General features: G+C 71.0%; 45 protein-coding genes, 1 other RNA gene, 1 pseudogene and 1 riboswitch (1 of these 48 only partly in view). Of the genes and pseudogenes, 22 read left to right on the plus strand and 25 right to left on the minus strand.

Features of this window, described 5'->3' with window-relative positions:
• Window positions 1-300 precede the first annotated feature (300 nt).
• The 7 genes from kduD to QFW81_RS10120 form a co-directional block, all read right to left on the minus strand.
• Window positions 301-1,059: a 2-dehydro-3-deoxy-D-gluconate 5-dehydrogenase KduD gene (gene kduD / locus QFW81_RS10090; RefSeq protein ID WP_280578652.1), complete on the minus strand. Its 759-nt coding sequence runs from the start codon at window positions 1,057-1,059 to the stop codon at window positions 301-303.
• A 55-nt stretch (window positions 1,060-1,114) separates the two neighbouring features.
• Window positions 1,115-1,963 (minus strand): 5-dehydro-4-deoxy-D-glucuronate isomerase, encoded by an 849-nt coding sequence (gene kduI / locus QFW81_RS10095; protein WP_425604010.1) that lies wholly within the window; start codon window positions 1,961-1,963, stop codon window positions 1,115-1,117.
• 348 nt (window positions 1,964-2,311) lie between these two features.
• Window positions 2,312-3,361, minus strand: coding sequence for a LacI family DNA-binding transcriptional regulator (locus QFW81_RS10100; protein WP_280578653.1), 1,050 nt, complete (start codon window positions 3,359-3,361; stop codon window positions 2,312-2,314).
• 136 nt (window positions 3,362-3,497) lie between these two features.
• On the minus strand, window positions 3,498-4,784 hold the full coding sequence (locus QFW81_RS10105) for a TRAP transporter large permease (protein WP_280578654.1): 1,287 nt from the start codon (window positions 4,782-4,784) through the stop codon (window positions 3,498-3,500).
• Between the two features lie 2 nt (window positions 4,785-4,786).
• On the minus strand, window positions 4,787-5,308 hold the full coding sequence (locus QFW81_RS10110; RefSeq protein WP_280578655.1) for a TRAP transporter small permease: 522 nt from the start codon (window positions 5,306-5,308) through the stop codon (window positions 4,787-4,789).
• An 8-nt stretch (window positions 5,309-5,316) separates the two neighbouring features.
• Window positions 5,317-6,216 carry a TRAP transporter substrate-binding protein gene (locus QFW81_RS10115; protein WP_280578810.1) on the minus strand — a complete coding sequence of 300 codons (900 nt, stop codon included), beginning with the start codon at window positions 6,214-6,216 and terminating at the stop codon, window positions 5,317-5,319.
• Between the two features lie 86 nt (window positions 6,217-6,302).
• Entirely contained in the window at window positions 6,303-7,145 is an 843-nt protein-coding gene (locus QFW81_RS10120; protein ID WP_425604011.1) for a 2-keto-4-pentenoate hydratase, read from the minus strand.
• A 148-nt stretch (window positions 7,146-7,293) separates the two neighbouring features.
• Between QFW81_RS10120 and QFW81_RS10125 the strand changes: the two genes are divergently transcribed.
• The gene (locus QFW81_RS10125) at window positions 7,294-8,631 is read left to right on the plus strand and encodes a pectate lyase family protein (protein WP_280578656.1); all 1,338 of its coding nucleotides are present in this window, start codon (window positions 7,294-7,296) and stop codon (window positions 8,629-8,631) included.
• Window positions 8,628-10,232: a carboxylesterase/lipase family protein gene (locus tag QFW81_RS10130; protein ID WP_425604017.1), complete on the plus strand. Its 1,605-nt coding sequence runs from the start codon at window positions 8,628-8,630 to the stop codon at window positions 10,230-10,232. The genes QFW81_RS10125 and QFW81_RS10130 overlap by 4 nt, the downstream gene beginning before the upstream one ends.
• A gap of 142 nt (window positions 10,233-10,374) precedes the next feature.
• On the opposite strand, the gene QFW81_RS10135 is transcribed toward QFW81_RS10130, so the two are convergent.
• A complete protein-coding gene (locus QFW81_RS10135; RefSeq protein ID WP_280578657.1) occupies window positions 10,375-13,167 on the minus strand; it encodes a TonB-dependent receptor in 2,793 nt (930 codons plus the stop codon).
• A gap of 196 nt (window positions 13,168-13,363) precedes the next feature.
• Between QFW81_RS10135 and QFW81_RS10140 the strand changes: the two genes are divergently transcribed.
• Window positions 13,364-14,389 (plus strand): sugar kinase, encoded by a 1,026-nt coding sequence (locus tag QFW81_RS10140; RefSeq protein WP_280578658.1) that lies wholly within the window; start codon window positions 13,364-13,366, stop codon window positions 14,387-14,389.
• 205 nt (window positions 14,390-14,594) lie between these two features.
• Here the strand turns inward: QFW81_RS10140 and sppA are convergent, their stop codons facing one another.
• Both sppA and QFW81_RS10150 read right to left on the minus strand, forming a co-directional pair.
• Entirely contained in the window at window positions 14,595-16,481 is a 1,887-nt protein-coding gene (gene sppA, locus QFW81_RS10145; protein ID WP_280578659.1) for a signal peptide peptidase SppA, read from the minus strand.
• Window positions 16,482-16,535: 54 nt separating this feature from the next.
• Complete coding sequence (locus QFW81_RS10150) at window positions 16,536-17,927, minus strand: MATE family efflux transporter (protein WP_280578660.1); 1,392 nt, start codon at window positions 17,925-17,927, stop codon at window positions 16,536-16,538.
• A gap of 128 nt (window positions 17,928-18,055) precedes the next feature.
• On the opposite strand from QFW81_RS10150, the gene QFW81_RS10155 reads away from it, so the two are divergent.
• The gene (locus tag QFW81_RS10155; protein WP_280578661.1) at window positions 18,056-19,264 is read left to right on the plus strand and encodes a DUF3667 domain-containing protein; all 1,209 of its coding nucleotides are present in this window, start codon (window positions 18,056-18,058) and stop codon (window positions 19,262-19,264) included.
• Window positions 19,255-19,587 (plus strand): DUF4286 family protein, encoded by a 333-nt coding sequence (locus tag QFW81_RS10160; RefSeq protein WP_280578662.1) that lies wholly within the window; start codon window positions 19,255-19,257, stop codon window positions 19,585-19,587. The genes QFW81_RS10155 and QFW81_RS10160 overlap by 10 nt, the downstream gene beginning before the upstream one ends.
• Before the next feature lie 58 nt (window positions 19,588-19,645).
• Here the strand turns inward: QFW81_RS10160 and QFW81_RS10165 are convergent, their stop codons facing one another.
• Window positions 19,646-20,233, minus strand: coding sequence for a DUF3106 domain-containing protein (locus QFW81_RS10165; RefSeq protein ID WP_280578663.1), 588 nt, complete (start codon window positions 20,231-20,233; stop codon window positions 19,646-19,648).
• Window positions 20,220-21,140: a hypothetical protein gene (locus tag QFW81_RS10170; protein ID WP_280578664.1), complete on the minus strand. Its 921-nt coding sequence runs from the start codon at window positions 21,138-21,140 to the stop codon at window positions 20,220-20,222. The genes QFW81_RS10165 and QFW81_RS10170 overlap by 14 nt, the downstream gene beginning before the upstream one ends.
• Window positions 21,141-21,593: 453 nt before the next feature.
• Between QFW81_RS10170 and QFW81_RS10175 the strand changes: the two genes are divergently transcribed.
• A complete protein-coding gene (locus QFW81_RS10175) occupies window positions 21,594-23,810 on the plus strand; it encodes a primosomal protein N' (protein ID WP_280578665.1) in 2,217 nt (738 codons plus the stop codon).
• On the opposite strand, the gene QFW81_RS10180 is transcribed toward QFW81_RS10175, so the two are convergent.
• On the minus strand, window positions 23,804-24,577 hold the full coding sequence (locus tag QFW81_RS10180) for an NYN domain-containing protein (protein WP_280578666.1): 774 nt from the start codon (window positions 24,575-24,577) through the stop codon (window positions 23,804-23,806). The genes QFW81_RS10175 and QFW81_RS10180 overlap by 7 nt on opposite strands.
• Before the next feature lie 233 nt (window positions 24,578-24,810).
• On the opposite strand from QFW81_RS10180, the gene tal reads away from it, so the two are divergent.
• The 4 genes and pseudogenes from tal to QFW81_RS10200 all read left to right on the plus strand — a co-directional run.
• A complete protein-coding gene (gene tal / locus QFW81_RS10185) occupies window positions 24,811-25,758 on the plus strand; it encodes a transaldolase (RefSeq protein ID WP_280578667.1) in 948 nt (315 codons plus the stop codon).
• 422 nt (window positions 25,759-26,180) lie between these two features.
• On the plus strand, window positions 26,181-27,464 hold the full coding sequence (locus tag QFW81_RS10190; protein WP_425604012.1) for an NAD(P)/FAD-dependent oxidoreductase: 1,284 nt from the start codon (window positions 26,181-26,183) through the stop codon (window positions 27,462-27,464).
• A 79-nt stretch (window positions 27,465-27,543) separates the two neighbouring features.
• Window positions 27,544-28,353 carry a zinc transporter ZupT gene (gene zupT, locus QFW81_RS10195; protein WP_280578669.1) on the plus strand — a complete coding sequence of 270 codons (810 nt, stop codon included), beginning with the start codon at window positions 27,544-27,546 and terminating at the stop codon, window positions 28,351-28,353.
• A 245-nt stretch (window positions 28,354-28,598) separates the two neighbouring features.
• Window positions 28,599-29,024: pseudogene (locus QFW81_RS10200) on the plus strand (DUF2306 domain-containing protein); the annotation flags it as partial.
• A 43-nt stretch (window positions 29,025-29,067) separates the two neighbouring features.
• Here QFW81_RS10200 and QFW81_RS10205 read toward each other — a convergent pair.
• The 5 genes from QFW81_RS10205 to QFW81_RS10225 form a co-directional block, all read right to left on the minus strand.
• Window positions 29,068-30,231: a helix-turn-helix domain-containing protein gene (locus QFW81_RS10205; RefSeq protein ID WP_280578670.1), complete on the minus strand. Its 1,164-nt coding sequence runs from the start codon at window positions 30,229-30,231 to the stop codon at window positions 29,068-29,070.
• Between the two features lie 106 nt (window positions 30,232-30,337).
• A complete protein-coding gene (gene rpoH, locus QFW81_RS10210; protein WP_280578671.1) occupies window positions 30,338-31,216 on the minus strand; it encodes an RNA polymerase sigma factor RpoH in 879 nt (292 codons plus the stop codon).
• A gap of 378 nt (window positions 31,217-31,594) precedes the next feature.
• Complete coding sequence (locus tag QFW81_RS10215) at window positions 31,595-34,219, minus strand: TonB-dependent receptor plug domain-containing protein (protein ID WP_280578672.1); 2,625 nt, start codon at window positions 34,217-34,219, stop codon at window positions 31,595-31,597.
• A gap of 49 nt (window positions 34,220-34,268) precedes the next feature.
• Window positions 34,269-35,195 carry a helix-turn-helix domain-containing protein gene (locus QFW81_RS10220; RefSeq protein WP_280578673.1) on the minus strand — a complete coding sequence of 309 codons (927 nt, stop codon included), beginning with the start codon at window positions 35,193-35,195 and terminating at the stop codon, window positions 34,269-34,271.
• Between the two features lie 164 nt (window positions 35,196-35,359).
• A complete protein-coding gene (locus tag QFW81_RS10225; RefSeq protein WP_280578674.1) occupies window positions 35,360-37,663 on the minus strand; it encodes a winged helix-turn-helix domain-containing protein in 2,304 nt (767 codons plus the stop codon).
• Window positions 37,664-38,093: 430 nt separating this feature from the next.
• Here QFW81_RS10225 and QFW81_RS10230 point away from each other — a divergent pair, with 430 nt between their 5' ends.
• Window positions 38,094-38,474 carry a hypothetical protein gene (locus QFW81_RS10230; protein ID WP_280578675.1) on the plus strand — a complete coding sequence of 127 codons (381 nt, stop codon included), beginning with the start codon at window positions 38,094-38,096 and terminating at the stop codon, window positions 38,472-38,474.
• A gap of 59 nt (window positions 38,475-38,533) precedes the next feature.
• On the opposite strand, the gene QFW81_RS10235 is transcribed toward QFW81_RS10230, so the two are convergent.
• Entirely contained in the window at window positions 38,534-39,127 is a 594-nt protein-coding gene (locus tag QFW81_RS10235; RefSeq protein ID WP_280578676.1) for a DUF4136 domain-containing protein, read from the minus strand.
• Window positions 39,128-39,508: 381 nt separating this feature from the next.
• Window positions 39,509-41,386 (minus strand): phosphomethylpyrimidine synthase ThiC, encoded by a 1,878-nt coding sequence (thiC, locus tag QFW81_RS10240; protein WP_280578677.1) that lies wholly within the window; start codon window positions 41,384-41,386, stop codon window positions 39,509-39,511.
• 98 nt (window positions 41,387-41,484) lie between these two features.
• Window positions 41,485-41,595, minus strand: a riboswitch (TPP riboswitch).
• A gap of 682 nt (window positions 41,596-42,277) precedes the next feature.
• On the opposite strand from thiC, the gene thrA reads away from it, so the two are divergent.
• The 3 genes from thrA (at window position 42,278) to thrC (ending at window position 47,152) form a co-directional block, all read left to right on the plus strand.
• The gene (gene thrA / locus QFW81_RS10245; protein WP_280578678.1) at window positions 42,278-44,836 is read left to right on the plus strand and encodes a bifunctional aspartate kinase/homoserine dehydrogenase I; all 2,559 of its coding nucleotides are present in this window, start codon (window positions 42,278-42,280) and stop codon (window positions 44,834-44,836) included.
• Window positions 44,833-45,774, plus strand: a complete 942-nt coding sequence (locus QFW81_RS10250; RefSeq protein ID WP_280578679.1) for a homoserine kinase — start codon at window positions 44,833-44,835, stop codon at window positions 45,772-45,774. Before thrA ends, QFW81_RS10250 begins: the two co-directional genes overlap by 4 nt.
• 91 nt (window positions 45,775-45,865) lie before the next feature.
• Window positions 45,866-47,152 (plus strand): threonine synthase, encoded by a 1,287-nt coding sequence (gene thrC, locus QFW81_RS10255; RefSeq protein ID WP_280578680.1) that lies wholly within the window; start codon window positions 45,866-45,868, stop codon window positions 47,150-47,152.
• A gap of 128 nt (window positions 47,153-47,280) precedes the next feature.
• Here the strand turns inward: thrC and QFW81_RS10260 are convergent, their stop codons facing one another.
• Together QFW81_RS10260 and QFW81_RS10265 are read right to left on the minus strand one after the other, a co-directional pair.
• A complete protein-coding gene (locus QFW81_RS10260) occupies window positions 47,281-48,606 on the minus strand; it encodes an aminopeptidase P N-terminal domain-containing protein (RefSeq protein WP_280578681.1) in 1,326 nt (441 codons plus the stop codon).
• A gap of 13 nt (window positions 48,607-48,619) precedes the next feature.
• A complete protein-coding gene (locus QFW81_RS10265; protein ID WP_280578813.1) occupies window positions 48,620-49,153 on the minus strand; it encodes a UPF0149 family protein in 534 nt (177 codons plus the stop codon).
• 174 nt (window positions 49,154-49,327) lie between these two features.
• Between QFW81_RS10265 and QFW81_RS10270 the strand changes: the two genes are divergently transcribed.
• The 7 genes from QFW81_RS10270 to rpiA all read left to right on the plus strand — a co-directional run bounded on the left by QFW81_RS10270 (window position 49,328) and on the right by rpiA (window position 54,538).
• On the plus strand, window positions 49,328-51,541 hold the full coding sequence (locus QFW81_RS10270) for a putative bifunctional diguanylate cyclase/phosphodiesterase (protein ID WP_280578682.1): 2,214 nt from the start codon (window positions 49,328-49,330) through the stop codon (window positions 51,539-51,541).
• 31 nt (window positions 51,542-51,572) lie between these two features.
• Window positions 51,573-51,794 carry a TIGR02449 family protein gene (locus tag QFW81_RS10275; RefSeq protein ID WP_280578683.1) on the plus strand — a complete coding sequence of 74 codons (222 nt, stop codon included), beginning with the start codon at window positions 51,573-51,575 and terminating at the stop codon, window positions 51,792-51,794.
• Window positions 51,791-52,087, plus strand: a complete 297-nt coding sequence (locus QFW81_RS10280) for a cell division protein ZapA (RefSeq protein WP_280578684.1) — start codon at window positions 51,791-51,793, stop codon at window positions 52,085-52,087. Before QFW81_RS10275 ends, QFW81_RS10280 begins: the two co-directional genes overlap by 4 nt.
• Window positions 52,088-52,364: 277 nt before the next feature.
• Window positions 52,365-52,548, plus strand: a non-coding RNA gene (ssrS, locus tag QFW81_RS10285) — 6S RNA.
• A gap of 112 nt (window positions 52,549-52,660) precedes the next feature.
• Window positions 52,661-53,245 (plus strand): 5-formyltetrahydrofolate cyclo-ligase, encoded by a 585-nt coding sequence (locus QFW81_RS10290; protein ID WP_280578685.1) that lies wholly within the window; start codon window positions 52,661-52,663, stop codon window positions 53,243-53,245.
• Window positions 53,242-53,709, plus strand: coding sequence for an EVE domain-containing protein (locus QFW81_RS10295; protein ID WP_280578686.1), 468 nt, complete (start codon window positions 53,242-53,244; stop codon window positions 53,707-53,709). The genes QFW81_RS10290 and QFW81_RS10295 overlap by 4 nt, the downstream gene beginning before the upstream one ends.
• A gap of 178 nt (window positions 53,710-53,887) precedes the next feature.
• Window positions 53,888-54,538 (plus strand): ribose-5-phosphate isomerase RpiA, encoded by a 651-nt coding sequence (gene rpiA / locus QFW81_RS10300; RefSeq protein ID WP_280578687.1) that lies wholly within the window; start codon window positions 53,888-53,890, stop codon window positions 54,536-54,538.
• 226 nt (window positions 54,539-54,764) lie between these two features.
• On the opposite strand, the gene QFW81_RS10305 is transcribed toward rpiA, so the two are convergent.
• From QFW81_RS10305 to QFW81_RS10315, 3 genes are all read right to left on the minus strand, one after another.
• On the minus strand, window positions 54,765-55,088 hold the full coding sequence (locus tag QFW81_RS10305; protein WP_280578688.1) for a hypothetical protein: 324 nt from the start codon (window positions 55,086-55,088) through the stop codon (window positions 54,765-54,767).
• 80 nt (window positions 55,089-55,168) lie between these two features.
• Window positions 55,169-56,107, minus strand: a complete 939-nt coding sequence (locus QFW81_RS10310; RefSeq protein ID WP_280578689.1) for a patatin-like phospholipase family protein — start codon at window positions 56,105-56,107, stop codon at window positions 55,169-55,171.
• The gene (locus QFW81_RS10315) at window positions 56,104-57,075 is read right to left on the minus strand and encodes a helix-turn-helix transcriptional regulator (protein ID WP_280578690.1); all 972 of its coding nucleotides are present in this window, start codon (window positions 57,073-57,075) and stop codon (window positions 56,104-56,106) included. Before QFW81_RS10315 ends, QFW81_RS10310 begins: the two co-directional genes overlap by 4 nt.
• 213 nt (window positions 57,076-57,288) lie before the next feature.
• On the opposite strand from QFW81_RS10315, the gene QFW81_RS10320 reads away from it, so the two are divergent.
• Window positions 57,289-57,671 carry the beginning of an SLC13 family permease gene (locus QFW81_RS10320; protein ID WP_280578691.1) on the plus strand. The gene runs 1,372 nt beyond the window's last position, so 383 of the gene's 1,755 nt are visible here — the first part of the coding sequence; it begins with the start codon at window positions 57,289-57,291; its stop codon lies beyond the right edge, outside the window.

Here is a 57,671-nt window from a genome sequence, read left to right on the forward strand (position 1 = left end):
GTTCTGTCCGGTCTCGGAGCGACGCTACCCCCGGGAGACGGCCTTTCGTCCCGTCGGCGCAACGTCTTCCGACTCGCACGCGGCAGCCAGATGTTTCGTCTCGTGACCTCGAGTCCAGCGACGCCATTGGCTGGTTCCGCGACTCCAGAGCAACATCCCTTCGGAGCCACGCAATGCGATTGGCCGTGTTCCGGAAGCAGGACCTGCCCCGACCGACCGGGAACAAAGAAAAAAAGGAACGGGCGCAGAGAGTCGCATCGGGGAGGACACCCGCCCTCTCGCCCGTTCCGGAGAAGTCCGTCAGCGCGCCAGCCAGCCGCCGTCGACCGGGATCACCGCGCCGTTGACGTAATCCGAGGCGCGGCTGGCGAGGAACACCGCGGTTCCGCCCAGGTCGGACGGCTCGCCCCAGCGGCCGGCGGGGATGCGGTCGAGGATCGCCTGGTTGCGGTCGGCGTCCGCACGCAGCTGCGCGGTGTTGTCGGTGGCCATGTAGCCGGGCGCGATCGCGTTGATGTTCACGCCCTTGCCGCCCCATTCGTTGGCCAGCAGCCGGGTGATGCCGGCGATCCCGCTCTTGGACGCGGTATACGACGGCACGCGGATGCCGCCCTGGAACGAAAGCATCGACGCGATGTTGATGATCTTGCCGCTGCCCTGGCCGATGAAGTGCCTGCCGGCCGCCTGCGACATGAAGAACGCGGACTTGATGTTGACGTTCATCACGTCGTCCCAGTCCTTTTCGCTGAAGTCGACCGCATCGGCACGGCGGATCAGGCCGGCGTTGTTGACCAGGATGTCGAGCCTGCCGAGGCCCGCGAGCGTCTGCTCCACCAGGCGCCCGACCGGCTCGATGCTGATCAGGTTGGCCTCGAGGTTGAGGAAGCGGCGCCCCAGCGCGCGCACCTTCTCGCCGGTCTCGGCCGCCTCCACGATGCCCGCCCCGGCGATGTCGGCACCGGCTTGCGCGAGTGCGAGCGCGATGCCCTGCCCCAGACCGGTGTTGGCGCCGGTGACCAGCGCGACCTTGCCTTCGAGACTGAAAGGATTGCCTGCCATCGTGTTCGATTCCTTGATCGGTTGGGTTGCGCGCAACGGGATGCGCGGCGGCGTCCTACTTGAGCTGACAGATGTCCAGCACGTGCATGTCGGTGTAGTCGAGGTTCTCGCCGCCCATCGCCCAGATGAAGGCGTAGTTGGACGTGCCCGATCCCATGTGGATCGACCACGGCGGCGAGATCACCGCCTCGTCGTTCTGCATGACGATGTGGCGCTGCGCGTCCGGCTGCCCCATGAAGTGGTAGACGCGATCGTTGTCGCCGAGGTCAAAGTAGAAATAGACCTCGCTGCGACGGTCGTGCAGGTGCGGCGGCATGGTGTTCCAGACGCTGCCGGGCTTGAGCACGGTCAGCCCCAGCAGCAGCTGCGAGGACTTGCACGTGGCCGGAACGATGAACTGGTAGATGGTGCGCTCGTTGCTGGTCTCCAGCGCACCGCGGTCCAGCGCCACCGCCTCCGCGATCGACAGCTGCTTCGTCTCGAAGCGTGCGTGCGCAGGCGTGGACGCGAGATAGAACTTCGCCGGATTGGCCGCATCCGCAGAGGCGAACGTCACCTCCTGGCTGCCCATCGCCACGTACAGACCGTCCTTCGGGCCGAGGGTGTACGCGGTGCCGTCGACGGTCACCGTGCCGGTGCCGCCACCGACGTTGATCACGCCCAGTTCGCGCCGCTCGAGGAACGGATGCCCCTTCGCGGATTCGGGTTCGGTCTGGCGCGGCAGTTCGACCACTTTCGACACCGGCGCGGCGCCGCCGAGCACGAAGCGCTCGTTGTGCGAATAGTTGAGCTGCACCGCGTCCGCCACGAACAGGTCGCCGACCAGGTAGCGATCGCGCAGCTGGTCGTTGCTGGCGCCCTCCATCATGTCGGGATGGGTGGCGTGGTAGGTCTTGCGGAACATGGCGATGGACTCCGTGATTTCGGAAGCCGGCACGGCCGGCCAGTGGATCGACGGAGCCCAGTCTACCCATTCTGGTAACCGGTGTCATACCGCGCTGCGGCACGCGCACGGCGTCGGAGTGTCCGGTCTGCACGTAGCCTGTGGCCGTAGCCCGGATAAGCGCAGTGCATCCGGGAATGCCCTCTGGTGGAGCGACGCTCGCCCGGCCGCGCTGCGCCACCTATCGGCGCGGGCGGTTCTCGCATGATGGGGTGGCCCCGGATGCGCTGCGCTTATCCGGGCTACTCCGGGCTACGCGTCGGGTGCGTGGGTGCAGCCCACGGGCCGGCCGGACACAGCGGCGGGCGCTTACGCCGGCGGCTGGCAGGAGTCGCGGATCACCAGGTGCGGGCGCACGCTCGAGAGCGGGCGCGGAGCGCCGTCGGTCTGCAGCAGCATGGCCGCGGCCATGCGGCCGGTGTCGCGGGTGTCGCGGCGCACCGAGGTCAGCGGCGGCCACAGGCGCGAGGCCAGCGGGCTGTCGTCGTAGCCCACCACCGACAGCTGCTTGGGAATCTGGATGCCGGTACGCAGTGCGACGCGGTACACGCCGGCGGCCATTTCGTCGTTGCCGCAGAAGATCGCGGTCGGACGCTTCTTTCCGGCGAGCAGTTTCTCGGCCGCGGCCACGCCCGACTCGAAGGTATAACCGGCCTCGACCAGGCGCGATTTGGGCAGTTCGATCCCCCGGCGCTCCAGCGCACCGACGAAGCCGAGGGTGCGCTCGATCGCCGATCGGTACGTCGCCGGGCCGGTGATCATCGCCACGTCGCGATGGCCGAGCGACTGCAGGTAATCGGCCACCTCCGCGGCACCGTCGCGGTCGTGGGTGACGACCATCCGTTCCGGATTGTCCAGCAGCACCGAGGCGATGCGTGCATAGCGGCATCCCACCTCGGCCAGCATGTCGGCCATGGCCTGGTCTTCCGACACGCGCGGCACCAGCATTACCCCGTGCAGCTTCTGCTGCTGCACGAACCGCCGCACGCCGTCGACATAGTTCGGATTGCGGCTGTCGCAGGGATGCACCACCAGTTCGAAGCCTGAATCGCGCAATGCGTCGAGCGCGCCGTACTGGATGTCCACGATGTACTGCGCGGTCGGGTTGTCGTAGATCATCCCGATCAGGAACGAGCGCCGGAACGCGAGCCCGCGCGCCATCGGGTCGGGCACGTAGCCGACCTCGCGCATCAGCGTTTCGACCTTCTCGCGCGTGTCCGCGCGCACCAGCGGCGAGCGGTTGATGATCCGCGACACGGTCTTCTTGGACACGCCGGCGAGCCGGGCGATGTCGTTGATGGTGGCTGCCCGGCCGCGCAGCGAGGCCTTGGGGTCGTCTTCCGTGCGATTTCGCGGCATGTCGTGTCCCGCCGGCTGATACCGGTGTCGAGCCCAGTCTAGCCTGCGGCCGGCGCAAATGCGGCGCTCCATGCGGCCCGGCGGCAGCGCGCCGCCGGGCCAATGCGTCCAGCGATGACCGGGCGTGCGACGAGGCTCAGCCGGCCCGCAGCACCGCGGGCAGCCACAGCGACAGCGGCGGGAACAGCACCACCACCACCAGCACACCCAGGCCGGCCAGCCAGAATGGCCAGATCGAACGCAGGCTCTGGGCGATCGTGATCTTCCCGATCGCCGTGCCGACGAACAGCACCGAGCCCACGGGCGGGGTCACCAGCCCCAGCCCCCCGGTCAGCACCAGCACCATGCCGAAGTGCACCGGGTGGATGCCGTAGGCCTTGGCCACCGGCAGGAAGATCGGGGTGCAGATCAGGATCATCGGCGCCAGGTCCATGAAGGTGCCCAGCAGCAGCAGGATCAGCACGATCAGCAGCAGCGCCGCATAGCGGTTGTCGGCGATCGCCTGCAATGCGTCGACCGCCGCCACCGGCACCTCCAGGTAGGCCAGCAGCCAGCCGAACGCCGCCGCGCAGGCGATCACGAACAGGATCACGCCGGTGGTGCGCGCCGCGTGCACGATGGTGTCGAGGAACACCCGCCACGGCAGCTGCCGGTACAGCACCACGGTGACCAGCAGCGCGTACACCACCGCCACCGCCGCGCTCTCCACCGCCGTGAACACGCCGGCGCGGATGCCGACGAAGATCAGCGCCACCAGGCCCAGTCCGGGCAATGCCGACACCAGCCGCAACAGCACCGCGCGCAGCCCGGGGAACGGCTCGGTCCCGTAGCCGCGCCGGCGTGCGACCACGTAGCCGGTCAGCATCATCGCCGCGGTCATCAGCAATGCGGGAAGGATCCCGCCGGCGAACAGGTCGGCGATCGAGATGCCGCCGCCCGCCGCCGCGGAGAACAGGATCAGGTTGTGCGAGGGCGGCACCAGCAGTGCGACCAGCGCGGCGGTGATGCTGACGTTGACGGCGAAGTCGCGATCGTAGCCACGCTTGACCATCTGCGGGATCATCGTCCCGCCCACGGCGGACACGTCCGCGATCGCCGATCCCGACACGCCGCCGAAGAACAGCGAGGACAGCACCGAGACCTGGCCCAACCCGCCGCGTACGCGACCGACCAGTCCCGCCGCCAGGGCGATGAGCCGCTCGGAGATTCCGCCGCGCATCATGATCTCGCCGGCGAAGATGAACAGCGGAATCGCAATCAGCGAGGCGGTCCCGATGCCGGCCCCGATCTGCTGCACCAGCACCACGGACGGCAGGTCGAGATAGAGCAGCGTGAGCAGCGAGGCCGCCGCGAGCGCGTATGCGACCGGCACACCGATGATCAGCAGCCCCGCGAACACGCAGAACAGGATGGCGATGCCCATGCTCAGTCCTCCCCCGGCATCCGCAGCACGTGCGGCAGCCGTGCCAGCGCGAACACCACCATCAGCGCGCCGCCGGTCGCCAGCGGCAGGAATCCGATGCTCTGCGGCATCGGGGCCCCGGCGATGCGCACGTCCAGGCCGTCCAGCAACAGCACCGCACCCCACCAGGCCAGCACTGCGCCGATCGCGGCGATGACCAGCACCGTGAGCGCATCGACCGCACGCCGCACGCGCGGCCGCATCGCGTCGGCGAGCAGGCTGAAGCTGAAGTGGCGGCGGGTATGGACGCCGGCCGCAGCGCCGAGGCTCATCGCCGTGCTCAGCAGCAGCAGCGTCACCGGCTCGGTCCAGCTGGGGGAATCGTTGAGCACGTAGCGCGCCACCACCTGCCAGCCCTGCACCACGACGAGGCCACCCAATGCCAGGGCGGCGATCGCGATCGCGGCGTCGGAGATCCGGTCCAGCGGCGTCGGCGGTGCGGTATCGGCAGCTTCGGCGGCGTGCGCCGGCGCGTGTTCGTTCATCGTCGTCCTCAGGCAGCCGCGCGGATCCGCGCGTACAGCGCGTCGATGCGCGGATCGCGCCGGTACTCGGCGAGCAACGGCGCGGCCGCGCGCCGGAAGGCATCCATGTCCACGTCATTGGTGTCGATGCCGGCGGCGAGCACCTGTTCGCGCGCGGCCGCCTCCGAGGCATCCCAGGCCTGGCGCATCACCTGCACCGACGCCCGCGCGGTCTCGCGCACCAGCTCGCGATCGCCGGGCGCCAGCGCGTCCCAGGTGCGTCGCGACAGCAGCAGCACGTCGGGCGCATACGAATGTTCGCTCTGCGACCAGTAGCGCGCGGCCTCGAAGTGCCGGCTGGAATGGAAGCTGCGGATGTTGTTCTCGGCACCGTCGATCATGTGCGTCTCCATGCCGGAGTACACCTCGCCGAGCGAGAGCGGCGTGGCGTTCGCGCCGAACAGGCGCAGCATGCGGATGAAGATGTCCGAGACCGGCACCCGGATCTTCATGCCCGCCAGGTCGGCGGGCACATGGATCGGACGCCGCGCGTTGTAGAAGCAGCGCGCGCCCGAGTCGTAGATCGCCAGCCCCACCAGGCCGCGCCCGCCGAATCCGTCCAGCACCGCGCGGCCGACCTCGCCGTCCATCGCGCGGCGCATGTGCGCCACCGACTCGAACGCATACGGCAGGCACAGCGCGCGGGTCAGCGGGAAGGCGTTGTTGAGCGCGCCGCTGTAGACGCGCGCGAAATCGATCGCGCCGAAGCGCGCCATGTCGATCGCTTCAGCCTCGCGGCCGAGCTGGCCCGAATGGTAGAGCCGGAGACGGAGGCGCCCGCCCGTCTCGCGTTCCAGCGTCTCGCCGATCCAGCGCACGGCCTCGACGGTGGGGTAGTCGGACACGTGCACATCGGTGGCGGTGAGCATGCCGTCGCGCCCGGCGCCGCGCACCCGGCCCGGCGCGACCGCCCAGGCACCGGCGGCTCCGAGCGCGGCGACGAACGAGCGCCGCTTCAACGGCCCGCCTCGCGAGGCGTGGCCGCCACCACGTGGCCGGCGATGTCCCCGTGCGACCCGAACGACACCCGGATGCGCTGGCCCACGCGCACCTCGTGGATGCCGGTGGCGTTGCCGGTGGCGATCAGGTCGCCGGCCTTCAACGGCCGGCCGCGCCGGGCCGACCGCGAGAGCGCGAACGCGTAGGCGGCAGGCAGTCCGCCGGGCAGCGCCGAGGCGCCGCCGCGGCCGACGCAGACATCGTCGATCCAGCTCTCGGCCAGCAGCTCGGACTCGGCCAGCGCGCGCCAGCCCTGAATCTCCGCGCCCAGCACGAGGCCGTTGTTGTTGCCGAAGTCCGACACGACCACGCACGGTCCCAGCGCATTGATCGTGGCCAGCGGGCTGCTCGCGATCTCCAGGCCGGTCCACAGCGTGGCCGGCACCGCAACGCTCTCGTCGGGGGTCCAGTCGAGCTTGTCCGGTGGCGCGTCGGCCTCCAGGCGCAGGACGTACTCGGCCTCGATCGCGCCGAAGCCGCCGACGAACACCGGGATCGGCGTGTGGTCGGACGCTTCGCTGCAGCGCCCCGCGAAAATCGGACCGAGCAGGCGCTCGTCGCCCGACGCGTCGCGCCGGGCTTCGGCGATGTAGCCGACCTTCCAGCCGACGATCCGGTCGGGCCAGCGCGCGATGGCGAGGTCCTGCACGCGGTAGGCCGCCACAAGATCGGCCGGGATGATGCCGGGAAAGTCCGGCAGGCTGCCCCCGCGCTGCCGGGCGCGCACGAATGCCTCGGCGATGTCGGCGCCCTCGCGCCCGGCCGCCATGTCCATGGGTGTGTCCGTCTCCCTGCTCAAGCCCCCTCCGGATGATGTTGCGGTGCAGATCGCCGCCGGCTGGATGTCCTTGTAAGGTACACCGGTGTCATTTTCAATGTGCAGTGCGGCAAACCGGTGGACATCCATCCCCGGCCGCACCCGGACAACCGTCGAGGAGCCGCCCAGCATGCCCACGATCCGCCGCCATCCCGCCTGGTCCGCCCTGCTCGCCTGCGCGCTGGGCCTTGCCCTGCCGCTGGCGGCGTCCGACCGGCCCGCGCAGGCCTTCCCGGGCGCGCAGGGTTGGGCCGCAGACACGCCGGGCGGACGCGGCGGCAGACTCCTGCGCGTGACCACCCTGGCGGCCGACGGGCCGGGATCGTTGCGGGCCGCGGTGGAAGCCGAGGGGCCCCGCATCGTGGTGTTCGAGGTGGGCGGCGTGATCGACCTGGACGTGCAGACGCTGCGCATCACCGAACCCTTCCTCACCATCGCCGGACAGACGGCGCCCGCGCCGGGCATCACCCTGATCCGGGGCGGCGTGGACATCGCCACCCACGACGTGATCGTGCGCCACCTGCGCGTGCGTCCCGGCGATGCGGGCAAGGCCAGGCGCAGTGGGGTCGACTTCGACGCGATCTCCACCGTCCGCGCCGAGAACGTGATCGTCGATCACTGCTCGCTGACCTGGGGCACCGACGAAGGCCTGTCCGCATCGGGCACGCGCTTCATCGAGGGCGGCACCACGCTCGAGGACTTCCGCAAGGGCACCTCGCGTCGCATCACCTTCAGCAACAACCTGATCGCCGAGGGCCTGGCGTACGCCAGCCACGGCAAGGGCGAGCACTCCAAGGGCACGCTGGTCCACGACCACGTGCAGGACATCCTGATCACCGGCAATCTGTATGCACACAACTACGAGCGCAATCCGCTGTTCAAGGGGGGCGTGTCCGGCCAGTTGCTCAACAACCTGATCTACAACCCCGGCGCGCGTGCCGCGCACTACAACCTGATCGCCGAGGAATGGCTGGGCCACGAGTACGCGACCGGCACCATGGTCCTGCGCGGCAACGTGCTGCGCGCGGGCCACGACACGCAGCGGCTGGCGCTGTTCATGCTCGGCGGCTCGGGCGACGTGGACCTGTACCTGGACGACAACATCGCCGTCGACGTGATCGGCGAGGCCACCATCCCCGAGATCGGTCGCTACACCACCGCGCCGGCGCGGGTGAACCGCCTGCGCAGCGCACCCGGGCTGCCGCCGCGCGCCACGCTGCTGCCGGCCGCGCAGGTGCAGGATGCGGTGATCGCGAACGCCGGCGCCACGCCCTGGAACCGCGATCCGATCGACCGCCGCATCGTCGCCGACGTGATCGAAGGACGCGGCGAGACCATCGACAGCCAGGACGAGGTCGGTGGCTATCCCGACCATGCGCCGACACGCCGGCCGTTCGTCGAGGCCGACTGGAACCTCGACACGATGGAGCCGCACGCGGGTTACGCGCGCGGCGAACCCCTGCGCTGACGGTGCAGCCCGGGCGTCGCCGGTTCCTGCGACAGGCGCTCGCCACCGGTGTGGCGGGTGCATGGACAGGCGCGGTGCCTGCGGCGCCGTCGGGACCGGCCAGCGTGGCGCGTGTCCGTGGCGGTCGCGTGGCGGGTGAACGCGTCCACGGCGTGCACGTCTTCCGCGGCCTGCGCTACGGCGCCGACACCACCGGTCGCCGCTTCCTGCCGCCGCGGCCCGAACCGGCATGGCGCGGGATCCGCGGGGCTATCGCGTTCGGATCGCCTGCCCCGCAGCGCGGCGAGGGCGGCCCCGGCAGCGAGGACTGCCTGTTCCTCAACATCTGGACCCCGGCCCTGCGCGATGGCGCGAAGCGACCGATCCTCGTCTATCTGCACGGCGGTGGCTACAACACCGGCGCCGGCAGCGATCCGCTGTACGACGGCACGCGCCTGTCCCGGCGCGGCGACGTGGTGGTGGTGACGCTCAACCATCGCCTCAACGCGTTCGGCTACCTGCACCTGAAGGAGCTGCTCGGTCCCGACTACGCAAGCGCCGGCAACGCCGGTCAGCTCGACCTCGTGCAGGCCCTGCACTGGGTGCGCGGGCACGCGGAGGAGTTCGGTGGCGACCCGGACAACGTCACCCTGTTCGGCCAGTCCGGAGGCGGCGCCAAGATCGCCACGCTGATGGCGATGCCGGCCGCACGGGGCCTGTTCCACCGCGCCTGGACGATGAGCGGACAGCAGGTCACGGCCGCCGGGCCGCGCGCGGCCGACGGGCGCGCGCGACGATTGCTCGATGCGCTGGGGCTGCGCCCGTCGGCCGCGGAACGCCTGTGCACGATGCCGTCCGATGCGCTGCTGCAGGCCTTGTCCGTGCGCGACCCTTCGCCGGTGGAAGACATCGCGCTGTACCTGGGGCCGGTGATGGATGGCGTGTCGCTACCGCGCCATCCGTTCTGGCCCGATGCGCCGCCGCAATCCGCGCACATGCCGATGGTGATCGGCAATACCCGCGACGAGACCCGCGCCTTCCTCGCCGGCGATCCGTCGAACCACGCGCTCGACTGGGCGTCGCTTCCGGAGCGGCTGCGCGCCCACCAGTACGTCGATCTCGACCCTGCCGTCGTCATCGCCGGATACCGGCGCCTGTACCCACGTTCCACGCCCAGCGATGTGTTCTTCGCCGCGACCACCGCCGGTCGCTCCTGGCGCGGCGCGCTCGAACAGCTCGAGGCACGCGCCCGCGATGGCCGCGGCAATACCTGGGCCTATCAGCTCGACTGGTATCCGCGCGATCTCGATCCGGGCGGACGCATGCGCGCCTTCCACACCCTGGACATTCCCCTGGTCTTCGACAACCCCGGCCGGCCTGGCTCGAAAGCCGGCGTCTCCGCGGCTGCGCAGCGCGTGGCCGATGCGATGAGCACGGCACTGCTCGCGTTCGCGCGCAACGGCGACCCGCGCACCGGGGCCACCGCGGCCTGGCGCCCGTGGTCGCCGCCCGCGCGCGACACGATGGTGTTCGGCGACGAGCCACGGCTCGAAGCCGACCCGCGCGACGGCGAGCGCCGCCTCTACGCACGCGCTCCCTTCGTGCAGCGCGGAACGCTGTAGCCGCGATCCCGGCCGTGGTATCGGTCCGCCAGGGGCTCGCCGCCCGCGGGCGTCGCATCCGCCTCGGCGCCTCGCGACCACCTGACGCTGCGTTTCGCACCATCGGTGCCGGCGTATGTCCGCGCCGGCACCGAACTGAGCGTCAGAACTTGTAGCGGAAGCCGACCATGTACTGGCGGCCGGTGTGGGTGTAGGCGATCGGCCGGTCGCCGGCCGAATCGATCCACAGGTCGCTCCACTCGTCGGTCAGGTTGAGGCCTTCGAGCGAGACCGAGAAGTGGTCGTTGATGTTGTACGACAGCGAGGCATCGACCGTGGTGGTGGCCTTGGTACCTTCGACGTCGCTGCCTTCGCGCCCTGGAATCTGGTTCAGGTACTCGTCGCGATAGGCCGCCGACACGCGCGCGGAGAATTTCTGGTTGTCGTAGTAAAGGGTCGCGTTCCAGGCGTTCTCGGACAGCCCGACCATCGGGCCGCGCGCCGACGGCTCGCCGCTCGAGCTCAGGTACTGGATCTCGGAGTCGACGTAGGTGTAGTTGAGCTGCACACCGAAGTCCTGCCAGATGCCCGGCAGGAAGGTGAAGGGCTGCTGGTAGCTGATCTCGTAGCCGGTCAGGTCGCCGCCCGGGGTGTTGAGCGGCTGCTGGAACACGAAATCGTCGCTGGGCGTGGCGCCGGTGCCGATCAGCAGCGAGTCGGGCAGGCCCGAGGTGTTGTACGGACGCGTCTCGCGCGAGGTCTGGATGTAGCTGTCGATGTCCTTGTAGAACGCGCCCAGCGACAGCAGCCCTTCGCTGCTGAAGTACCACTCCAGGTTGAGGTCCAGGGTCTTGGCCCGGAACGGATCCAGCCGCGGGTTGCCGGTGGTGACCGTGCGCGCACCGCCGCTGACGGTGACCGACGCTCCCGGGTTGAGGAAGCCCAGGTTCGGCCGCGACATCACTTCCGCGCCCGACAGACGCACCAGGAAGTCCGGCGTGACCTCTGCGATCAGGTTGAACGACGGCAGGGTGTCGCTGTACTCGTACATCACGCGCGTGGGAACCGGAACACCATCCACGAACGACGAGCCGTCGCTGGTCAGGTCGGTGTCGACCCGGCGCACGCCGACGTTGCCGCGGAACGGAACCGCGCCGATGTCGAACGAGAAATCGCCCTGCACGTAGAAGCCGGTGCTGCGCTCGTTGACCACGCGGTTGTTCGCGGCGACGTTGGAGAGCGTGTCGGACACGGCGTAGAGTCCGCTGTTGCTGTAGATGTCGTACGCATCCGCGAATGCGTTCACGTCCGGCACCACCCAGCGGTTCACGCCGCCGGCGTCGATGCCGTAGAGCCCGAACTCGCGCACCAGCCCGGCCAGCGCATCGCTGCCCACCGCGGGCACGGCGCTTTCCGAGGCGCGGCGCCACTCGCGCCCGGTGTAGGTGTAGTCCTTGTAGTGCCCGCCACCCTTGAGCGAGAAGTACGGCGAGGCGATCCAGGTCAGGTCGAACTGTCCGGTGTCGTACTCGTTGCGCGCGAACTGCGGGCGCAGGCGCACCTCGGCCAGCGTCCAGCCGTTGGGGTCGAGCGGATCCAGCGCGCCGTAGTCGAACGCCGGCAGGCGGCTGTTGCCGCGGTAGTCCCACGAATAGCCGTCGACGTCGAACTTGTCCATGATGATCGTCGTCTGCACCGGATTGTCGTATTCCGAGCGCGAACTGCCGACCAGCGCATCGAGCACGACGCTGTCGCTGAAGCGGTGCTTGAGCGTCCACCCCCACTGCAGGAAATCGGTGGTCTGCTCGTCGTAGCGTCCCTCGGAACGGATGTCGACGTTGTCGAACGCGCCGTACACCAGGTTTCCGCGGCCGTCGATCTCGTAATCCAGCACCGCGGTGTCGGGCTTGCCCACGCCGCTGCGGCTGAAGGACACCGCGTTCATGTTGTCCTGCCAGCGGTCGGCGTCGAAGCGCGCGTACAGCGCATCGAACACGAGCTCCGTTCGATCGTTGGGCCGGAACTGGAGCGAGCCGGTGACGCCGATGCGCTCCTGGTCGTGCACGTACAGATTGTAGCGCGGAATGCGCGGATGGTAGGCCTGGTTGACGGCCACGCAGCCCGGATCGGCGGGTGCGTCGACGCAATCCACGCCGCCCACCGAGCCGAAACCGCCGTTGGCGCTGCCGGCCGACCAGCGCACCGAATCCGAGCCCTCTTCGATCACCTTGCGGTCGGTATAGGCGACCGACAGCAGGGCGCCGAGCTTGTCGTCGGCGAAGGTGTTGCTGATCAGGAAACTGCCGCGCGGATCGGTCTCTTCGAGCAGGTCGTTGTAGCTGGCCTGGCCGCCGACCGACAGGGTGAAACCGTCGAAATCGAACGGCCGCGCGGTGCGCAGGTCGACGGTCGCGCCCAGCGACCCTTCCTCGATCTCGGCCGCCGAGGTCTTGCGCACCACGAGCTGGCTGAACAGCTCCGAGGCGAAGGTGTTGAAGTCGAAGCCGCGGCCGCGGTTCACGCCACCGGAGGTGTCGGTGCCGCCACCGGTCGCCAGCGCCTCGATGCCGTTGATGCGCACCCGGGTGAACTGCGGGCCGAGGCCGCGCACCGAGATGTTGCGGCCTTCGCCGCCCTCGCGCGTGATCGACACGCCCGGAATGCGCTGCAGCGATTCGGCCAGGTTGAGGTCCGGGAAGTCGGCGATGTCCTCGGCCACGATCGCATCGATCACGCCGCTCTCGCCGCGCTTGATGTCGAGCGCCCGCTCCAGGCTGGCGCGGTAGCCGGTGACCACCATGGTGTCCAGTGTCTGCGCATCCTCGCCAGGCGGCGTCGCGGGGACCGGTGCGGCGTCCTGCGCAAGCGCGACCAGGGCCTGCCCCTGGAGCACGAGACCGATCGAGACAGCGAGCAAGGTAACCGGTGTCTTTTTTCTCTGACGAGCAGCTTGCATAATTCCCCTCCCGTGGTGCCGGTCGTGAGCCCTGGCTCCGGCTGGCTGATGTAAGTGCGCTGAGATGACGTCCGGCGGGGCCGAATGACACCGCTGGTCAAAACCCTAACAAAAGCTCGCCCGGCAAGCATGCTGCGACGCAAAACGCGCTCGAGCCGCCGCTGGCCGATCATGCGAGACCCCTACAGGAGCCCCCATGTCCGGTCGCATCGCCTGCTTCGGTGAACTGCTGCTCCGCCTCGCCTCGCCCGGGCGCGAACTGCTGCTGCAATCGCCCTCACTGGAAGTCCGGATCGGCGGCGCAGAGGCCAACGTCGGCGTGTCGCTGGCCAACTTCGGGCATTCCGTCTCGATGCTGGGCACGGTGGCCGACAACGCCCTGGGGCGCGCCGCGCTCGGCGAGCTGCGCCGCCATGGCGTCGATACCCGCGGCGTGCGCCTGGCGGACGGACGCATGGGCCTGTACTTCCTGGCCACCGGCGCCGGGCACCGCCCGAGCGAGGTGCTCTACGACCGCGCCGCGTCCGCCTTCGCGCTGGCGCCCGCCTCCGGCTACGACTGGTCCGGATTGCTCCGCGGCGTGGACTGGCTGCACCTGTCCGGGGTGACCCCGGCACTGGGGGCGGACACCGCCGCCGCCGCCGCCGATGCGGTCGGCGCCGCCGTCGCGTCCGGCGCGCGGGTGTCGTTCGACGGCAACTTCCGTCCCAAGCTGTGGGCGGCGTGGGACGGCGACCCGGCGACGATCCTGCGCCCGCTGCTCGATGGCGCCGAGATCGCCTTCGCCGACCATCGCGACATCGACGTGGTGCTCGGCCCCGATACCGGCGGCGACGCCGACCCCCACGAACAGCGCTTCGCCCGCGCCGCGCGTCGCGCCTTCGACGCCTTTCCGCGACTGCAGCGCCTCGCCTGCACCACGCGCGCGCAGTCCAGCGTGGAGCACCATGCGCTCGGCGCCCTGATGGCCACGCGCGCAGGCGACCTGCACCGGGTCGCGCCGCTGGAATTGCCGGCGATCGTCGACCGCATCGGCGGCGGCGACGCCTTCGCCGCCGGCGTGCTGCACGGCCTGCTGGAAGGCTGGGACGATGCCGACAGCCTGCGCTTCGGCCATGCCGCAGGCTGCCTCAAGCACGCCGTGCCGGGCGACTTCAACCTGTGCAGCGTGGAGGAGGTGCTTGCGCTGGTGCGCGGCGAACGTCTGGACGTGAAGCGCTGAAACGACCGGCGGCCACGGCGATCACGCTGGCCTCGGCAGTCTGCGCATGGGCTGGCGCGACAGGCAGGCGCCGGCTGCAGGCGCCCGATCTTGATCCGCGGTACGGCGAGGGAGCCCCCCCGCCGCCCGTACCGGGGTGGCGTCGCGCACGCCGCGATCGCCGGGCACCCGTGCCGCGGTCAGTGTCGAAGTCTGGCGCGCGCGCTCACAACCCGCAGAAGCAGTGCGCCAGCACCTTCACCGGCGCGCCGTCGCGCACCTGCAGCACCCGCTCGAGCACCTTCAGGTCGCGCTCGGCCTGCGGCGCGGCGCGCGCGAGCAGGGTCCGGGCGAGGTCGGACTCGCGCAGCCAGGCCTGGCCCAGGCGACCCTGCAGCAAGCCGGTGAACCAGCGCTCGAACGGCGTCGCCCCACGCTCCACGTAGCGCACGCGCCAGTCGCCGGGCTCGCCCAGGCGCGCGCGCGTGGCGGCATCGGCGATCGCCGCGCGCAGTCCGCCGAATTCGTCGACCAGACCACGCTCCTTCGCCTGGGTGCCGGTCCAGACGCGACCGCGCGCGACGGCGTCGATCTGCTCGGGCGTGCTGTCGCGGCCCGCGGCGACGCGGGTGATGAAGTCCCGATAGCCCTTGTCGATGTACGACTGGATCACCTGCCCCACTTCCGGCGCCAGCGGCCGGCTGAGGTCGAACGCGCCGGCCATGCGGGTGGTGGCGACGCCGTCGGTGTGCACGCCGATCTTCTCAAGCGCGCGCGGGAACGTGGGCACCAGGCCGAAGATGCCGATCGAGCCGGTGACGGTGGACGGGTCGGCGTAGATGCGGTCGCCGTCCATGCTGATCCAGTAGCCGCCGGACGCGGCGACGTCGCCGAACGACACCACCACCGGCTTCTCCGCCGCCTTCAGGCCGAGGATCTCGCGCCGGATCACTTCCGAGGCGAACGCCGAGCCGCCGGGCGAGTTCACCCGCAGCACCACGGCCTTGATGTCCTCGTCCTCGCGCGCCTCGCGCAGCAGCGCGGCGGTGGATTCGCCGCCGATCATGCCCGGCGGCTGGCGCCCTTCGACGATCTCGCCCTCGGCCACCACCACCGCCACCTGCGGGCGCGGGTCGGCCGCGCGCGCGGGGCCGTCGACGTGGCGCAGGTAGTCGAAGAAGCCGACCTGGCGGAAGCCGCCCTCGGCGTCCTCGTCGGCCACGCCGCGTTCGGCCAGCAGGGTCTCGACCTCTTCCTGCGTCTTGAGGCCGTCGACCAGCTTCTGCCCGATCGCGTAGCGCGCGGTGTCGCCGGCGACGGCGGCGATGCCCTCGGGCAGGGTGTCGATGCCCGCGGCCAGCTGCGCCGGCGTGGTCTTGCGCAGGCGGGCCACGTCGGCCAGGTAGCGCTGCCACACGTCGCCGCGCCAGAACAGGTCGGCTTCCTTGGATTCGGGCGAGGCGTCGTCGCGGATGAACGGTTCGGCCGCGGACTTGTACTCGCCCACCTTGAACAGGTGCATGTCGATGCCGAGCTTGTCCTCGAGCCCTTCGCGGTAGAACTGGCGATAGCCGCTCAGGCCCAGCAGCATCACTTCGCCCTGCGGATCGAGATAGATCTCGTCGGCATGCGCGGCCAGCAGGTACTGGCCCTGGGTGAAGCGCTCGCCGAACGCCACCACCTGCTTGCCCGATTCACGCAGGGCGACGATCGCCTCGCCCAGTTCGCGCAGCGAGGCGAAACCGGAGAACGCCATCCGGTCCACGCGCAGCAGCACGCGCTCGATGTTCGCATCGTCCTTCGCCGCCTCCAGCACGCCCAGCAGGTCGCGCAGCTGCACTTCCGCAGGCCCCTGGCCGAAGCTGGCCTGCAGCGAGCGGCTCACCGGATCGGTCGTGTACTGCTCCACCAGCTGCGCCTCGGGCGCGATCACCAGGGTCGAGCGCGCCTCCACCGGGGCCACGCCCTGGCGGCCGCCCACCAGTGCGATCAGCACCAGCAGCAACAGGAAGAAGAACAGCAGATTGAAGACCAGCCGGCGGACGAAGTTCATGCCGTCCCAGACACCGACGATGGCGCGCAGCACCGGGCCGCGCGTGGAAGCCTGACTCATGTGGACGAATGCTCCTGTACCAGGGGACCAGAGTAACCGCCGGCCCCGTCGATTTCATGCCCCGTTGGTCACCTGCACCGGTGGCACCGCCGGCAGCGCCGCGGGTCGGCTGCTGCGTGCGAACCGCAGGCCCATCAGGACGGCCGCCACCGAGAGCCCCGCGATCAGCCCCAGCCACATCCCGCGCGGCCCCCACCCCAGGCCGAGCCCGAGCCCCGCCCCCAGCGGCATGCCCACGCCCCAGTAGGCGAACGCGGCGATGAACATCGGCACCCGGGTGTCCTTCAGGCCGCGCAGCGCGCCGGCCGACAGCACCTGGATGCCGTCGGGAATCTGGAACGCCGCCGCGAGCAGCAGCAGCGAACCGGCCAGCGACGCCGCCGCCAGGTCGCGGGTGTAGATCGCCGCGATCGCCTCGTTCGCGCCCAGCAGCACCGACGCGGACAGCGCCTGCGTCGCCAGTACAAGCACCAGGCCCGCCAGCGCCGCGCGACGCACCCCGCGCGAGCCGCGCCCGGCGCCGACCGCATGGCCGACCCGCACCGTGGTCGCCTCGGCCAACCCGAACGGGATCATGAAGCACAGGCTGGCGACGTTGATCGCGATCTGGTGCGCCGCCACCTCGAGTTCGCCGATGCGCCCGATCAGCAGCGCGGTGACGATGAACAGCCCGCCTTCCATCGCCACCGTCACCCCGATCGGCAGCCCGGTACGCAGCAGCGAGGCGATCTGCCGCCAGTCCGGTGGATCGAAGCGCTCGAACAGCCGCAGCGGCGCGAACCGCCGCGCACGCGCCAGGTACAGCACGAAGCCCAGTACCTGCAGCCACATCATGATCGCCGAGGCCAGCCCGAGCCCGCCCGCGCCGCGTTCGCGCAGCCCGAACGCACCGAAGGTGAGCGCGTAGCCCAGCGGCAGCAGCACCAGCAGCCCGCCGAAGCCGAACGCCAGCGTCGGCAACGTCCAGTGCAGGCCGTCGCACAGGTAGCGCAGGCAGAAATACAGCGTCAGCGCCGGGATGCCCCAGCGGATGCCATGCAGGAACGCGGCCGCGGTCGGGCGCACCTCCGGCGCGATGCCCATCGGCGCCAGCGCATGCACCGCCAGCGTGAGCAGCACGAACAGCAGCGCGCCCAGCGCCAGCGCCAGCCACAGCGCCTGCCGGAACAGCGGCCCGATCTCGCCCCGCCGGCCGGCGCCGTCGAGCTGGGACACGGACGGCGGCAGCGCCATCAGCGTGCCCATCGGCACCATCATCGGCAGCCAGAACAGCGCCGTGCCGACCGCGACCCCGGCCAGGGTATTGGTGCCGTGGCGGCCGGCGATCACGTTGTCGACGAAGCCGATCAGGCCGGTGGCCAGGTGGCCGCCGACCAGCGGGGCGGCCAGCACGGCGGTGGTGCGCACTTCGCCGCGGAAGCGCGCCGGGGGGGCGGGCGGGGACATGGGAACGGAATCCAGCGCGACTGCGGCCGGCAGCGATCGGATGTCGCGCGCTGGCGCCGGGTCGGCGGCGACCGGTATTTTAGTCACGTGCCCGCGTCACCGCACCCCAGCCTTCCCGCCGAGCGCCGATGACCACCCCGACCGACTCCACCCTGCCGGCCACGGCCAGCCACGGCGACTGCGCCAACTGCGGCACACCGCTGCTGGGCGAACACTGCTACGCCTGCGGGCAGCCGGTAAAGGGGCTGGTGCGGCACTTCTCCAGCCTGGTGGGCGACGTGCTCGACAGCGTGTTCGAGTGGGACTCGCGCACGCCGCGCACGCTCTGGCCGCTGCTGGTGCGGCCGGGCTACCTGTCGCTGGAGTACTTCGCCGGGCGGCGTATCCGCTACGTCAGCCCGTTCCGGCTGTTCTTCTTCCTCGCCATCGTCACCTTCTTCATCGGCAAGCTGGTGATCAGCTTCGGCAACGAGAATCCGGTGCAGCTCGGCGGCGACAGCGCGATCGAGACCGCGCGCAGCGTCGCCGAGGTGGAGCAGGCGCGCGACCGGGCGCTGGCCGAACTCGCCGCGGAGCGCGCGGAGCTGGCCCCGAAGATCGCCACCGCCGAGGACGATTCGCGCATTCCCGATATCGGCACCGTCACCGGCCTGCGCACCGCCGATGCCGCGCTGCAGGCCGCCGAGACCGCGATCCGTGCGCAGGCCGACAACCGGATCGCCGCGTTCCGTACCGCGGAGGAGACCGGCGGCCCGCCGCCCGTGCCGCGGCTGAACCGGTTGAGTTTCGGCCCCGAGGACTGGGACGCGTCGACCAACCCGGTGGTCGTGCCGTGGTTGCCGAGGTTCGCCAACGACTGGCTCAACCGCCAGATCGGGCGCGCCGAGAAGAACGTGCAGCGCCTGCAGGAAGACCCGGACCTGCTCAAGGATTCGCTGCTGGGCGCGGTGCCCTCGACGCTGTTCGTGCTGCTGCCGCTGTTCGCGCTGATGCTCAAGATCGCCTACGTGTTCAAGCGCCGGCTGTACATGGAGCACCTGATCGTGGCGCTGCACAGCCACGCCTTCCTGTGCCTGGCGCTGCTGCTGGTGTTCGTGGCGATGGCGCTGGAACGCTGGCTGGCGCCGCAGGGCGGCGGGATCGGCATCGTGTTCAAGCTGGTCGAGGCGGCGCTGTGGACCTGGATGCCGATCTACCTGCTGCTGATGCAGAAGCGCGTCTACCGCCAGGGCTGGATCATGACCCTGCTCAAGTACGGCGTGATCGGCCTGTCCTATTCGATCCTGCTCAGTTTCGGCGCGGCGTTCACCACGATCGCAAGCGTGGTGTGGCTGTGACCGACGGAGGTGGCGCGATGGTGCTGTACGAAGTGACGGCGCGGGTCGACCGGGCGATCGCCGAGGACTTCCTGGCGTGGCTGCCGGGCCACGTGCAGCGGATCCTCGCCCTGCCCGGCTTCCTGGGCGCCGACATGTACGAGATCGTCGAGAACCCGCCGGACGCCACCCACCTGCTGATGTGCGTGCACTACCGCCTGCCCGACGCGGCGGCCCTGGACGCCTACCTGCTCGAGCACGCGGCGCGGATGCGCGCGGAAGCCGCGGAGTCCTTCGGCGACCGGGTCCGCGCGTCCCGCCGGGTGCTGCGCGCCTTCGGCTGAGGGCGCCGACCTGCCGCTCGGCGGGCCGCGGCCGGTGCCGATGCCCGCTGCAGGCCGCTCAGGGCGAGACGCGCCGCCGCAGCCATGCGCCGCGCTGGGCCGGCGGTTGCGCCATGAGCGCTTCGCGCAGCGCGGCGCGCTCCTGCGGCGGGGTGCGCTGCGCCAGCACACCGAGGTCCGCGCGTGCCTGCGGCGGCAGCGCGCGCAGCGCGTCGAGCAGCGCGTCGCGTTCGTCCGGACCGACCTGCGCGAACAATGCATGCAGCTGCGGCCAGTCGGCGCCGAGCACCGGACCGAGCAACCAGCCACGGCGCAGGCCGGCGTCCAGCGCGTCGAAGCGCGCACGCAGCGCCTGCTGTTCGGCCACCGGCAGGGCGAGCCAGGCCTCGCGCGCGGCGTGCATGCGGGCGCGCTCGTCCGCAGGCAGGGCGCGCCAGGCCAGCCAGGTCTCCCGACGCTCGCGCCGCATCGGCTCGGGCAGCGCCTCCCACGCCTCGGCGCGGCGCTCCAGGGCGGCGCGATCGGCTGGCGACAGCGCCGCGATCCGCTGGGGCCCGGCACCCGTCGCGGGCTGCGCCTGCGCGGCCGCCGCCAGCACCAGCGCCAGCAGCGCGGACAGGCATGCGCAGCCGTCAGGGGCGCGCATCGACAGGCTCTCCGCCGGTGGCACCCGATTCCTCGTCGCCCTCGCCCGCTTCCAGCACCGTCACCAGCCAGGCATCGAAGGCGGGATCGGCGTCGTCTGCGAATGCGCCGGTGGCCTGGGCCAGCAGCAGGTCGAGGTCGCGATGGCTGGCCAGCGCGTCAGCGGGGTCGAAACGCGCGGCCGGCGGCTCGACGGGCGGCAGCGGCTCGACCTGGATTCCGGCCGCGCCCGGCGGGACCTGCCCGGGCAGCCAGGGGCCCCACCAGGTCGCCCCCAGCGCGGACGCGACCAGGACCAGCACGACGACGGTCGCCGGCCACACCCAGCCCGCCCGACGCCGCGCACCGTCCCGCGGTGCGGGCCGCTGACGTACGGGCGGCCGGGGACGCAGGCCGTCGCGCAGCATCTCGATCGTTTCCAGCCGCTCCTGCGGCAGCGCACGCACGGCCTGCTGCGCGGCCGCGGACAGGGCTCGCCAGGCCTCGGGGTCGGGGCTGCCGTCCCCGCGGTGCGGGAGGGCGCGCTGGAGGGCCAGGCGATAGGTGGGGCGCGCAATGCCGAGCACGGCTGCCGCCTCGGCTTCCGCCAGCCCGGCGACCAGCCGCAGCAGCAGCGCGGCCCGCGGCCCCACGCCGAGCGTGGCGACAGCCGCCGGTGCGGTGCCGGCGCCCTTCGGCACCGCCTGGCGCAGCTGCGGCGCCGCCAGCAGCATCGCCCAGAACCGGCGCGGCCACTCGGCGAACGCGGTCCCGCCCGCCTGGTCGCGGAACCCCCGCAGGGTCGACGCCAAGGCCGCATCACCGGCTTCGGGGTCGCCGCCCTGCCACTCGGCGAACACCGCGCCGCGGCGTTCGACGCCGCGCAGGAAGGCGGTCAGGGCGGCGTTGGCCGCGGAGGGATCGTTCAAGGCGACACGTCATCGTTGCCGGGCCCGGGGGCGGCCCGCTGCGGCCATGATACGGCCGTGCCCGACACGCCCGGGGGCTTGACGGACGTCTCACTGCCTGATCCAGCGCGGCGTTTGCGCCCCGACGTTGTGCACATGCGTCGCGGAACCGTCATACGTGGGGGCCGTGGAGCCGCGTTGACGATTGTGAAGGGTTTGTTTCACGCATAAACCACTGATTTTCAATGGAATTGGGCGATTGGCGTTTTTTTAGCCAAGTCACCCTTTCACACGTCCCCCGGGGCCAAAAACACGCTACGGATGCGCTCGTACACAGGGTTATCCACACAAATTGTGGATAAGGGGAAAATCCTTGTCCGCCACGCACTTGCGGCGGGAAGGTCGCAGGTCCGCGCAGGTCCGGCGCGCAAGTCCGCACGCGGCGGGCGCACGCAACGTCGATAGACTTCCGCGGTGCCCGAGCCCGCCGATCCGATCCTCCAGGTTGCCCTGCCGCTGCCGCTGCCGCGGCTGTTCGACTATGCCGCCGAGGGCGCGGGCGCCGGCGACGTCGGGCGCCGGGTGCGGGTGCCCTTCGGGCCGCGCGAGCTGGTGGGCGTGGTGGCGGCCACCGGCGCTTCCGACCCGGCTGCACCCGAGCTGCGCGCGATCCTCGCCCGTCTCGACCAGGCGCCACTGCTGCACGGCGAACTGCTCGAATCGCTCCACTGGCTGGCGCGCTACACCCACGCGCCACTGGGCGAGGTGCTCGCGACCGCCCTGCCCGCGGCCCTGCGTCGCGGCGAGCCGCTGCCCGACACCCATTCCTGGGCCTGGCGGCTGGAAGAGGCCGGAGCCACCGGGTTCACCGGCCTGCGCGCAGGCTCGCGCCCGCGACGGCTGGCGGAACTGCTGCGCGACGGCGCGCGCGACGAGGACGCCCTCGACGCACTCATGGCGGGCTGGCGCCTGGCCGCGCGTGCGTTGCAGCGGCGCGGCTTCGTGGACCGGATCGCGGTGCCGGCGTCGGAACTCGCCCCGGCGCCACAGCCCGGGCCGGCGCCCAACGACGAACAGCAGGCCGCGATCGATGCGATCGCCGCGGAAGATGGCTTCGCCCCGATGCTGCTCGACGGGGTGACCGGCAGCGGCAAGACCGAGGTCTACCTGCACGCGATCGCCGACTGCCTCGCACGCGGCCGCCAGGTGCTGGTGCTGGTGCCCGAGATCGGACTCACGCCGCAGTTGCTGCAGCGCTTCCGCGCGCGCCTGGGGGTGCCCGTGCACGCCACCCACTCCGGGCTCAACGACGGCGAGCGGGCGCGCACGTGGGCCGCGGCCTGGCGCGGCGAGGCACGGGTGGTGGTCGGCACCCGCTCTGCGGTGTTCGCCCCGCTGCCCGAGGCCGGCCTGATCGTGGTCGACGAGGAACACGACGGCAGCTACAAGCAGCAGGACGGCATCCGCTACCACGCCCGCGACTTCGCCCTGGTGCGCGGCAAGGCGCTGGGCGTGCCGGTGGTGCTGGGCAGCGCGACCCCCTCGCTGGAGACGCTGCACAACGCCACCTCGGGCCGCTACCGCTACCTGCGCCTGTCGCACCGTGCCGGCGCTGCACGCCCGCCGGAGGTGCGCGTGGTCGATGTGCGCAAACGGCCGCTGGACGCGGGCCTGTCGGCGCAGATGCTCGAGGCGATCGGCGCCGCGCTGGCCGACGGCGGCCAGGTGCTGGTGTTCCGCAACCGCCGCGGCTATGCGCCGGTGCTGCTGTGCCACGACTGCGGCTGGAGCGCGCAGTGCCCGCGCTGCGGCACGCCCGAGGTGGGGCGGCCGATGACGGTGCACGCGCACGGCCGCCGCCTGCAGTGCCACCACTGCGGCCATCGCCGGCCGTCGCCACCGGCGTGCCCGGACTGCGCCAGCCTCGCCCTGCAGCCGCAGGGCGTGGGCACCGAACGGATCGAGGAAGTGCTGGCGGCGCGGTTCGACGGCGTGCCGGTGCTGCGCATCGATCGCGGCAGCACCCAGCGCCGCGACGCGATGCAGCGCCTGCTCGGCGAACTGGGCGCGCAGCCCGGGATCCTGATCGGCACCCAGATGCTGGCCAAGGGCCACGACCTGCCCGGGCTCACCCTGGTCTGCGTGGTCGGCATCGACGAGGGCCTGCATTCGGCCGACTTCCGCGCCCACGAGAAGCTGGCGCAGCTGCTGATCCAGGTCGCCGGGCGCGCCGGCCGGGCGCAGCGGCCCGGGCAGGTGCTGCTGCAGACCCACCATCCCGACCATCCGCTGCTGGCCACGCTGATCGACGGCGGCTACCACGCCTTCGCAGCGGAGGAACTGGCCCAGCGCGAGGCGGCCGGCTTCCCGCCGTTCGCGCACCTGGCGCTGCTGCGCGCGGAAGCCAAACATGCCGGACCGCCGCTGGCGTTCCTGCAGGCCGCGCGCATGGCGTTCGAGACCGTGCGCGGTCCGTCGTCCGGCGACGATGCCGCGCCCGCGCTCAGCGGCCCGATGCCGGCGCCGATGCCGCGACGCGCCGGCATGCACCGGGCGCAGCTGCTGCTGTCTGCGGAGGGTCGCCGTACCCTGCACGCGGCCCTGCACGCCGCGCTGCCCGCGATCCACGCCCTGCCCGAAGCGCGCAAGGTGCGCTGGTCGCTGGACGTGGACCCGGTCGACCTCTACTGATCCGCGGCCTTGGCCGCCTTGGCGCTGCGCTTGCGCGGGCGCCCGGAACGCGCCTTGGGCTTCTCGCGGATGCGCACGGTCTGGCCCTCGCGCTGGACCTCGAACAGGCCCACCGCGTCGATCAGCGCGCTCAGGCTGCGGTAGCCGTAGTTGCGCGGATCGAACGAACCCTGGTTGCCGAGGTGGCTGCCCACGCCCGACAGGTTGGCCCAGCCCTCGTCGTCGGCCACCGCGACTACCGCGCCGCGCAGCAGGTGCGCCAGCGCGCGGTCGTCGCGCAGTTCTCCCGACGTGCGGGGACGCGTCTGTTCGCCGGAGACATCGCCGTCCTCGCCGAGCTTCTCCAGGAACAGGAAGGTCGAGCAGGCCTTCACGAACGGCAGCGGAGTCTGCTTCTGGCCGAAGCCGTACACCGCGTAGCCGTCGTTGCGCACCCGCATCACCAGCGGGGTGAAGTCGGCGTCGCTGGAGACGATGGCGAAGCCGTCCAGGTTGCGCGCGTACAGCAGGTCCATCGCGTCGATCACCATCGCCATGTCGGACGCGTTCTTGCCGGTGGAGTAGTTGAACTGCTGGATCGGCCGGATCGCGTATTCGTGCAGCACTTTCTCCCAGCCGGCCAGGTTCTGGCTCTTCCAGTTGCCGTAGGCGCGGCGCACGTTGACCACGCCGTGGCGCGCGACCTCGTTGAGGATCGCGTCGATCTTCGATGCCGGCGCGTTGTCCGCATCGATCAGCAGCGCGATGCGCTTGTCGCCTTCGGCCATGTGCCTTCCCCGGATTGCGTTGCGCGCAGGGTAGCGCGTCGCGGGCGATGGCGACGCGGGAGTCGCCGTGCGGGGCACGCCACGCGTCGGGTTTCGCCGGCCACGCCATGGCGGCGTGCGGTGGCGGCATCGCCTCCCGGCGGCGCCTCGACGGTACGTGCTGAAACCGTTACGGCAGCGCCACGGCGGATGCGAGACAATGGGCCTCCCCACAGCGAGCCCCCGAACCCGACATGCCGACCCAGCTCGAACAGCTCCGCGCCCTGTCCACCGTGGTCGCCGACACCGGCGACATCGAGGCCATCGCCCGCTTCAAGCCGATGGACGCCACCACCAACCCCTCGCTGCTGCTCAAGGCCGCATCGCTGCCGGCCTACGCCACGCATCTGGACGAGGCCCTGGGCCGGGCGTCGGGCAGCGGCGAGTCCAAGGTGGCCGATGCCGGCGACCGGCTGTCGGTGGCGATCGGCGGCGAGATCCTCAAGCTGATCCCCGGCCGCGTCTCGACCGAGGTCGACGCGCGCCTGAGCTTCGACACCGAGGCCACCATCGCCAAGGCGCACCACCTGGTCGAGCTGTACGACCAGGCCGGCGTCGGCCGCGACCGCCTGCTGATCAAGATCGCGTCCACCTGGGAAGGCATCCGCGCCGCCGAACGGCTCGAGCGCGAGGGCATCCACTGCAACCTCACCCTGCTGTTCTCGTTCGCGCAGGCGGTGGCCTGCGCCGAGGCCGGCGTGTTCCTGATCTCGCCCTTCGTCGGCCGCATCCTCGACTGGCACCTGGCCAACGGCATGGACAAGCCGGCCACGCCGCAGGACGACCCCGGCGTGCAGTCCGTCACCCGCATCTGGGAGTACTACAAGCGCCACGGCTACGACACCGTGGTGATGGGCGCGAGCTTCCGCAACACCGGCGAAGTGCTGGCGCTGGCCGGCTGCGACCGCCTGACCATCTCGCCCGACCTGCTCGGCGCGCTGGAAGAATCAGACGCGACCGTCGAGCGCGCGCTGGTCGACAGCGGCGAACGCGGCGACAAGCCGGCCGCACTCGACGAAGCCGCGTTCCGCTGGCAGCACAACGAAGACCCGATGGCGACCGAGAAGCTGGCGCAGGGCATCCGCAACTTCGCCGCCGACCAGCGCAAGCTGGAAACCCAGCTGGCGGCCAAGCTCGGCTGAGCCGCAATGCGACGGGCGACGGCCGGGCTGTCCGGCCNGGCCGTCGCGCTTCGGGAAACACGGACGGACGCGTCGGCGCGCCATACATTCTGCAGTCACTTCGACCAGAATGAAGAATCCACTGGCCACCACTCGAGGTGGCAGCTGGCACGTGGCCCGTGAGGTCGCCTCCCTGTCGACCGGGCACCGCTCCCCGCTCGGTCAGGGCATCCTGCCCTGACTCGCGCGCAGAACATCCATGTTCTGCTGTCCGCGATCCCCGGCCGCCAGCGCCCGGCTCGTTGCGGCGGCTCGTGCGGTGCTTCGGCCGGATCGTGCCGGCGCGAACGCCCGCCTCCTGTCACACCATCCATTCCCGCATTCCGGCACTACCGCGGCATTCCGCATCGGCTTGTGACCGTACGTCTGCAACAATGTCCCGCATGGCGCCCATCCTCCCTCATGTCGTGATCGTCGGCGGCGGTTTCGCCGGATTGTGGGCGGCGCGTGCGCTCAGGCGCGCGCCCGTGCGCATCACCCTGGTCGACCGCGGCAACCATCACCTGTTCCAGCCGCTGCTCTACCAGGTGGCGACGGCCGGACTGTCCGCCCCCGACATCGCCGCGCCGTTGCGCCAGATCCTGCGCCGGCAGCACAACGTCGTGGTGCAGATGGCGACCGTCTCGCGCGTGCATGCCGATGCGCGCGAGATCGAACTCGACCACGCCGACGGCCCCCGCCGCCTGCGCTACGACTACCTGCTGCTCGCCAGCGGCGCCGGCCATGCCTACTTCGGCCACGACGAATGGGCCGCGCACGCGCCGGGGCTCAAGACGCTCGACGACGCACTCGACCTGCGCCGCAAGCTGCTGCTTGCGTTCGAGCGCGCCGAGGCGGCGACCGACCCGGATGACCGCGATGCCTGGCTCAGTTTCGCCATCATCGGCGGCGGCCCGACGGGTGTGGAACTGGCGGGAACGCTGGCGGAGATCGCGCGCCACACGCTGGGCGGCGAGTTCCGCAACATCGATCCGGCGCGTGCGCGCGTCCGCCTGATAGAGGCCGGTCCGCGGGTGCTGTCCTCGTTCCCCGAGGATCTGTCCGACAAGGCGCGCCTCCAGCTCGAGAAGCTCGGCGTCGAGGTCCAGACCGGCGCCGCGGTGGACGAGATCACCGGCGAGGGCTTCCGCCGCGACGGCACCTTCGTGCGCGCCAGGACCATCGTCTGGGCCGCGGGCGTATCCGCCTCGCCGCTGGGCCGGTGCCTGGACGCGCCGCTGGACCGCGCCGGACGCGTGCGGGTGCGGCCGGACCTGTCCGTCCCCGGGCATCCGGAGGTGTTCGTCGCCGGCGACCTGGCGGCGATCGACCGCGCCGACGGCCGGCCCGTTCCCGGCGTGGCGCCGGCCGCCAAGCAGATGGGGCGCCACGTCGCACGCATGATCCGCGCGCGCATCCGCGGGCAGCCGGGCGAGGGCGCGCCGTTCCGCTACCGCGACTTCGGCAACCTCGCCACCATCGGGCGCATGGCCGCGGTGGTCGACCTCGGCGCCTGGCGGTTCTCGGGCATGCTCGCGTGGTGGTTCTGGCTGGTCGCCCACCTGTTCTTCCTGATCGGCTTCCGCAACCGCAGCGTGGTGCTGCTCAACTGGTCGGTGGCGTACTGGACCCACCAGCGCGCCGCGCGGATCATCCTCGGCGGCGACGATCGTTCCGATACACAGTAACGATCGCCATGCGTGAGCGCGCATGCATGCGTACGCCCGGCTTCGGCTAGGATGGCGCGTCCCCCGGAACGCCGCGCGCATGACCGAGATCCCGCTGCAGAACCTGCTGATCGCACTGGCGGTGACCACCGGTGCGGGACTGGCGACGGGACTGGGCAGCCTGCTCGTTTTCGCTTCGAAGAAGCCCAATGCGCGGCTGCTGGCGTTCGGCCTGGCATTCGCCGGCGGGGCGATGGTGTACGTGTCGCTCGCCGAGATCCTCAACAAGTCGGTCGCCTCGTACACGCTGGCCTACGGCGACCGCCTGGGATTCACCTGGGGCACGCTGTCGTTCCTCGCCGGCGTGCTGCTGATCGTCACCATCGATCGGCTGGTGCCGAACCCGCACGAACGGCTCGAGGTGGACGATCCGTATTTCCGCGAGCACAACCGCGAGTACGTCAAGCGCGTCGGCCTGCTGACCGCGATCGCGATCACCGCGCACAACTTCCCGGAAGGCCTGGCGACGTTCTTCGCCACCCTCGAGGATCCCGCCGTCGGCATGCCGCTGGCGTTCGCGATCGCGATCCACAACATCCCCGAGGGCATCGCGATCGCGGTGCCGGTGTACTTCGCCACCAACAACAAGCTCTACGCCTTCCTCGCCTGCCTGCTGTCCGGCCTGGCCGAGCCGATCGGCGCGATCATCGGCTACGGGCTGCTGCGGCCGTACCTGTCGGACGCGGTGTTCGGCGGGGTGTTCGGCTTCATCGCCGGGGTGATGGTGTTCCTGGCGCTGGACGAACTGCTGCCCGCGGCCAAGCGCTACGCCAAGGGCCACGAGACGGTCTATGGCCTGGTCACCGGCATGGCCGCGCTGGCGATCAGCCTGGTGCTGTTCAAGTGGTGACGGCCGCCGGGATCCGCCTCCCGGCCTGACGCGCACGTGCGAATCCGCCGGATCGAACCTCCCGGGCGTCCGGTCCGGCCGGCTGCGACGACTGCGGCGCGTGCGCTGCCGATGCTGCTTCCATCCCGACCCGATGGAGCAAGCGCATGCGGCTGCAAGCCACGACCCTGCTGGTGCGATCGACCCAGGCCCTGTTCTCGCTGGCGTGCGTCCTCGTCGCCGCCTACGCATTCGCCTTTCTGTTCATGCCCGAGCGCCCGGGCGATCCGTTCGCTGCACGGTTCGCCGTGTCCGGCTGGGACGTGCCGGCGCACTTCTTCGGCGCGGGGCTCGCGCTGCTGCTGGTGCCGGTCCAGCTGAGCGAGGGCATCCGCCGGCGGTGGCCGGCCCTCCACCGCGCTTGCGGCTGGCTCTCGGCGGTGGCGATCCTGATCGGTGGCCTCTCCGGCCTGTCCATGGCCCAGCACGCACAGGGCGGCTGGATCAGCCGCGCGGGATTTTCGGTGCTCGCGCTGCTCTGGCTCGGCATCACCGCGAATGCCGTCCGGCTGGCAATCCTCCGCGACATCCCGCGCCATCGCGCCTGGATGGCCTACAGCATCGCCCTGACCACGGGCGCGATCACGCTCCGGGTGATGCTGGGCGTGGGCACCGGCGTGATGGAATGGCCGTTCATGCCCGTCTACGTCACCGTGGCCTGGGCGAGCTGGCTGTTCAATCTGGCCGTGTGTGCGGGCTGGCTGGCCCTGTCGCGTCGCCGGCACGCGGCGGCCCCGACGGAGCGGACGCCTGCCCTGCATGGCGACGCCGGTAGGCGCTGGGAGTCTCGCCAACCAGCCGCTTGAACGCGGTGTTGAACGTGGACTTGGAGGTGAATCCGGCGTCGTAGGCGATCTCGAGGATCGTGCGCGATTCATCGGGATCCGACAGGCAGGTGCGGACCGCCTCGATCCGATGGCGGTTCACGTACTCCCAGAAGTTGCCGCCCAGGCGGCGGTTGATCACCGCCGAGACCAGGTATTCGGGATAGCCGCTGCGCCGCGCGAGCTGGGCGATCGTCAGCGCGGGCTCGCGGTACAGGCGCTCGCACGACATCAGTTCCGACAGCCGCGCCTCGACATCCTCGACGCGCGCGTCGCCGGCGAGCCCATCGCCGCCCGGCGATGCGATCGGCGGCGGATCAGGCAGCGGGTCGATCTCCCCGGTCGTCGTCACCGGCGGCTGGGACAGGCTGAACCAGCCGATCACGCAGACCCAGGCCGCGACCGCGGCGTAGATCAGGTAGTAGTCCAGGTACGGCAGGTCCACCAGCCACTGCAGCAGCGCGATGCCCCAGATCAGGAACTGCCCTGCCGCCATCGCCGTGAGCCAGCGCAGCGACAGCCTGTCGGCGTCGGAGCGATGCGTCTTCAGGCGGCGGCGATACAGGCCAACGCTGCGCAGCGCCGCCGCCAGGTAGGCGAACGCCACCAGGTACAGCAGGGGATCGAACCAGGCCGCGTCCCACGAGCCGTCCGGGGACAGCGGCGCGCCGTCGAGCCAGCGGACGCCCGCCCATGCCAGTGCGAGCCCGAACCAGGCAGCATGGCCAAGGTCGCGCCAGCGCGGTGGCTGTCCGGCCGTCAGCACGCGCACGTAGACGAAGAACATCGGCGCATAGAGCAGCGGCAGCAGGCGCGCGATCCGGTACGCATCGGCCAGGACGGACGCCGCGGATCCCATGTACCCGGCCTTGACGGCGAGATCCAGCGCGATGATGCCCAGCCAGCCCGACAGCACGCGGTTGGCGTGCGCGTTCGTCCGGCTTCGCCACAGCGCGGCTGCGAGCATCGCCGCCTGCACGGCGCCGACCCAATACAGGATCACCCAGACTGTCATCGACCGCGGAGCCGGTGGCGGGGTCGTGCAGGATAATCGCGCGGCCGCCGGAAACGGAAAAAGCCCGGCCGGAGCCGGGCTTTTCCTGTGCTTCGCCGGATGACGATCAGGCCGCGAACAGCGCCTTCATCTTCTTCAGCGCGTTGGCCTCGACCTGGCGGATGCGCTCGGCGGACACGCCGTACTCGTCGGCCAGATCCTGCAGCGTCACCTTGGCCTCCGGGTCCAGCCAGCGACGCTTGATGATGTCGCGCGAACGCACGTCCAGCCGCGCCATGCCTTCCCGCAGGAGTTCGAGCCGGTTGTCGGCGCTGTCGCTGCGCTCGTAGGCCTGCGCGGGATCCTCGTCGTGCGCGATCAGGTACGCCGACGGCGCCGGCGGCGCGTGGTCGTCGTCCTCGTCGGACGGCGCGTCGAAGCCGATGTCGCGGCCCGACAGGCGCGACTCCATCTCCAGCACCTCGCGCTCGGACACGTTGAGGTCCTTCGCCACCGCGCTCACTTCCGCCGCGTTCAACCAGCCCAGGCGGGTCTTGCTCTTGCGCAGGTTGAAGAACAGCTTGCGCTGCGCCTTGGTGGTGGCGACCTTGACGATGCGCCAGTTCTTGAGGATGAACTCGTGCATCTCGGCACGGATCCAGTGCACCGCGAAACTCACCAGGCGCACGCCGATGTCGGGATCGAAGCGCTTGACCGCCTTCATCAGGCCGATGTTGCCTTCCTGGATCAGGTCGCCGAGCTGCAGGCCGTAGCCGCTGTAGCCGCGGGCGACGTGCACGACGAAACGCAGGTGCGAATGCACCAACTCGCGCGCGGCGTCGAGGTCCTCTTCGTCGCGGAAGCGGCGCGCCAGCGCCTGCTCGTCGTCGACCGAGAGCACCGGAATCTGGTGGACCGCGCCGATGTAGGCCTCCAGCGAACCGAGCGGAGTCAGCCCGGAAAAGGCGGGAACCGGCAGGTTGTTGGCAACGAGGGCTTGGGTCATGGGGGTCTTCATGTGGGGAGTCTAGCAGTCGGGTCATATGACTGCTAAGCGGTCGGAAAGTTCCCCAGCGTTGCGCTGATGGAACAGCGGGCGGTCCGCACACCCGTGGTCAGGCTGTCCTGGAACATCCTTTCCATTCATGAACTTACGAGCGGATAGCTTGGCGGCCATGCCACGCGATGTGCTTCCGGCTTGGACCGCGCCGCACCCGCCGCGTTCCCGCCTTCTCCGCGGGCGTCCAGGCACCTGCACCCTCCATTCAGGGCCGGTGATCCGTCGCACGGCGCATTGCCCGGCCTCCTGATGCGCGGATCCCCGCGCGCAGGAGCCGATGGCGGAGGGCGGGCCTGGCCCACCCTCCGCCGGTCCACGGGTCGCTCAGAACTTCTGCGCGTAGCGGAAGTACACCGTTCGGCCGTAGGCGTCGTACAGGTAGAAATTCCACGGGCGGTTGTCGTAGCCCACCAGCTCGGGGTACTTGTCGCCCGCGTTGTTCACGCCGAGCGTCACCGTGGCGCTCCACGGCATCTCGTAGCTCGCCGACAGGTCGTGGGTGGTGTAGCTGCCGATGCGGGTGTTGGCGCCGCCCGCCAGGAACCCGAACGCCGGCACCGTGCCCGGATTCTCCTGGTCGCCGATGTAGTTGACGTTCCAGTTGGCGGTGAGCCCGCCCAGCGACCAGGTGTTGCGCAGGCTGGCGCGGGTGTCGGGCGAGGTGACCCAGCCCAGGCGATCCTTGACCGTGTCGCCGTCGGTGACCGTGAAGTCCAGCACGCGCGAGACCTGCAGCCACGTTTCCAGCCGCCCGGCGGCGTCGAAATCGAACCGGGTGCGCAGGTTGGCGTCGATGCCGCTGGTCTCCAGGTCGCCCTCGTTGGCGTAGGCGGTGTTGATCTCGCTCACCGAGCCGTTGCTGCGGCGCAGGACCGAGGTGCCCGGCGGCAGCGGCGCACCGGCGTTGTCGAAGTTCACCAGTTCCTGGTATTCGATCAGGCGGATGCGGTCCTCGATCTCCACGCTGTAGTAGTCGAGGGTGAGGTTGAGCCAGTCGGTCGCGTCCCAGGCCATGCCGATGCTGTACTGGCGCGAGCTTTCCGACTCCAGGTCGAGGTTGCCGCTGGAATAGCTGTCGATCTGGTACGACACCACGTCCTCGTCCTCGGGGCCGTCGGCAATGTTGTCGCCGTTGGCGTCGCCGCCGCACTGGGCCGAGGTGAAGCCGATCGACAGGCAGGTGCGGTAGTCCTGAACCTGTTCGGCCGAGAACGCGCGCTCGGAGTAGATGTAGGTCAGCGGCGGTGCGCGGAAGCCCTCGCCTGCAGAGGCGCGGAAGGTCAGGTTCTCCAGCGGCTGCCAGCGCACCGAGACCTTGGGCGAGAGGTCGCTGCCGTAGTCGCTGTAGCGGTCGTAGCGCGCGGCCAGGGTGAAGTCGAAGCTGTCCACCACCGGGAACAGCCATTCGGCATAGGCCGCGTACACCTCGCGCTGGCCGGCGGAGGAGTTGCCCGAGGACCCTGCGACCACGCCCGCCTCCGACAGCGAGTCGTAGATGTCGGCGTAGTCCTCGTCGCGGTATTCGGCGCCGAAGGCGAGCACCGAGGTGCCGCCGCCCATCTCGAACAGATCGAGTGTGGCGTTGGCGTACAGCTCCTCGATGTCGTAGTGGCCGTCGCGGCCGATGGTGGCGGTGAAGCCCTTGATCACCTCTTCGGAATTGCCGAACGGGTCGAACAGGTTGTACGAACCGTTCGCCGCGGCCGCCTCGGCCAGCGGGGTGACGATGTAGCCGCGCCCGGTCTCCTTGAAGGTGGCATCGCTTCGGCGCAGGCCGAAGTCGACGAACAGGCGGTCGGTCGCCTGCCACTGGAACCCGAGGTTGAAGTCGAGCACGTTGTTGTCGACGAAATTGTCGCGGTTTCCGGCGGCGGCATAGCGGTGGTAGACGAACGCGCCCAGGCCGTCGCCCGGCACCGGATCGTTCGGCGTGCCCTCGGCGACGAACAGCACGCCCGGCGTGGGCGCGTAGCGGCCGAAGCTGTCGGCGGCGCTGTAGCTGGCGGAGCTGTAGATCGACCAGTCCTGGTTGATCTGCCAGGTGCCGCGCGCGAACAACGACTTGTTCTTGACCGAGGCCTCGTTCGCGGCCACGGCGTTGAAGTCGAACACGCAGTTGGCGCCGTTGCGCCAGAAATTGGGATCGTCGCAGGCGTAGCCCGGCAGCGCGCCACCCGCCGCGCCCTCCTCGCCCGGATCGGTCTCGCTCTCGAAGTAGAAGTTGTTGCCGTAGATCGAGCCGCCGCGCACGTCGCCGCCGATCTGGGACCGGGTGAACACCATGTCGCGCGAGTTCATCGACGCGCCCAGCAGCAGGCTGCCGCGGTCGGACGAGGTACCGAACACCACCGAGGCCTCCTCGGTATCGCCGCCGTCGACCTTCGGCGAGCCGCGGCCGTAGCGCAGCTCGGCGCCGTCGTAGTCCTTGCGCAGGATGATGTTGACCACGCCGCCGATCGCATCCGACCCGTACAGCGCCGAGGCGCCGTCGGACAGGATCTCGATGCGTTCCACCGCGGCCAGCGGGATGGTGTTGAGGTCGGCGCTGGTGCCGGTGGACGGCGCATACGGCGCGCGGCGGCCGTCGATCAGCACCAGGGTGCGGTCGGAGCCGATGCCGCGCAGGTCGACGTCGGACACCGCCTGCGCGGAACTGCCCGACTGCGGGCGGAAGTTGCCGAACGAGGCGAACGTGGTGTCGCGCAGCAGGTCGGACACCGAGGTCTTGCCGCTGGCGTCGATGGTGGCGCGGTCGATCACCGTCACCGGCACGGCGCCTTCGATGTCGGCGCGCGAGATGCGCGAGCCGGTGACCTGGATGCGGTCGAGGGTCTGGGTGTCGGCGTCGGGGGCGTCCTGGGCGAAGGCGGGCAGCGCCGGCAATGCGCTGACGATGCCGATCGCCAGTGCCGCAAGCCGGCAACCCGGCAGCCGGAAGGCAAATGTCATGGGTCTCTCCAAAGTAATCGTTATGGGTGCGTTAAACGCACCCGTGACGTTACGGAGCCCACCCCGCGTTCGCTTGGCGACCCATGTCGGAAGGGTTTGCGTCGCTTGTCCGTCCGCCATTGCCCAGCCGGTACAGCGAAGGCGGCATGCCGTGCTGGGCACGGAACGCGCGCGAGAAGCTGCAGTTGTTCTCGAATCCGCTGGCCACGCCGACCTCGCTCACCGACAGCCGCGTGCCGCGCAGCAGACGCGCCGCATGCGCGAGCCGCAGTCGCGCCGACGCCGCCTGCGGGCCCTCGCCGTAGAGGGCGTGGAAGGTCTTGGTGAAATACCAGACCGAGACGTTGCTCAGGCCGGCCAGTTCGGTGATGCGCACCGGACGGTCGAGGTGGCCTTCCAGATGCAGCCAGGCGCGCTGCATGCGGCTGAACACCTGGCGCTTGCGGCGCAGCGAACGCCCCGGGCAGCGATCGACCAGGCCGCGGAAGGCCTGCTGCTGCGCCGCCAGCAGGCGCAGGACCTGGCCGAGCCGGTGGCGGTCCACCTCGCCCGCGCGGATCTCGTTGCGCGCGAAACGCGTGCAGCGGCGCCACTGCCGCAGCGCATCGACCCTGGCCCCGCGCGTGGCCGTGCCGAGCCCCGGGAACAGCACCACCTGCGCCGACTGGTGCAGTTGCGCCTGCATGTCCGCCGTCATCGCGATCCCGACCACCATCGCGCCGCCGCCGGCGTAGACGCTCGGCCGCGCATCGCGCTCGAGCGACAGCCACTGGCCCTGGGCGAGCGCGAAGCGCCCCTCGCGGCACTCCACCTCGGCACTTCCGCGCAGCACGAGCCAGACGGTGGCGGCGGGCACCGACACCTGCGCACTGCCGCCGCGGCTGAGCAGCAGCAATGCCGGCGACTCCTCGTCCTCTGCGCGCGTCCGAAGCTCGATCGAACCGCCGCGATCGCTCCAGACCGTGTATCCCTGCATGGCCGTCTCCCGTGTGGAAATCTGGCCTTCTGTTTGACGCGTCCGGGTCCGAAACTCAGGAACGAATGCCGAAATTTTGCCGAGATTGCGCCGCGATGCATCCGAAAGTCATGGTTCACGCCGTGTCCGCACGCCTCTCCACATGACTTCCGGCAGGGTGGGACTCAGTCCGGTCCCTGCGCCAGGCCGCGCGGCAGTGCGCTCCATCCGATGTCGATGTTCTGCGCCATCGGCAGGCCGAGATACAGCCAGCGGCCGGCGGCATCGACGCTCGGCGAGCCCGCGATCGCCAGACCGTCGCGCGCGAGGCATCGCGCCTCCGCGGGCGCGTCGAGCAACGGTTGCCACGTCGTCGCGCACCCGCCGGCCGGACCGCTGTAGTAGACCCGGCCACCGGACACGCCCCAGTGGCGGTAATGTTGCGGCGCCGGCGCCGCGTCCGAGACCAGCGCCACGTCCGCGAGCATGGGCCCGGCGCGCCACAGTCCGACCCGGGACGGACGCGTGAAGTAGACCTGCCCACCGACCGGGTCGTAGCGCGCCACGGCGACATCATCCACCGAGGCCAGCTCGCGCCAGCCCTCGCGCGCATACAGCACCAGCCGGATCCGCCCCTGGCCACCGTCCACGCCCACCAGCAGCTGCCCCGGCTGCGCGCCATAGGCGGCGAACACCGGACTGGCGCCGGGGATCTCCAGCGCCCGGACCCGCCCGCTGGCGGCCTCGACCTCGAAGACGCGATCGCCTGCACCGGTCTTGCCGAGCACCAGCAACGTGCGCCCCTCCAGCGACCAGGCCGGCGGATGCCGCGGCACGGGGCGCAGGCCGTCGACCGCGCGCAACGCCGCCGGCCGGTCGACGTCGCCGAGCCACAGCTGGACCGACAGCGTGCGGTCGGACACGAAGGCCAGCGTCCGCCCGTCGGGCGAGATCGCAGGCAGCATGTCCACGCCGCTGGAGGCGAACACCGGTTCGGGCACCGTGTCCTCGCCGGTGCCGTCGAGGCGTACTCGGAACACCCCGCTGCGCGACTGGTCGATCTCGAACACCATCTGCCAAGCGCGCGCGGCCAGGTCGGGATGCACCGCGTTGCCGGTCGGCAGCGCCGGCAGCGGGTGGATGCTGCCGTCCGCGAGCCGGTACACGTACAGGCTGGCCTCGCTGGTGACGTGGCTGAAAACGAGTCCACTGCCGTCGGGCAGCCAGTCCCAGCCACGGATGTCGCCGCGCAGCGTGGTCAGCCGGCGTGGCGCGCCGCCCGTGGCCGGCATCAGCCACAGGTCGGCGAGCGAGATGTTGCGCCGGAACGCGAGCCAGCGACCGTCCGGAGAATGCCGTGGCACCAGGTCCACGTCGCCGTCGGCGATCCCGTAGTCCATCGCCTGCCAGCGACCGGTGCCCAGGTCCAGCCGCTGCAGCGGCGCGCTCGATTCGCCGTCGGCGCGCATCCCGCCCATCACCAGCGCGGTGCCGTCCGGGGTCCAGTCGTACAGCGAGTACGCGCCGCGCAGGCACGGCGCCGCCTGCACCGCCTGGCCGCCGCTCGCGGGGACCAGCATGATCGCGCAGTCGCGCGAGGACACGCGCACGAAGGCGATGCGCCCGCCATCGGGCGACCACGCCGGCATGACGTCGGAATGTCCCGATGCCGGCGGCACGAGCACGCGGGTCGCGACCGCGCCCACTTCCTGCAGCATCAGGATTCCGCCCTCGCCCTCCTCGCCGCCCTGGGTGAACGCGACCCGGGTGCCGTCGGGCGACAACGCCGGCATCCGTTCCTGGCCGGGCGTGGAGGTGATGGCACGGTACGAGACCTGCGCCATGCCGCCCGCAGGCGCCTCCGCGACCGCAGCGGGCATGGGGCCCGCCACCGGTCGGCGCGCGAGCAGGAACGGCAGCGCGGCCAGCAGCGCGAACGCCAGTCCCAGCAACAGCCAGGGAACCGGGGACGATGACCGCGCCGGTCGCGAGGCGGAGGCGGGACCCGCAAGGGCGTCCGCGGGTACCGGGGGTGGCGACGACGCCGCGTGATCGCCGTCCGCGGGCGCGGATCCAGACCCGGATGGCGCCAGCGATGTAGATGGTGGCGGTGGGGATGACGGGGCCACCGGTGCCGACGCGTCGACCGGACTGTCGTGTCGCCATTCGACGTCCGGCAGCAGCCGGTAGCCGGCCTTGGCGATGGTTTCGATGTAGCGCGGCGCGTCGCGGTCGTCACCGAAGGCCTTGCGCAGTTGCGCGACCGCCTGTGTCACCACGTCGTCGGTCGGCATGGTGTCGGGCCAGACGCGTTCGAGCAGGGCCTCGCGTGACACCACGGTGCCGCGCCGCTCGGCGAGCGCCAGCAGCACCTGCATCGCCTTGATCGTGATGCGCAGCGACCCGCCGTCCGCCCGCGCGACCATGCGGCGGGTGGTGTCGACCTCGCATTCGAGCACGCGAAGCCAGGGGGCGGGCGCGGCGATCACGCGCCCGGCCGCAGACGGTCGAACTGGAGAGTCCGCATGGGCGGGAAAGGGGAGTCGTCCTGCATGCCGCTGTTCTTCCGGATCCGGGTCGGCAGCGCCAGCCCAGTGCCCGCGCAGCCTCGCACCCGCATCGATGCCGCGCATGTGTCATTGGTCGGGGACACGAGTCCCGCGGACCTGCGATGCGCGCGAAGGAAGAACGGTTGCATCCGGAACGGCACACCAGGCGGATGCGCATCCTGGACTGTCGCACCCCGACCCGGACGTTACCGACGCTGACGCGCACCGGCATGCGCACGGCTGCATGGACCTTGCCGCGTCTGGCGCGAGCGTCTGACGCACGTCACGGTCACTTCAGGCAGATTCGTCGCGCATCGGCGATGCGTAGCCTGCCTTCGTGGTCCAGACCCCACGACACGAGGACATCGCCATGAACACCATCACCGCCACACTCGCCGCCACCGTCGCTGCATTGCTGCTGTCCGCGCCCCCGACGTCGGCGCAGGCCAAGGAAGCGGATCCCATCACCAGCTGCGTGACCCTCTCCCCGCAACACCAGGGCACGCGCGTGTCCGGCAACCAGCAGATGTTGCTCAAGGACGGCGACGCGCACTACCGAGTCGGTTTCCGCAGCCACTGCGACGCCATCGCGCGCAGCTCGGCGATCCGCATCGAGACCGCCGGGCAGGACAATCAGCTGTGTCCCGAGGGCAGTTCGGTGCGCGCCCGCAACGCCAGTTGCGCGGTGCACTCGGTGGAGACGATCGACGCGGAGGAATACACGCGCCAGGCGCGCCGCAACCGACGCTGATCAGCGCGACGTCGCCGGCCCGAAGCACGCGCCGAGGGCCGGGACGGACGGCGCCGTGATTACTGCGGCGGAGGCACCGAGCCGGCGCGGTACGGGAACTGCGCGAAGATATCCGCCATCGTTTCGTTGATGCGCGCGTCGCGCTTTGCAGGATCCTTCTCCCGCGACACGCGGCCGACGGCGATCCCCTCCCACACCAGGCGGTTGCGCTCGACGTCCACCAGGTCGACGTTGAGCGTGCCCTCGGTGTAGCGATACACGTCGGTGCGGTCGCGCCAGTAAGGCACCACGTAATAGCCGCGGGCGCGGTAGCTGTAGTAGTACGCGTAGTCGACGCTCGGCATCGAAGTGACATCGGTGCGCTGTTGGGTGTAGGCGTTGATGTTCAGCCACAGGTCGGGACGTTCGGTGGTGAACACGTAGCCCCTCGACTCCATCTGCGCACGGGCGGCGGCCTTCATGCGCTCGCTGGCGGCGGAACTGTAGCCTTCCTTCTCGATCGCCAGCGGCGAATAGAAGCCGAAGGTGCGGTAGCTGGCGAAGTTGGCCTCGGGGTCGGCTTCGGTGGTGATGCGTGGACCGGTGGCACAGCCCGCAAGCAGGGCGATGGCCGCCAGCCCGAGGACCCATGCGGCGACGCGGAACGTTCTCATGGCGACTTCTCCTGACGGATGCGCGGAACGCTAGCACGCGCCCCGCTACGCGGGGTGAATGCAGCCGCCGCCCTGGCACCGGCCCTGAACGACCGGCGCGCGGAATTCAGCGTTCCCCGCCGCGGCCGGGGCAGCTGGTGTGCGGTACCGCCATGCAATGCACACGGTCTTCAACCCGTGTGCGCCACAGTGTGCAACACAGACCCACCCCATCGCATCGGCTCTCTCTCCGATCCGAACCCTGGCGCCGCTTGCGGCGCCATTTTTTTCATGCCGATGGCACCCGCCATCGGCATGAAGTCTGCGTCGTCCATTGGAGTCGCCACTGGTCGCGCATCGTCCCAGCCGGGCCGACGGCCGCGAGCACGGGCTACGTCCGGGTCAGCCGGGCCGGTACACCTCGGCGCCCTGCTCCCGGAACTCGGCCGATTTCTCCGCCATGCCCGCCCGGACCGCCTCGTCCTCGCCCATCCCGTGCTCGGCCGCGTAGTCGCGCACGTCCTGGGTGATCTTCATGGAACAGAAATGCGGGCCGCACATGGAGCAGAAGTGGGCCAGCTTGTGCGCGTCCTTGGGCAGGGTCTCGTCGTGGAACTCCTTCGCCTTCTCCGGATCCAGGCCGAGGTGGAACTGGTCCTCCCAGCGGAACTCGAAGCGCGCCTTGGACAGTGCGTTGTCGCGCACCTGGGCGCCGGGATGGCCCTTGGCGAGGTCCGCGGCATGCGCGGCGATCTTGTAGGCCATGATCCCGTCGCGCACGTCCTCGCGGTTCGGCAGGCCGAGGTGCTCCTTCGGCGTCACGTAGCAGAGCATCGCCGTGCCGTACCAGCCGATCATCGCCGCGCCGATCGCGGACGTGATGTGGTCGTAGCCCGGCGCGATGTCGGTGGTCAGCGGACCCAGCGTGTAGAACGGCGCCTCGCCGCATTCGGCGAGCTGCTTGTCCATGTTCTCCTTGATCAGCTGCATCGGCACGTGGCCGGGGCCTTCGATCATGGTCTGCACGTCGTGCTTCCACGCGATCTTCGTCAGTTCGCCCAGCGCTTCGAGTTCGCCGAACTGCGCGGCATCGTTGGCATCGGCGATGCAGCCCGGGCGCAGTCCGTCGCCCAGCGAGAAGGCCACGTCGTAGGCCTTCATGATCTCGCAGATGTCCTCGAAGTGGGTGTACAGGAAATTCTCCCTGTGGTGCGCCAGGCACCACTTGGCCATGATCGAACCGCCGCGCGAGACGATGCCGGTCACGCGCTTCGCCGTGAGCGGGACATGGCGCAGCAGCACGCCGGCGTGGATGGTGAAGTAGTCCACGCCCTGCTCCGCCTGCTCGACGAGCGTGTCGCGGAAGATCTCCCAGGTGAGCTCCTCGGCGCGTCCGTCGACCTTCTCCAGCGCCTGGTAGATCGGCACCGTGCCGATCGGCACCGGCGAGTTGCGGATGATCCACTCGCGCGTCTCGTGGATGTGCTTGCCGGTCGACAGGTCCATCACCGTGTCGCCGCCCCAGCGGATCGACCAGACCAGCTTCTCGACTTCCTCGGCGATGCCCGAACTCACGGCCGAGTTGCCGATATTGGCGTTGATCTTGGTCAGGAAGTTGCGGCCGATGATCATCGGCTCGCTTTCGGGATGGTTGATGTTGTTCGGCAGGATCGCCCGGCCGCGCGCGATCTCGTCGCGCACGAACTCCGGCGTGATCCGCGCCGGCAGGCTGGCGCCGAAGGACTCGCCCGGATGCTGCGCGCGCAGGGCGGCATCGCGCACCGTCTCCAGCCGCTGGTTCTCGCGGATCGCGACGAACTCCATCTCCGGCGTGACGATGCCGCGGCGCGCGTAGTGCATCTGGGTGACGTTGACCCCGTCCCGGGCGCGGCGCGGCAATGCACGTGCCGGGAAGCGCACCGCATCGAGCCGCGCGTCGTCGTCCCGCGAACGGCCGAACGCCGAACTCAGGCCTTCCAGTCGCTCCGTGTCGCCACGCTCCTCGATCCAGCGTGTACGCAGCGACGGCAGGCCGGCCGACAGGTCGATGCGCGCGTCGGGGTCGGTATACGGGCCGGAGGTGTCGTAGACGGTGACTGGCGGGTTCTCTTCGCCGCCGAAGAGGGTGGGCGTACGCGCGAGCACGATCTCGCGCATGGGCACCCGCAGGTCCGCGCGCGAGCCTTCGACGAAGATCTTGCGCGAACCGGGGATGGGCCGGGTGACGGCGTCGGAGAGCTGGTCGGTCTGCTGGATCAGCGAGGCGGGCACTGCGTTCATCGGCATCGTCCGGTGGGCCGGCCGCGAGGGATTCGCAGGCCGCGAACGAAGCGAAGGCGCGGAACGGACCCTCGGCGCAGCGGTCGTGCAGGCTGCCGGGCGCATGCCGCGAAGCTTCCCTACGCCGGTCTCAACCGGATCAGGTTCCAAGGGACTGTCTCAACCCGCCGCCCGGCCGTGGCCCGCGGCGGGTACCCCCGCTTCGACACCTATTAGAACGCGCCAGGGAGTCTGGCGCCAGTCGCGCGCATCCGACGCATAAGGTGCGCAGCCCGGGGCGGGCCGTGGGGCGGCGCATCATGCCTTTCAATTGCGACGGAGGACTCGCTTCGCGAGCTTGGGGTCGACGCCCGATCCTAGTGATGGATCGATGCATCGAATCCCGCATGCGGTCGGTCGGGATGCCGCCCGAGGTGGGAATCGAAAGCACCTGGGCCTTGCTCCCGCGTTACGCGGGGGCGTGGTCCCACGCATGGCATGCGACAGATCCGGGGTGCACATTGTTGACCCAAGGCGACCGATGACGAGGCTGCGATGGTTTTGTCGACCTCCTGCTCCGCGGAGTCCCGGGTGCGCTTCGCTTACCCGGGCTACGCTGCAGGGGCCCGTCGCGATGGTTCCCGATGCAAGCAAAACCGTGTCTTGACGCGCCGCATCATCGTCCGGTATTCATGGCGGCCATGTCGCACGCCCGCCCCTTCGTCGCCCCTCGCATCGCCGCGCCCCGCGCACGGACGGTTGCGATTGCGACGATTACCACCACCGGCACCATTCGGGCCGGGGTGCGGACGCGCGTGCAGGACTGATCGAACACGCCGCTCCGCACCCGACCGGGTGCGGGCCGCACGGCCTCCCACCTCGTCGGACGCGGAGCCCCAAACGGAGCTTCCCATGTCGTCCGCGCCTTCCCAGACACTCGCCGAGGCCACCGCGTCTCCCGCCTCCGCCGTGCTCGAGGCACTGCGTCCGGCGGCCCTGACCCGCGTGCACAAGTTCGGCGGCAGCAGCGTGGCCGACGCCTCCCGCATCTTGGCGCTGGCCCCGCTGGTGGACGACGGCGCCGACGTGCGCGCAGTGGTGGTCTCGGCGATGGCCGGCACCACCAATGCGCTGGTGGCGATGGCCGAGCAGGCCACCTCGGGGCAGGACTGGAGCACCGACTGGTCGACGCTGCGCGAACGGCATCTCGCGACCGCCGACGCGCTGGACCCGGACGGGCGCCACGGCCTGCGCGACGCGGTGGCGCGCGATTTCGACGGGCTGCGCGACGACCTGCTCGCGCTCGCGGCCGCCCACGGCGATCTCGCGCCGCTGGTGGCGCAGGTGCACGGGCTGGGCGAACTGGTGTCCTCGCGCATGGTGCAGGCTGCGCTCGGCGGCGAGGCCGCGGGCTGGCAGCGGCTGGACGCGCGCGACGTGCTGGTGGTGCACCCGGGCGAGATGGGCGTGGGCGTCGACTGGGAGGCCTCGCGCGAGCGCTTCGCCGACTGGCGCGCTCGCCGGCGGCCGGCGCGGGTCGTGGTCACCGGCTTCGTCGCGCGCAACGCCGCCGGCCAGAGCACCACGCTCGGGCGCAACGGCAGCGACTACTCCGCGGCGATCTTCGCCAACCTGCTGGATGCCGACGAGCTGCTGATCTGGACCGACGTGGACGGCGTGCTCTCGGCCGACCCGCGGCTGGTGCCCGATGCCATGGTGCTGCCGACGATGTCCTACGCCGAGGCCTGCGAGCTGGCGTACTTCGGCGCCAAGGTGCTGCATCCGCAGACGATGGCGCCGGTGCAGTCGCGCGCGATCCCGCTGTGCATCCGCAACACGCTCAACCCGGCCGCGCCCGGCACCTGGATCCTGGCCGAGAACCCGCACGGCGACGCCGAACTCTCGCCGGTCAAGGGCCTGACCATCGTCCGCGACATGGCCGTGCTGGAACTGGCCGGCAACGGCATGGTCGGCGTGCCCGGCGCGGCCGAGCGCCTGTTCGCGGCGCTGCACCGCGCGGGCGTCTCGGTGGTGATGATCTCGCAGGGTTCGTCGGAACACTCGATCTGCTGCGTGGTGCGCGCCGGCCAGGTCGATCGCGCGCGCGCGGCGGTGGAGTCCGCGTTCGCGGAAGCCATTGCCGACACCCAGACCCAGGGCGTCGCGGTGACCCGCGACATCTCCATCCTGGCCGCGGTCGGCGACGGCATGGTCGGCATTCCCGGCGTGGCCGCACGGCTGTTCGCGGCGCTGGCGCAGGCACGGGTGAACATCCGCGCGATCGCCCAGGGCGCGAGCGAACGCAACATCTCGGTGGCGATCGCCGACGCCGACGCCACCCGCGCGCTGCGTGCGGCGCATTCGGCGTTCTGGCTGTCGCCGCAGACCGTGTCGATCGGCCTGATCGGCCCCGGCCAGGTCGGCCGCGAGCTGCTCTCGCAGATGGCCGCGGTGTTGCCCCGGCTGCGGGCCAGTTCCCAGGTCGACCTGCGCCTGCGCGGCATCGCCAACAGCGGCTACATGGCGCTGGACCACTTCGCGATCCATCCCGACGAGGCCACCACGCGCCTGGCCGACATGAGCACGCCCGCGTTCGACGCCGACGCCTTCGCCGCCCACATCCGCGCCGAACACCTGCCGCATGCGCTGATCGTGGACTGCAGCGGCAGCGAGGCGGTGGCGCGCCGCTATCCCGAATGGCTGGCAGCCGGCATCCACGTGGTGACGCCGAGCAAGCACGCCGGCAGCGGCGAATGGGAGCGCTACGTGGCCATCCGCGAGGCGCAGCGCGGCGGCGCGCGCTTCATGTACGAGGCCACTGTGGGCGCGGGCCTGCCGGTCATCAGTACCCTGCGCAACCTGCTCGATACCGGCGACGAGATCGAGGCCATCGACGGCATGCTCTCGGGCACCCTGGCCTGGCTGTTCAACAGCTTCGACGGCAGCCGCCCGTTCTCGGCGCTGGTACGCCAGGCGCGTGATCTGGGCTACACCGAACCGGACCCGCGCGACGACCTGTCCGGGCTGGACGTGGCGCGCAAGCTGGTGATCCTGGCGCGCGAGGCCGGACGCGAGCTGTCGCTCGACGACGTGGACGTGGAGAACCTGGTCCCCGAACACCTGCGCGAGGTCCCGCGCGATGAATTCCTCGGACGTCTAGAGGAACTCGACGCGCCGATGCAGGCGCGGCTCGCCGCCGCCCAGGCCGACGGCCTGGCGCTGCGCCACATCGCCCACCTCTCGCGCGAGCACGGTGCGCGCGTGGGCGTGGTCGCGCTGCCGCCGGAACACGCCTGCCGCCACACCCGGCTGACCGACAACCTGGTGCAGTTCACCACCGCGCGCTACGCGAGCAATCCGCTGGTGGTGCAGGGGCCGGGCGCCGGCCCGCAGGTGACCGCGGCCGGCGTGTTCGGCGACATCCTCGCGATCGCGCATTCGCTCAGCAACGGGATCGGCCTGCACGCATGAGCCGCTCCGCGACCGCCTTCGCCCCCGCGAGCGTGGGCAACATCGGGGTCGGGTTCGACCTGCTCGGGCACGCGGTCGAAGGGCCGCGCGACGTCGCCACCGTGCGTCGGATCGAGGCGCCGACCGTTCGCATCGATGCGATCACGGGCGACATCGCCGGGATCGATGCGCTGCCGCTCGAGGCCGCCCGCAATACCGCCGGCGGCGCGCTGATCGCGCTGCGCGAGGCGATGGGCGTACCGTTCGGGTTCGCGCTGGAGCTGCGCAAGGGCATTCCGCTGGGCTCGGGGCTCGGCGGGTCGGCGGCCTCCTGCGTGGCCGCGCTGGTGGCGGCTAACGCGCTGCTCGATGCGCCGCTGCCGCGCGAGGCGCTGTACCCGTTCGCGCTGGCCGGCGAGGCGATCGCCAGCGGCAGCCGCCACGGCGACAACGTCGCGCCGATGCTGCTCGGCGGCGTGGCGCTGGCGACGGCGACGCGCGCGCTGCGGATCGAGGTGCCGGCCTGGCTGCACGCGGTGGTGGTGCATCCGGACCAGGTGCTCGAGACCCGGCGTTCGCGCGCGGTGCTGGCCGAGCCCTACCCGCTGGCGGCGGTGGTCGAGCAGACCGCGCATCTGGCGCAGTTCCTGCTCGGGCTGCAGCGCGGCGATCCCGGCCTGATCCGCGATGGCCTGCACGATGTGCTGGTCGAGCCGCGGCGTGCGCCGCTGATTCCCGGCTTCGCGCAGGTCAAGTCGGCCGCGCTGGCGCACGGGGCGCTGGGCGCGAGCATCTCCGGCGGCGGGCCGAGCGTGTTCGCCTGGTTCGATTCCCGCGCCGCTGCGGAGGCCGCGGCACCGGCGATGCGCGGCGCCTTCGTCGACGCGGGCATCGCGGCGCGTGCCTACGTGACGCCGGTGGACGCAGCGCGCGCCGAGGTGATCGACCAGACGTCGTAGGCCGCCGCCTCGCGCCTGCCGCCGGGCCGCGGGCACCATCTCCGTCCGCACGCAGGTGCGACCCGATCCAGCTTCCGTTTCCGAGACAGCGATGCAGTTCATCAGCACCCGAGGCCAGGTTCCACCGACCCCGATCGACATCGCCCTGGTCGCCGGGCTGGCGCCGGACGGCGGGCTGTACGTGCCCGAACGCATCCCGCAGGTCGATCTCGAAGCGCCGTCGGCGTCGCTGGCGGCGACCGCGGCGCGTACGTTGGCGCCGTATTTCGAGGCATCCGCGCTGCGCGATCGGCTCGACGGCCTGTGCGCCGAAGCGTTTTCGTTCGACGCCCCGCTGCGTCCGCTCGCCGGCGACGGCGACCACGTGCTGGAGCTGTTCCACGGGCCCACCGCCGCGTTCAAGGATTACGCCGCGCGATTCCTGGCGCGCGCGCTGGAAGGCCTGCGCGAAGCGGAGGCGACGCCCACGACCATCGTGGTCGCCACCTCTGGCGACACCGGCGCCGCGGTCGCGGCCGCGTTCCATCGCCGGCCCGGCTTCCGGGTGGCGATCCTGTATCCGGACGGCAAGGTGTCGCCGCGACAGGCGCATGGCCTGGGCTGCTGGGGCGACAACGTCGCGGCCTGGCGCGTCGACGGCAGCTTCGACGATTGCCAGCGCCTGGCCAAGCAGACGCTGTCCGACGCGGCGCTGCGCGCACGCGTGCCGCTGGGCTCGGCCAACAGCATCAGCCTCGGCCGGCTGCTGCCGCAGGCCGCCTACTACGCCCACGCCGCCGCGCATTTCCACGCCGCGCACCGGCAGCCGCTCAACGTGGTCGTGCCGACCGGCAACCTCGGCAACGCCAGCGCCGCCTTCCTCGCGCGCGCGATGGGTGCGCCAATCGGCGAGATCCGCCTGGCCTGCAATGCCAACGACACGCTTCCGCGGTACTTCGCCGGCGCCGACTACACCGCACAGCCGACGCGCGCCACGCTCGCCAATGCGATGGACGTGGGCGCGCCGAGCAACTTCGAACGCCTGCGGCACTGGCACGCGGACGACGCCGCCCTGCGCGCGGCATTCGTCGCGGTGTCCGTGGACGATGCCACCATCCGCGACACGATCCGCGGCGCGCCGGAGCGGCACGGCATCGTGCCGTGCCCGCATACCGCGACCGCCCTCACCGCCCTGCACGCGCTACGCGAGGGAGGCGATGCGCGCCCGTGGGCCGTGGTCGCCACCGCGCACCCGGCCAAGTTCGAGAGCATCGTCGAGCCGCTGGTCGGGCACGCGGTGGAGCCGCCCCCCGCCCTGGCCGAGTGCCTCGCCCGACCGGCGACGGCCAGGCCGCTGGCCAACGACTACGGCGCGCTGGTCGCCGCGCTCGGCGGCTGACGACGGTTGCATCCGGGGGGCTGCCGCGGCCGGACCCGCGGGGTGCGGCAGGCGGTCGAGACAACAGCCTGACGCCGGCCCACCGCCGGACACGCGAAGACGCCCGCCACGCATCCGGTCGCGCGCCCTCAGCGCGCCGCCATGAACGCCTCGATTTCGTCGGCGCCACGTGCCAGGCCGTCGGTCAGCACCTCGTGGCCCTCCGCGGTGATCGCGACGTCGTCCTCGATCCGGATGCCGATACCGCGCCACCTGGCCGGCACCGTGGTGTCGTCGGCGGGCACGTACAGGCCCGGCTCGATGGTGAAGACCATGCCCGGTTCCAGCAGCCGCGACTCGCCGTCGATGCGGTAGTCGCCCACGTCGTGCACGTCGAGCCCGAGCCAGTGCCCGGTCTTGTGCCGGTAGTAGCGCTTGTACTGGCCGTCGGCGATGACCTTCTCCAGCCGCCCCTTCAGCAGTCCGAGCCGCAGCAGCCCTTCGGCGAGCGTCGCCACGGCGGCGTCGTGGCCCGCTTCGTAGGCCACGCCCGGACGCGCCTGCGCCAGCGCCGCCGACTGCGCGGCGCAGACCAGGTCGTGCAGCGCGCGCTGTTCGCGGCTGAAGCGGCCGTTGGCCGGGAAGGTCCGGGTGATGTCCGCGGCGTAGCCGCGGTATTCCGCGCCGGCGTCGACCAGCACCAGGTCGCCGTCGCGCACCTGGCCACGATTGGCGCGGTAGTGGAGCACGCAGGCGTTGGCGCCGGCACCGACGATGCTCTCGTAGGCCGGCTGCGCATCGCCGGCACGGAACACGCGCTCCAGTTCGGCCTGCAGTTCGTACTCGAACATGCCCGGACGCACCGCGCGCATCGCCGCCTCGTGCGCCTGCACGCTGATCTTCGCCGCGCGGCGCATCAGCTTCAGTTCGTCGCGCGACTTGAACAGCCGCAGTTCGTCGAGCAGGTGCCCGAGCTCGAGGAACTCGTGCGGCGGCTGCGCACCCAGCCTCACCTGCGCGCGCACCCGGTTGAGCCAGCCGATCAGCTTGAGGTCGAACTCGGTGTCGCGGCCGAAGTGGTAGTAGACGCGGGTGCGCCCCTCCAGCAGCCCGGGCAGGATGTCGTCGAGGTCGTCGATCGGGTAGGCGTCGTCCATCCCGAACGACTCCACCGCGCCCTCGGGACCCGCACGCGGTCCATCCCAGCCCTCGCGCTCGGGATCGCGCTCGCGGCAGAACAGCAGCGCTTCGCCGTGGCGCCGTCCGGGCACCAGCACCAGGACCGCCTCAGGCTCCGCGAATCCGGTCAGGTACCACAGGTCCGAATCCTGCCGGTACGGGTAGTGGGTGTCGCGGCTGCGCACGCGCTCGGGCGATGACGGCAGCACCAGGATCGCATCGTCGCCGGCCATCCGCATCAGCTGCCGGCGACGGCGGGCATAGCCCTGCGCCGGGATCCCGGTGCTGGCGCGCATCGGCGGCGCCACGTCAGTTCAGGCGGCCGCGATGGCGCGGCCCCATCGCACAGTCGCCGTGCAGCAGCAGCACCGCGACGCGCACGTATTCCTCGATCTCGGCCAGCGCCTCCTCGTCTTCCTGGTCGCCGTCGTCCTCGGGCGTGGCCCCGGACAGCCGCACCAGGTCGGCCAGCGCCTCGGCGCCCTCTTCCGACAGCGGCGGCGATGCGCCTGCGGCCAGGCCGAACGCACCCACGAAGCCGCGGCACCAGTCGAACAGCGCGCCGCTGCGCTCCACCAGCGGCGCCTCCGCCTCGGGCAGCATCAGTTCGAAGCCGAAATCGCGGTCTTCCAGCTGCGCCGCGCTGGCGGCCCGCAGCCGGTCGAGCACGTCGCCCGCCTCGACCGCGGCCAGGCTGTCGTCGGCGAGCACCTGCGCGGGCCAGTCCGGCCCGCCGACGCCACCGCCGGCCAGCCAGCCGCACAGCGCGCCGTGCAGTTCGGAGGCACTGCTGCCGAGCCCGCGTGCGCGGCTGGCCGCTTCGACATCGGACAATGGCGGCATGGCTTCTGACACGAGCGGTTCCTCCTTCGGTGCGGCAAGTCTAGAACGTCGCCCGCGCCGCTGCATGGCACCATGCGCCTACGCATGTCCCGGCCACGTGCACGCAGCTTGTTGCCGGGCGCCGCGGGCGCCTACACTCGCGACCACATGAACGGAAGCGCAGGGGACCTCCGCGTGCCGACCAATCCGGGGGATCTCCAGTTGCTGGTCGCGGCGGCCGCCGCGTCCGTGCTGCTGATCGCGCTCCTGTTCATCATATTGCGCCGTCGTCAGAGCGAACGCAGCTATGTCGACCGGCTCCGCGACCGCGAAGAGCGCCTGAAGCTGGCGCTGTGGGCCACCGGCGAGCGCTACTGGGCCTACGACGTCGTCGCCGGCAAGCTGCACCGGCTGGCGGCCGAGTCGCGGGAGACGCCGACCGGCGACCTCGCCGAGGACGTCGCCGACGTGGGCGACGTGGTCCATCCCGACGACCTGCCCATGGTGCGCCAGCGGGTGGAGGACTACCTCTCCGGCCACACCGATACCTTCCTGGCCGAACTGCGCGTCGCCGACGCGCGTGGCGAGTGGGTGTGGATGCGCGCGCGCGGCCGGGCGGTGGCACGCGACGCCCAGGGCCACATCCAGCGCATCGCCGGCACCGCGCTCAACATCACCGGCACGCGCGCGGCCGAGCGCGAGCTGCGCATCTCCAGCGAAGTCCTGCGCAGCATGAACGAGGCGGTGGCGGTGATCGACCGCAACTTCGACTTCGTCTCGGTCAACCCGGCATTCCTGCGCATGACCGGCTACGACGAGGAGGACGTGATCGGGCGCAATTCCAGCCTCCTCGACAGCCTGCAGCACGACACCGCCTTCTACCAGCACATCCGCGAGCAGATCCGGCGCAAGGGGCGCTGGAACGGCGAGATCTGGCAGCGACGCAAGGACGGCGAGGAATTCCTGTGCCAGATCGAGTCGAGCACGGTCTACGACAAGAACGGCCAGCTGATCCTGTACGTCGCGGTGCTCAACGACATCACCCAGCAGAAGCGTGCCGAGCAGGAACTGCGCTACCTGGCCAACTTCGACACCCTGACCAACCTGCCCAACCGCTCGCTGCTGTCCGAGCGCCTGTCGCGTGCGATCGTGCGCGCGCACCGCGAGGACAACCGTATCGCGGTGCTGTTCCTCGACCTGGACCGCTTCAAGGACGTCAACGACTCGCTCGGCCACGCCGCCGGCGACCGGATCCTGCGCGCCGCCGCCGCGCGGCTGCAGCAGACCGTGGGTATGCACCACACCGTCGCGCGCCTGGGCGGCGACGAGTTCACGGTGGTGCTGGAGAACCTGGAGGCGCCCGAGGAGGCCGACCGGGTGGCGCGCGAGATCATCATGGCGTTCGAGGCGCCGCTGCTGCTCGACGACCGCCGCGAGATCGCGATCTCGCCTTCGATCGGCATCAGCCTGTATCCCGACCACGCCCACGTGCCGACCGAGCTGCTCAAGCAGGCCGACACCGCGATGTACCAGGCCAAGGCCGCCGGCCGGCGCACCTTCATGCGCTACGACGACGCCATGGACGTGGTGGTGCGCCAGCGCGCCACCATCTCCGGCGCGCTGCGCAAGGTGCTCGACCGTGGCGAACTGCGGCTGGTGTTCCAGCCGCAGCTGGCGCTGGCCGAAGGCCGGATCACCGGGGTGGAGGCGCTGCTGCGCTGGCACAGCGACGAGCACGGCGAGATCCCGCCGGCCGACTTCATCCCCATGGCCGAGGAAAGCGGGCTGATCCTGGAGATCGGCGAATGGGTGCTGCGCGAGGCCTGCCTGACACTGCAGCGCTGGCGCCAGCACGGCCTGACCGACCTCACCGTGTCGGTCAACGTCTCGGTGCTGCAGCTGCTGCGCGGCGATTTCCCCGAGGTGGTGAGCCGGGTGCTGGCCGACATCGCGCTGCCGCCCAGCGCGCTGGAGCTCGAGCTCACCGAAAGCGTGCTGATGGCCAATGCCGAACACACCGCGGCCAAGCTGCAGGCGTTCCGCGAGCTCGGGGTGTCGCTGGCGATCGACGATTTCGGCACCGGCTATTCCTCGCTGGCCTACCTCAAGCGCCTGCCGATCACCACGATCAAGATCGACAAGGCCTTCATCGGCGACCTCACCCACGACCCGGAGGACGCCGCGATCACCAGCACCGTGATCACCATGGCGCACTCCCTGGGCCTGAACGTGGTCGCCGAGGGCGTGGAGACCGAGGCCCAGGTCCGCTTCCTGCGCGGCCAGCAGTGCGACGAGGTGCAGGGTTTCTGGCTGTCGCAGCCGCTCGATGCCCACGCCTGCCTGGCCTTCATCCGCAACTGGCGGCCGGCCCGCGAGCCGGCCACGATCCAGCCGGTGGCCGCGCCTTGACCGCCCCCCGCCGGCTGCCTATCGTGCCGGCATGGACCGCCCCGACGTGCTCGCCCAGCTCCGCGCCCTGACGGCGCGCATCGACGCGCTGGTCGACCGCGCCCAGAAGCTCTCGGACGAGAACCGCTCGCTGCGCCACCAGCATGAGCAGATCTCCGGTGAACGCTCGCAGCTGCTGGCCAAGAACGAGCAGGCGCGCTCCCGGGTCGAAGCGATGATCGCCCGGCTCAAGTCGCTGGAGCAGCACACGTGAGCGCGAACGAAGCCGTCAGCGTGCGCGTGCTCGACCGCGAGTACACCGTTGGCGTCGCCGCCGACGAACGCGAGAGCCTGACCGCCGCGGCGCGGCTGCTCGACGGCCGCATGCGCGAAGTACGCGGCAGCAACCGCATGGCCGCGGTCGACCGGGTGGCGGTGCTGGCCGCACTCAACCTCGCGCACGAACTGCAGCAGTTGCGCGAGGAGAACGAGCACCGCGACCGCGAAATGGCGCGCCTGCTCGATGACCTGCAGCGCAAGCTCGACGGCCTGATCGACGCGCACTGACCGCTGCGTCAGGTGACGCGGCGCACCTGAAGGCACGCGGCCCGGATCGATCCCGGCAAACCGGCAAAAGCGCGCGGCGTCCTCATCCGCCCGACGCCGCGCGCGCAGCGCAACCGGCCGCATCGAACGGCGATCCGGCTGTTGCGCACAACGGCGCGCGCCCTTGTAAGCGGTGCATGTCGCGTGAAGCCACGCGGCACGCAAGCACATGAACCCCGCCACCGTGGCGCCGACGAACGGGCTTGGCAGGCGTCGCCCCGGGGCTATACTTCGCGTGCGTCCTCTGCCGTGTTCGACGGCATGCGCAACATTCGCCTTGTCCCTTAATGACGACCACGGGGGCGCGAGGAATCCGGGAGTGCAGGTCCGCCTTGCAGCGGGAAGCCCGATGGAAACCGAACGCTCCCACTTGAACCCCGGGTTCAAGGTCGTTTCGCAGGCATCGGCATGGCGGAGGACGTATTTCTTGTTCGCGATCGTCGCGCACGCCGCACCGGTGGCGCGCGACGCACGCTTCCGCGGCCGCGGCGCGACGTTCACAATGGCCGGCATGCGCCCCGCTTCCCGCTTTCGATGAACGACGACGCCCGCGGCACGCTCCGGCGCGCCATGCGCGCGCGTCGCCGCGCCCTGCCCGCGCCCGAGCGCATCGCCGCCGCCGCGCCACTGGCCGAACGCCTGCTCGCGCTGCCGTTCGCGCCGCGCACCGGCACGGTCGCGGGCTACTGGGCGATGGACGGCGAGATCGCGCTGCACGCCTGGCAGTTGGGGCTGCCGACGGGCGTGCGCTACTGCCTGCCGGTGCTGCACGCCGACACCACGCTGCGCTTCGCGCCATGGACGCCGGGCGCACCGCTGGTCTCCAACCGCTACGGCATTCCCGAACCCGAGGTGCCCGCCGCGGCGCTGCTGGCGCCCGCGCAGCTCGACCTGGTGGTGGTGCCGCTGGTCGCGTTCGACGCGCGCGGGCACCGATTGGGCATGGGCGGCGGCTGGTACGATCGCACCTTCGCATTCCGCACCTCGCAAGCCGGGCCGCCGCGTCTGGTGGGCGCCGCGTTCGCGCTGCAGCAGGCCGAGGCCATCGTCCCCCAGCCCTGGGACGTGCCGCTGGACGCGGTGTGCACCGAATCCGACACGTTCCTGGCGCCCGCATGAGCACACGCAAACGCTACTGGCTGATGAAGTCCGAGCCCACCGACTTCTCGATCGACGACCTCGCGCGGGTCGGCACCGAACCCTGGACCGGGGTGCGCAACTACCAGGCGCGCAATTTCATGCGCCAGATGCAGATCGGCGACGGCGTGCTGTTCTACCACTCCAACACCGACGTCCCGGGCATCTACGGCATCGGCGAGGTGGCGGCCACCGCGTATCCCGATCCGACCCAGTTCCAGAAGAAGTCCAAGTACTTCGACGAAAAGGCCACGCGCGAACAGCCGCGCTGGGACCTGGTCGACGTGCGTTTCGTGCGCAAGCTGGCGCGCGGGATCCCGCTCGACGAGATTCGCGGCCACGCCGACGCGCTGGGCGAGGAATTCGCGCTGATCCGCAAGGGATCGCGGCTGTCGGTGATGCCGGTGACCGCGGCGCAGTGGAAGCGCCTGCTGTCCCTGGAATGAGGCGCGCGATGGCATCGACGTGGTTGCGCCCGCCCGTTGTCTCCTGCCGCCAGCGCGCCGGCGGGCGTCGCGCGCTCCGGACCAGGCCTGGCCTACGGCAATGACCGCCGGGCGCTGCCGGCCGTCGACGCTGTCACCGCCGTCACCGCAACCTTCCCCTACTTCGAGCCCCACTTCCATGTCCGAATCCAAGCGCCTGGCCGGCGAACAGGCCATCGAGTTCGTCGAGGACGGGATGGTCGTCGGCGTGGGCACCGGCTCGACGGTGGCCTACTTCATCGATGCGCTGGCGCGCATTCGCGACCGCATCGCCGGCGTGGTGTCGAGCTCGGAGCAGAGCACGGCGCGCCTGCGCGGGCACGGCATCGAGGTGCTCGACCTCAACGCAGCGGGCCCGCTGCCGCTGTACGTCGACGGCGCCGATGAATGCGATCCGCAGCGGCGGCTGATCAAGGGCGGCGGCGCCGCACTCACGCGCGAGAAGATCATCGCCCAGGCCAGCGAGCGCTTCGTGTGCATCATCGACCCGGCCAAGCAGGTGGACGTGCTGGGCCGGTTCCCGCTGCCGGTCGAGGTGATCCCGATGGCGCGCAGCCTGGTGGCGCGCGAGATCCTCGCCGCAAGCGGCGGCCAGCCGGTGTGGCGCGAGGGCGTGGTGACCGACAACGGCAACTGGGTGCTGGACGTGCACGGCCTGCGCATCGCCGACCCGGTGGCGCTGGAGGGCGCGCTGAACCAGATCCCGGGCGTGGTCTGCGTGGGCCTGTTCGCGCGCCGGCCGGCGGACGTGGTGATCGTCGGCGGCCAGCCGCCGCGCGTCCTGCGCTGACGCCCGACCGCGAGCCGCCGCGCTGCGGCCGACGCCCGCCTGCCGCTCGCACGCGCACCTGCATCGATCCCGCGCTCCGGCCGGGTGCGTGGTCGCAGGAGGCGCATTCGCGGGCAGCCATCCGGTTCGCGCGGCTGTCTTCCTGCGCGGCGGCGGTGCTCGCACGTCGCCGCGCGGATGGTTTCCGGACGGGTCCGTCCCTGGACCCACCCGAAAGACGGGACGGTCAGCGCAGCGCGATGGCCGCCAGCAGCCGGGCGGCCGGGCGACGCGCCGGGGGCCGGCGACGCGCCATGGCGGTCGCGGTCCGTCGCCGCAGCGCGATGACGACGGCCGGACGCGCGGCAGTGGCGGCGCGCCTCCACGACAGCATCCGCGCCGTGACCAGGCTGGCCAGCGGCAATAGCGGCAACCAGAGCGCCAGCGCGCCATCCAGTCCGGGCAGCGAGATCGCCGCGACCGCGCCGATGAAGACGGCACCGGCGAGGAGTTGCTCGACCGTGCGCAGGCTGGCGGTCCGGGTGGGGTCGTGATCGATGGGTCGGGACATGGCACGCTCCTGGACGGGACGTGCAGCGTCCACCACTGCCATCTCACGGGCTGCGACCTCCCGCGACGCGGCATCGCCGCTCAGTAGCCGGCGGTGTCCAAGGCCCGGGTGGCGACGGCGCGTCCGACGTCGATCAGTTCGGCCGCGCGCCAGAATTCATAGAACTGGCACACGTCGCGCGGAATCCGGATCAGCAGCTCGGGCGGGTCCAGCGCCAGCTGCACGCGCGCGATCTGTGCCTGCATCGTGTCCAGCGAGCGCGACATGATCTCGGGCAGGCCCATGCGCAGCGCGTCGCGGTCCTCGGGGCTGTCGCGGCCCTCGGCCACGCGTTCGACCGCGCGCTCGAGCCAGTCGCCCACCCGTCCCGCCAGCCCCGGCTCACGCGCCGCGGCCTGGGGCCGGGCCGGCTCGCCGGGCGGGCGATTGGGCCAGCCATGCATGTCGACCGCGACCAGCCGGTGCGCATCCGACAGCCGGGTGGCCGCGATCGGCAGCGGCGCCAGCAGGCCGCCGTCGACCAGGGCGCGGCCGTTGACCCGGTGCGGCGTGAACAGGCCGGGGATCGCGAACGAGGCGCGCAGCGCATCCCACAGCCGCCCGTCGCGGATCCAGACTTCGCGCTGGCGCTGCAGGTCGACCGCGACCGCGGTGAATTCCACCGGCAGCGACTCGATCAGCGGGTCGCCGACCTCCTCGCGCATCGCCTCGACCAGGCGCTGGCCGCGCAGCAGCCCGCTGCGGCGCCAGCCCGGGTCCAGCAGGCGCAGGAAATCGCGCCGGGACATCGCCCGCAGGCGCTCGTCGAACGCGCGCAGCCGGCCGGCGGCGAAGATGCCGCCCACCAGCGCACCGCTCGACGATCCGCACACCGCATCGATGCGGAAGCCGCGCTCTTCCAGCACCTCGATCACGCCGATCTGGGCCAGCCCGCGCGCGCCGCCCGCGCCCAGCACCAGGGCGATGCGCTCGCCGTCCGCCCGCGACCCTGCGGCGGGCACCTCGCCAACCGACGTCATCGGCGCTCGTAGTTCGACAGCGCCAGCTGCAGCAGCGACTTGGCCTGCTCGCGCAGCGCGGCGGGCTCCACGATCTCGGCATCGGCGCCGTAATGCAGCACGTCCATCAGCAGCTCGCGCGAGGCACTGTAGGGCAGCTTCAGCTCGTAGCGGCCGTCGGGCAGGTGGCGGCCCTGCTGCTGCGAATGCCAGTGTTCGTCGGCCACCCAGCGTGCGGCCTTGGCGCTGAACACGATGGTGGCGATGCCCTTGGGCGGCCCGGAGAAGATGCCGTAGCTGCCGGCCAGGTGGGTATCGAGTTCGGTCTCCGCGACGTCGCGCGCGGCGGCGTCCAGCAACCGCGCCGCGCCCACGCGGTCGACCGAGAAGCTGCGCAGCGCGTCGCGCTCGTTGTCCCAGGCGTCGAGGTACCAGTTGTCGCGGTAGTGGGTGATGCGCTGGGGCGACACCGTGCGCCGGGTCTTCTCGTCGGTGGAGCGGGCGCGGTAGTCGAACGCCAGCTGCTTGCGCTGCAGCACCGCCGAACACACGGTACGGAACGCGTGCTCGTCCATCCGCCGGCCGCGGTGCGGGATCACGCGCACCCGTTCCACCGGCCAGTGCTTGCCGGCCGAATGTTCGTCGAGCAGCTTGTCGATGCGCGCCTGCAGTGGCGCCAGCGCGCTCGACAGCACCCCGCCGCCGCTGCGCGCCAGCAGTTGCTGGGCCGCCAGCAGCGCGTGGAGTTCGTCGGAATTGAGCCACAGGCCCGGCAGTTCGAAGCGCCCCCCTTCCTCCGCGTCGTAGCGGAACCCTGCCTCGCCGTCGCCCACCACCGGCGCCATCAGCGCATCGCGCAGGAAGGCCAGGTCGCGGTAGACGGTGGCGCGGGAGCACTCGAGTTCCTCCTGCAGCCGCGCGACCGTCACCGGATAGCGCGAGGTCTTGAGGATGCGGTGCAGCGAGAGGATGCGTTCGTATCGGTCCATGGACCGGATTATGCGCCTGTCGGGCGTGCAGGCGCCGCCTGCGGCGCCTGCCCGGCGAGGCGGGATTGCAGGCGCGCGGCCGCGGTCCCACCATGTGCCCCGGACTTCCGCCATGGGGGACAGGCAGGGCGTGCAAGGCATCACGACATCGGCACGGGCGGCGCACGCCGCCCGTACGCGGGCACCGTGCCGCGCCGCCCACCGGAGTGCCGCATGGCGCTGTGGCTGACGCTGGCCATCCTGGCCGGCGCCATCACCCTGTTCGTCACCGAGAAGCTGCGGGTCGACGTGGTGGCGCTGCTGGTGATGACGGCGCTGATGGTCACCGGCGTGCTGACCGTGCCCGAGGCGCTGTCGGGCTTCAGCAGCCAGGCCACGGTGATGGTCGCGGCCATGTTCGTGCTCAGCGCGGCGCTGCAGCGCAACGGCGCGCTGGTGGCCTTCGGCGACGTGCTGTCGAGGATCCGCTGGCAGTGGCTGTTCCTGCTGGTGATGCTGGTCCTGGTCTCGTGCGTGGCCGCCTTCGTCAACAACACCGCCACCGTGGCGGTATTCCTGCCGCTGGTGCTGGCCGCGAGCACGGCCAACCGCTGGGC

The organism is Luteimonas kalidii, from assembly GCF_029887935.1.
Classification (GTDB): domain Bacteria; phylum Pseudomonadota; class Gammaproteobacteria; order Xanthomonadales; family Xanthomonadaceae; genus Luteimonas; species Luteimonas kalidii.

Excerpts from the sequence above, each read along its gene's own strand:
- kduD (WP_280578652.1), bottom strand. The coding sequence starts at position 1,059 with ATGGCAGGCAATCCTTTCAGTCTCGAAGGCAAGGTCGCGCTGGTCACC.
- kduI (WP_425604010.1), bottom strand. The coding sequence starts at position 1,963 with ATGTTCCGCAAGACCTACCACGCCACCCATCCCGACATGATGGAGGGC.
- QFW81_RS10100 (WP_280578653.1), bottom strand. The coding sequence starts at position 3,361 with ATGCCGCGAAATCGCACGGAAGACGACCCCAAGGCCTCGCTGCGCGGC.
- QFW81_RS10105 (WP_280578654.1), bottom strand. The coding sequence starts at position 4,784 with ATGGGCATCGCCATCCTGTTCTGCGTGTTCGCGGGGCTGCTGATCATC.
- QFW81_RS10110 (WP_280578655.1), bottom strand. The coding sequence starts at position 5,308 with ATGAACGAACACGCGCCGGCGCACGCCGCCGAAGCTGCCGATACCGCA.
- QFW81_RS10115 (WP_280578810.1), bottom strand. The coding sequence starts at position 6,216 with ATGCTCACCGCCACCGATGTGCACGTGTCCGACTACCCCACCGTCGAG.
- QFW81_RS10125 (WP_280578656.1), top strand. The coding sequence starts at position 7,294 with ATGCCCACGATCCGCCGCCATCCCGCCTGGTCCGCCCTGCTCGCCTGC.
- QFW81_RS10135 (WP_280578657.1), bottom strand. The coding sequence starts at position 13,167 with ATGCAAGCTGCTCGTCAGAGAAAAAAGACACCGGTTACCTTGCTCGCT.
- QFW81_RS10140 (WP_280578658.1), top strand. The coding sequence starts at position 13,364 with ATGTCCGGTCGCATCGCCTGCTTCGGTGAACTGCTGCTCCGCCTCGCC.
- sppA (WP_280578659.1), bottom strand. The coding sequence starts at position 16,481 with ATGAGTCAGGCTTCCACGCGCGGCCCGGTGCTGCGCGCCATCGTCGGT.
- QFW81_RS10150 (WP_280578660.1), bottom strand. The coding sequence starts at position 17,927 with ATGTCCCCGCCCGCCCCCCCGGCGCGCTTCCGCGGCGAAGTGCGCACC.
- QFW81_RS10155 (WP_280578661.1), top strand. The coding sequence starts at position 18,056 with ATGACCACCCCGACCGACTCCACCCTGCCGGCCACGGCCAGCCACGGC.
- QFW81_RS10165 (WP_280578663.1), bottom strand. The coding sequence starts at position 20,233 with ATGCGCGCCCCTGACGGCTGCGCATGCCTGTCCGCGCTGCTGGCGCTG.
- QFW81_RS10180 (WP_280578666.1), bottom strand. The coding sequence starts at position 24,577 with ATGGCCGAAGGCGACAAGCGCATCGCGCTGCTGATCGATGCGGACAAC.
- tal (WP_280578667.1), top strand. The coding sequence starts at position 24,811 with ATGCCGACCCAGCTCGAACAGCTCCGCGCCCTGTCCACCGTGGTCGCC.
- QFW81_RS10190 (WP_425604012.1), top strand. The coding sequence starts at position 26,181 with ATGGCGCCCATCCTCCCTCATGTCGTGATCGTCGGCGGCGGTTTCGCC.
- zupT (WP_280578669.1), top strand. The coding sequence starts at position 27,544 with ATGACCGAGATCCCGCTGCAGAACCTGCTGATCGCACTGGCGGTGACC.
- QFW81_RS10205 (WP_280578670.1), bottom strand. The coding sequence starts at position 30,231 with ATGACAGTCTGGGTGATCCTGTATTGGGTCGGCGCCGTGCAGGCGGCG.
- rpoH (WP_280578671.1), bottom strand. The coding sequence starts at position 31,216 with ATGACCCAAGCCCTCGTTGCCAACAACCTGCCGGTTCCCGCCTTTTCC.
- QFW81_RS10215 (WP_280578672.1), bottom strand. The coding sequence starts at position 34,219 with ATGACATTTGCCTTCCGGCTGCCGGGTTGCCGGCTTGCGGCACTGGCG.
- QFW81_RS10220 (WP_280578673.1), bottom strand. The coding sequence starts at position 35,195 with ATGCAGGGATACACGGTCTGGAGCGATCGCGGCGGTTCGATCGAGCTT.
- QFW81_RS10230 (WP_280578675.1), top strand. The coding sequence starts at position 38,094 with ATGAACACCATCACCGCCACACTCGCCGCCACCGTCGCTGCATTGCTG.
- QFW81_RS10235 (WP_280578676.1), bottom strand. The coding sequence starts at position 39,127 with ATGAGAACGTTCCGCGTCGCCGCATGGGTCCTCGGGCTGGCGGCCATC.
- thiC (WP_280578677.1), bottom strand. The coding sequence starts at position 41,386 with ATGAACGCAGTGCCCGCCTCGCTGATCCAGCAGACCGACCAGCTCTCC.
- thrA (WP_280578678.1), top strand. The coding sequence starts at position 42,278 with ATGTCGTCCGCGCCTTCCCAGACACTCGCCGAGGCCACCGCGTCTCCC.
- QFW81_RS10250 (WP_280578679.1), top strand. The coding sequence starts at position 44,833 with ATGAGCCGCTCCGCGACCGCCTTCGCCCCCGCGAGCGTGGGCAACATC.
- thrC (WP_280578680.1), top strand. The coding sequence starts at position 45,866 with ATGCAGTTCATCAGCACCCGAGGCCAGGTTCCACCGACCCCGATCGAC.
- QFW81_RS10260 (WP_280578681.1), bottom strand. The coding sequence starts at position 48,606 with ATGCGCGCCAGCACCGGGATCCCGGCGCAGGGCTATGCCCGCCGTCGC.
- QFW81_RS10265 (WP_280578813.1), bottom strand. The coding sequence starts at position 49,153 with ATGCCGCCATTGTCCGATGTCGAAGCGGCCAGCCGCGCACGCGGGCTC.
- QFW81_RS10275 (WP_280578683.1), top strand. The coding sequence starts at position 51,573 with ATGGACCGCCCCGACGTGCTCGCCCAGCTCCGCGCCCTGACGGCGCGC.
- QFW81_RS10290 (WP_280578685.1), top strand. The coding sequence starts at position 52,661 with ATGAACGACGACGCCCGCGGCACGCTCCGGCGCGCCATGCGCGCGCGT.
- QFW81_RS10295 (WP_280578686.1), top strand. The coding sequence starts at position 53,242 with ATGAGCACACGCAAACGCTACTGGCTGATGAAGTCCGAGCCCACCGAC.
- rpiA (WP_280578687.1), top strand. The coding sequence starts at position 53,888 with ATGTCCGAATCCAAGCGCCTGGCCGGCGAACAGGCCATCGAGTTCGTC.
- QFW81_RS10305 (WP_280578688.1), bottom strand. The coding sequence starts at position 55,088 with ATGTCCCGACCCATCGATCACGACCCCACCCGGACCGCCAGCCTGCGC.
- QFW81_RS10310 (WP_280578689.1), bottom strand. The coding sequence starts at position 56,107 with ATGACGTCGGTTGGCGAGGTGCCCGCCGCAGGGTCGCGGGCGGACGGC.
- QFW81_RS10315 (WP_280578690.1), bottom strand. The coding sequence starts at position 57,075 with ATGGACCGATACGAACGCATCCTCTCGCTGCACCGCATCCTCAAGACC.